The 44,713-nt window shown below is 73.8% G+C and carries 43 protein-coding genes and 1 pseudogene; 14 read left to right on the top strand and 30 right to left on the bottom strand.

The genetic code is table 11. From position 1 onward, the window contains the following. Window positions 1–87 precede the first annotated feature (87 nt). Together VM95_RS27270 and mug are read left to right on the top strand one after the other, a co-directional pair. Entirely contained in the window at window positions 88–1,143 is a 1,056-nt protein-coding gene (locus VM95_RS27270) for a phosphatase PAP2 family protein (protein WP_052707613.1), read from the top strand. Next, window positions 1,140–1,679: pseudogene (gene mug, locus VM95_RS27265) on the top strand (G/U mismatch-specific DNA glycosylase); the annotation flags it as partial. The gene VM95_RS27270 and the pseudogene mug, both read left to right, overlap by 4 nt. Here mug and VM95_RS27260 read toward each other — a convergent pair. Next, entirely contained in the window at window positions 1,679–2,635 is a 957-nt protein-coding gene (locus VM95_RS27260) for a sigma-70 family RNA polymerase sigma factor (RefSeq protein ID WP_045701445.1), read from the bottom strand. The pseudogene mug and the gene VM95_RS27260 sit on opposite strands and share 1 nt — an antisense overlap. Before the next feature lie 73 nt (window positions 2,636–2,708). On the opposite strand from VM95_RS27260, the gene VM95_RS27255 reads away from it, so the two are divergent. Beyond that, window positions 2,709–3,398 (top strand): FMN-dependent NADH-azoreductase, encoded by a 690-nt coding sequence (locus VM95_RS27255; protein ID WP_045701443.1) that lies wholly within the window; start codon window positions 2,709–2,711, stop codon window positions 3,396–3,398. A 12-nt stretch (window positions 3,399–3,410) separates the two neighbouring features. Here the strand turns inward: VM95_RS27255 and VM95_RS27250 are convergent, their stop codons facing one another. The 4 genes from VM95_RS27250 to VM95_RS27235 all read right to left on the bottom strand — a co-directional run bounded on the left by VM95_RS27250 (window position 3,411) and on the right by VM95_RS27235 (window position 7,710). Then, window positions 3,411–4,367 carry a M48 family metalloprotease gene (locus VM95_RS27250; RefSeq protein WP_045701441.1) on the bottom strand — a complete coding sequence of 319 codons (957 nt, stop codon included), beginning with the start codon at window positions 4,365–4,367 and terminating at the stop codon, window positions 3,411–3,413. A 3-nt stretch (window positions 4,368–4,370) separates the two neighbouring features. Further along, on the bottom strand, window positions 4,371–4,796 hold the full coding sequence (locus VM95_RS27245) for a BlaI/MecI/CopY family transcriptional regulator (RefSeq protein ID WP_045701439.1): 426 nt from the start codon (window positions 4,794–4,796) through the stop codon (window positions 4,371–4,373). A 128-nt stretch (window positions 4,797–4,924) separates the two neighbouring features. Next, window positions 4,925–6,583: an aa3-type cytochrome oxidase subunit I gene (ctaD, locus tag VM95_RS27240; RefSeq protein WP_244178965.1), complete on the bottom strand. Its 1,659-nt coding sequence runs from the start codon at window positions 6,581–6,583 to the stop codon at window positions 4,925–4,927. A gap of 200 nt (window positions 6,584–6,783) precedes the next feature. Beyond that, complete coding sequence (locus tag VM95_RS27235; protein ID WP_078860597.1) at window positions 6,784–7,710, bottom strand: DMT family transporter; 927 nt, start codon at window positions 7,708–7,710, stop codon at window positions 6,784–6,786. Between VM95_RS27235 and VM95_RS27230 the strand changes: the two genes are divergently transcribed. Then, complete coding sequence (locus VM95_RS27230) at window positions 7,709–9,163, top strand: aminotransferase-like domain-containing protein (protein ID WP_045701435.1); 1,455 nt, start codon at window positions 7,709–7,711, stop codon at window positions 9,161–9,163. The genes VM95_RS27235 and VM95_RS27230 overlap by 2 nt on opposite strands. A 70-nt stretch (window positions 9,164–9,233) precedes the next feature. On the opposite strand, the gene htpX is transcribed toward VM95_RS27230, so the two are convergent. From htpX to VM95_RS27175, 11 genes are all read right to left on the bottom strand, one after another. Further along, on the bottom strand, window positions 9,234–10,097 hold the full coding sequence (gene htpX, locus VM95_RS27225) for a zinc metalloprotease HtpX (RefSeq protein WP_045701433.1): 864 nt from the start codon (window positions 10,095–10,097) through the stop codon (window positions 9,234–9,236). 187 nt (window positions 10,098–10,284) lie between these two features. After that, window positions 10,285–11,844, bottom strand: coding sequence for an NADH-quinone oxidoreductase subunit N (locus VM95_RS27220; protein ID WP_045701431.1), 1,560 nt, complete (start codon window positions 11,842–11,844; stop codon window positions 10,285–10,287). 56 nt (window positions 11,845–11,900) lie between these two features. After that, entirely contained in the window at window positions 11,901–13,457 is a 1,557-nt protein-coding gene (locus VM95_RS27215; RefSeq protein ID WP_045701428.1) for a complex I subunit 4 family protein, read from the bottom strand. Window positions 13,458–13,525: 68 nt separating this feature from the next. After that, window positions 13,526–15,610: an NADH-quinone oxidoreductase subunit 5 family protein gene (locus VM95_RS27210; protein ID WP_045701426.1), complete on the bottom strand. Its 2,085-nt coding sequence runs from the start codon at window positions 15,608–15,610 to the stop codon at window positions 13,526–13,528. Beyond that, window positions 15,607–15,981, bottom strand: a complete 375-nt coding sequence (gene nuoK / locus VM95_RS27205) for an NADH-quinone oxidoreductase subunit NuoK (RefSeq protein WP_045701423.1) — start codon at window positions 15,979–15,981, stop codon at window positions 15,607–15,609. The genes VM95_RS27210 and nuoK overlap by 4 nt, the downstream gene beginning before the upstream one ends. Further along, window positions 15,981–16,670 (bottom strand): NADH-quinone oxidoreductase subunit J family protein, encoded by a 690-nt coding sequence (locus VM95_RS27200; RefSeq protein ID WP_045701420.1) that lies wholly within the window; start codon window positions 16,668–16,670, stop codon window positions 15,981–15,983. Before VM95_RS27200 ends, nuoK begins: the two co-directional genes overlap by 1 nt. After that, a complete protein-coding gene (locus VM95_RS27195) occupies window positions 16,667–17,254 on the bottom strand; it encodes a NuoI/complex I 23 kDa subunit family protein (protein ID WP_045701418.1) in 588 nt (195 codons plus the stop codon). The genes VM95_RS27200 and VM95_RS27195 overlap by 4 nt, the downstream gene beginning before the upstream one ends. After that, the gene (locus VM95_RS27190) at window positions 17,251–18,210 is read right to left on the bottom strand and encodes a complex I subunit 1/NuoH family protein (protein WP_425265361.1); all 960 of its coding nucleotides are present in this window, start codon (window positions 18,208–18,210) and stop codon (window positions 17,251–17,253) included. Before VM95_RS27190 ends, VM95_RS27195 begins: the two co-directional genes overlap by 4 nt. Next, window positions 18,207–19,304 (bottom strand): NADH-quinone oxidoreductase subunit C, encoded by a 1,098-nt coding sequence (locus tag VM95_RS27185; protein WP_052707612.1) that lies wholly within the window; start codon window positions 19,302–19,304, stop codon window positions 18,207–18,209. The genes VM95_RS27190 and VM95_RS27185 overlap by 4 nt, the downstream gene beginning before the upstream one ends. Continuing rightward, window positions 19,301–19,945 carry an NADH-quinone oxidoreductase subunit B gene (locus tag VM95_RS27180; protein ID WP_045701416.1) on the bottom strand — a complete coding sequence of 215 codons (645 nt, stop codon included), beginning with the start codon at window positions 19,943–19,945 and terminating at the stop codon, window positions 19,301–19,303. Before VM95_RS27180 ends, VM95_RS27185 begins: the two co-directional genes overlap by 4 nt. Then, complete coding sequence (locus VM95_RS27175) at window positions 19,936–20,352, bottom strand: NADH-quinone oxidoreductase subunit A (RefSeq protein WP_045701414.1); 417 nt, start codon at window positions 20,350–20,352, stop codon at window positions 19,936–19,938. Before VM95_RS27175 ends, VM95_RS27180 begins: the two co-directional genes overlap by 10 nt. Window positions 20,353–20,684: 332 nt before the next feature. On the opposite strand from VM95_RS27175, the gene VM95_RS27170 reads away from it, so the two are divergent. Continuing rightward, entirely contained in the window at window positions 20,685–21,884 is a 1,200-nt protein-coding gene (locus tag VM95_RS27170) for a sensor histidine kinase (protein WP_208615538.1), read from the top strand. A gap of 155 nt (window positions 21,885–22,039) precedes the next feature. Here the strand turns inward: VM95_RS27170 and VM95_RS27165 are convergent, their stop codons facing one another. Further along, window positions 22,040–23,200, bottom strand: coding sequence for a S1C family serine protease (locus VM95_RS27165; protein ID WP_045701450.1), 1,161 nt, complete (start codon window positions 23,198–23,200; stop codon window positions 22,040–22,042). Between the two features lie 161 nt (window positions 23,201–23,361). On the opposite strand from VM95_RS27165, the gene galE reads away from it, so the two are divergent. Further along, window positions 23,362–24,357 carry a UDP-glucose 4-epimerase GalE gene (galE, locus tag VM95_RS27160; protein WP_045701410.1) on the top strand — a complete coding sequence of 332 codons (996 nt, stop codon included), beginning with the start codon at window positions 23,362–23,364 and terminating at the stop codon, window positions 24,355–24,357. A 34-nt stretch (window positions 24,358–24,391) separates the two neighbouring features. Here galE and VM95_RS27155 read toward each other — a convergent pair whose 3' ends face one another. Further along, window positions 24,392–26,836, bottom strand: coding sequence for a serine/threonine-protein kinase (locus VM95_RS27155; RefSeq protein ID WP_045701408.1), 2,445 nt, complete (start codon window positions 26,834–26,836; stop codon window positions 24,392–24,394). Between the two features lie 425 nt (window positions 26,837–27,261). Between VM95_RS27155 and VM95_RS27150 the strand changes: the two genes are divergently transcribed. Continuing rightward, on the top strand, window positions 27,262–27,909 hold the full coding sequence (locus tag VM95_RS27150; RefSeq protein WP_031063307.1) for a TetR family transcriptional regulator: 648 nt from the start codon (window positions 27,262–27,264) through the stop codon (window positions 27,907–27,909). 195 nt (window positions 27,910–28,104) lie between these two features. Here VM95_RS27150 and VM95_RS27145 read toward each other — a convergent pair whose 3' ends face one another. The 6 genes from VM95_RS27145 to VM95_RS27120 form a co-directional block, all read right to left on the bottom strand. After that, window positions 28,105–29,052 (bottom strand): beta-ketoacyl-ACP synthase III, encoded by a 948-nt coding sequence (locus VM95_RS27145; RefSeq protein ID WP_045701406.1) that lies wholly within the window; start codon window positions 29,050–29,052, stop codon window positions 28,105–28,107. 158 nt (window positions 29,053–29,210) lie between these two features. Beyond that, window positions 29,211–30,479 carry a L,D-transpeptidase family protein gene (locus VM95_RS44690; protein WP_244178962.1) on the bottom strand — a complete coding sequence of 423 codons (1,269 nt, stop codon included), beginning with the start codon at window positions 30,477–30,479 and terminating at the stop codon, window positions 29,211–29,213. Window positions 30,480–30,598: 119 nt separating this feature from the next. After that, the gene (gene mqnE, locus VM95_RS27135) at window positions 30,599–31,762 is read right to left on the bottom strand and encodes an aminofutalosine synthase MqnE (protein WP_045701404.1); all 1,164 of its coding nucleotides are present in this window, start codon (window positions 31,760–31,762) and stop codon (window positions 30,599–30,601) included. Between the two features lie 99 nt (window positions 31,763–31,861). After that, window positions 31,862–32,824 (bottom strand): threonine ammonia-lyase, encoded by a 963-nt coding sequence (locus VM95_RS27130; protein ID WP_045701402.1) that lies wholly within the window; start codon window positions 32,822–32,824, stop codon window positions 31,862–31,864. A 4-nt stretch (window positions 32,825–32,828) separates the two neighbouring features. Next, window positions 32,829–33,287: an Lrp/AsnC family transcriptional regulator gene (locus tag VM95_RS27125; protein WP_045701400.1), complete on the bottom strand. Its 459-nt coding sequence runs from the start codon at window positions 33,285–33,287 to the stop codon at window positions 32,829–32,831. A 119-nt stretch (window positions 33,288–33,406) separates the two neighbouring features. After that, window positions 33,407–34,084: a UbiX family flavin prenyltransferase gene (locus VM95_RS27120; RefSeq protein WP_045701398.1), complete on the bottom strand. Its 678-nt coding sequence runs from the start codon at window positions 34,082–34,084 to the stop codon at window positions 33,407–33,409. A gap of 90 nt (window positions 34,085–34,174) precedes the next feature. Here VM95_RS27120 and VM95_RS27115 point away from each other — a divergent pair, with 90 nt between their 5' ends. The 3 genes from VM95_RS27115 (at window position 34,175) to VM95_RS27105 (ending at window position 36,377) form a co-directional block, all read left to right on the top strand. Then, window positions 34,175–34,921: a cyclase family protein gene (locus VM95_RS27115; protein ID WP_045701396.1), complete on the top strand. Its 747-nt coding sequence runs from the start codon at window positions 34,175–34,177 to the stop codon at window positions 34,919–34,921. An 87-nt stretch (window positions 34,922–35,008) separates the two neighbouring features. Continuing rightward, window positions 35,009–35,725 carry an MOSC domain-containing protein gene (locus tag VM95_RS27110; RefSeq protein ID WP_045701394.1) on the top strand — a complete coding sequence of 239 codons (717 nt, stop codon included), beginning with the start codon at window positions 35,009–35,011 and terminating at the stop codon, window positions 35,723–35,725. A 97-nt stretch (window positions 35,726–35,822) separates the two neighbouring features. Next, window positions 35,823–36,377: a GNAT family N-acetyltransferase gene (locus tag VM95_RS27105; protein WP_045701392.1), complete on the top strand. Its 555-nt coding sequence runs from the start codon at window positions 35,823–35,825 to the stop codon at window positions 36,375–36,377. A gap of 5 nt (window positions 36,378–36,382) precedes the next feature. Here the strand turns inward: VM95_RS27105 and VM95_RS27100 are convergent, their stop codons facing one another. Next, window positions 36,383–36,751 (bottom strand): VOC family protein, encoded by a 369-nt coding sequence (locus VM95_RS27100; RefSeq protein ID WP_045701390.1) that lies wholly within the window; start codon window positions 36,749–36,751, stop codon window positions 36,383–36,385. A gap of 80 nt (window positions 36,752–36,831) precedes the next feature. Here VM95_RS27100 and VM95_RS27095 point away from each other — a divergent pair, with 80 nt between their 5' ends. After that, window positions 36,832–37,467 (top strand): hypothetical protein, encoded by a 636-nt coding sequence (locus VM95_RS27095; protein ID WP_045701388.1) that lies wholly within the window; start codon window positions 36,832–36,834, stop codon window positions 37,465–37,467. Here VM95_RS27095 and VM95_RS27090 read toward each other — a convergent pair. Beyond that, entirely contained in the window at window positions 37,464–38,183 is a 720-nt protein-coding gene (locus tag VM95_RS27090; RefSeq protein ID WP_045701386.1) for a TetR/AcrR family transcriptional regulator, read from the bottom strand. The genes VM95_RS27095 and VM95_RS27090 overlap by 4 nt on opposite strands. 125 nt (window positions 38,184–38,308) lie before the next feature. Here VM95_RS27090 and VM95_RS27085 point away from each other — a divergent pair, with 125 nt between their 5' ends. Next, window positions 38,309–39,397, top strand: coding sequence for an alpha/beta fold hydrolase (locus VM95_RS27085; RefSeq protein WP_045701384.1), 1,089 nt, complete (start codon window positions 38,309–38,311; stop codon window positions 39,395–39,397). Window positions 39,398–39,403: 6 nt separating this feature from the next. Here the strand turns inward: VM95_RS27085 and VM95_RS27080 are convergent, their stop codons facing one another. The 4 genes from VM95_RS27080 to VM95_RS27065 form a co-directional block, all read right to left on the bottom strand. Beyond that, window positions 39,404–40,102, bottom strand: coding sequence for a DUF6215 domain-containing protein (locus VM95_RS27080; RefSeq protein WP_045701382.1), 699 nt, complete (start codon window positions 40,100–40,102; stop codon window positions 39,404–39,406). A 132-nt stretch (window positions 40,103–40,234) separates the two neighbouring features. Beyond that, window positions 40,235–40,654 (bottom strand): GNAT family N-acetyltransferase, encoded by a 420-nt coding sequence (locus tag VM95_RS27075; RefSeq protein WP_045701380.1) that lies wholly within the window; start codon window positions 40,652–40,654, stop codon window positions 40,235–40,237. Window positions 40,655–40,699: 45 nt separating this feature from the next. Next, window positions 40,700–41,596 (bottom strand): menaquinone biosynthesis prenyltransferase MqnP, encoded by an 897-nt coding sequence (gene mqnP / locus VM95_RS27070; protein ID WP_208615537.1) that lies wholly within the window; start codon window positions 41,594–41,596, stop codon window positions 40,700–40,702. Continuing rightward, window positions 41,593–43,044, bottom strand: a complete 1,452-nt coding sequence (locus tag VM95_RS27065; protein ID WP_045701378.1) for a menaquinone biosynthesis decarboxylase — start codon at window positions 43,042–43,044, stop codon at window positions 41,593–41,595. Before VM95_RS27065 ends, mqnP begins: the two co-directional genes overlap by 4 nt. A 94-nt stretch (window positions 43,045–43,138) precedes the next feature. Between VM95_RS27065 and VM95_RS27060 the strand changes: the two genes are divergently transcribed. Beyond that, window positions 43,139–43,558, top strand: a complete 420-nt coding sequence (locus VM95_RS27060) for a PLD nuclease N-terminal domain-containing protein (RefSeq protein WP_045701375.1) — start codon at window positions 43,139–43,141, stop codon at window positions 43,556–43,558. A 474-nt stretch (window positions 43,559–44,032) separates the two neighbouring features. Next, a partial coding sequence (locus VM95_RS27055) for a carboxyl transferase domain-containing protein (protein ID WP_045701447.1) occupies window positions 44,033–44,713 on the top strand: 681 nt, incomplete at its 3' end.

Here is a 44,713-nt window from a genome sequence, read left to right as displayed (position 1 = left end):
GTCCTGCCCCCCCGACCGTCCTTTTCTTACGATCCGGTCATGGTTCCCCCAGAGTCCTCCAAGCTTGCGCCGCTAGTTTCGGTGGGCATGACCAAGCTGCTCAGCCCGGCCACCCCGCCCCCGGTGCGGGCCGGGCTCCCGCGTCCGGTGCCCCAGCTCCGCCAGCGCCCCCGGGCAGGTGGCCGAGCAACCGGCTGGTCGAGACTGCGGTGGCTGGCCTGGCCGCTCTACCTGGCCGCCTTCGGCTGGTTCCTCGGCACCCAGGGCCTGGCCTTCGCCAACGACGTGGTGTTCCTGTGGCTGATCGGCGCGCTGCTCACCGCCGCCGTGCACAGCGGACACGGCCCGCGCGGCTTCCTGCTCGTCCTGCGCGACTGGGTGCCGGTGATGGCCGTGGTGTGGGCCTACTCGCTGCTGCGCGGCTACGGCGCGCACACCCCGTGGGCCCCGCACTGGCTGCCCCAGCTGCGGGCCGACGAAGTGCTCGGCCTCGGCGACACCTGGACCGTCCGGCTCCAGCACGCGCTCTACACCCCCGGCTCGCCGCACTGGTACGACTACGCCGCCGTCGGCGTCTACCTGTCGCACTTCTTCGTGGTCTTCGTCCTGCTCGCCGTACTCTGGCGGCGCGCCCACCACCGCTTCCGCCAACTGCTCGTCTGCTACCTGACGTTGACCTTCGCCGGCTTCGCCACCTACCTGCTCTTCCCGGCCGACCCGCCGTGGCTGGTCGCCCAGCAGGGCCACCTGCCGCAGCTGACCCGGGTGGTCTGGGAGACGATCTCGGTGAGCGGGCTGCCGCAGGCCGACTCGCTGCTGGAGAACGGCAGCCAGTTCGCCAACGACGTCGCCGCGATGCCCTCGCTGCACTCCGCCTACCCGGCGATGCTGCTGTTCTTCTTCTGGCCGACCGCCGGCCCCCGCCTGCGGGCCCTGCTGGTCGCCTATCCGCTCGCGATGGCCTTCACCCTGGTGTACGGCGCCGAGCACTTCATCGTGGACGTGTTCGCCGGCTGGGCGTACGCGGCCGTCGTGGTGTTCGGCCTGCGGTGGCTGCGCACCCGCCGCGCCGCCCGTCGCGGCACCCACCGCACCACCCACCGCGCCGCGCTTCGGCCCCGGTCGGCAGACTTGACCGGGTGAAGCCGACTCCCGAGCAGTTGCAGGCCGCCAAGGACACCACCATCCCCGACGTCACCGGCCCCGGGCTGAAGGTGCTGTTCTGCGGCATCAACCCGGGCCTGTGGTCCGGCGCCACCGGCCACCACTTCGCCCGCCCCGGCAACCGCTTCTGGCCCGCCCTGCACCGCTCCGGTTTCACCCCGCGCCAGTTCCGCCCGGACGAGCAGGGCGAGTTGCCCGCGCTCGGCCTCGGCATCACCAACGTCGCCCCGCGCGCCACCGCCAAGGCCGACGAACTCACCGCCGAGGAGCTGCGCGCGGGCGGCGCCGCCCTCACCGAACGGGTGCTGCGGCTGCGCCCGCGCGTCCTCGCCGTGCTCGGCATCGGCGCCTACCGGACGGCCTTCGGCAAGCGGCGGGCCGCCATCGGGCGCCAGCCGGAGGGCATCGGCGACACCGAGGTCTGGGTGCTGCCCAACCCGAGCGGGCTCAACGCGCACTACACGCTGGACGCGCTGGCCGCGGAGTTCCGCACCCTGCGCGAGAGCCTCGACGATCACCGCGGCAGCACCGCCGACCCCAGCACCCCCGACCCCAGCACCGCCGGCTCCAGCACCGCCGGCTCCAGCACCGCCAACTCGAGCGCGGCCAGCCGGCCCGGGTCGGCGACCACCTCGTAGCCGGCCACCCGGCCGTCCGCCACGGCCATCCGCAGCACCAGCCGCAGCCGCCCGTCCGGGGCGATCAGGATGCCGGGCAGCCCGTCCACCAGCGCCACCGCGCCGTAGCGGGCCCGGCGGCCGAAGACCGTGGTCTCCCCGGCGACGGTCCGGGCGCCCCGGGCCACCAGGGCGCGGCCGGGCGGCAGCGCCGCCGGGTCGGCCCGGCGCACCACGTCCGGTGCGAGGACGGCCAGCAGCTCGGCCAGGTCGCCGCCCCGGGCCGCGGCCAGGAAGGCCTCCACCACCCGCCGGTGCCCGGCCAGCGGCTCCGGCGGCAGCGCGGCCGTGCCCCGCACCCGCTGCCGGGCACGGCTGGCCAGCTTCTTGGCGGCCACCGGCGTCCGGCCGACGATCGGCGCGATCTGCTCGAAGGGCACCGCGAAGCCGTCGTGCAGCACGAAGGCGACCCGCTCGGCCGGGCCCAGCCGGTCCAGCACCACCAGCAGCGCGCGCCCCACCGAGTCGACCAGCACCGCCTCCCGCTCGGGGTCCGTGCCCTCGCTGACCGCCTCCGGCAGCGCCTCGCCGGCCGGCTCCTCCCGGCGCGCCGCGCGCGCCCGCAGCAGGTCCAGGCAGATCCGGGAGACCACCGTGGTCAGCCAGCCGGGCAGGTTGTCGATCTCCGCCGCGTCCGTCCGGACGAGCCGCAGCCAGGCCTCCTGGACGGCGTCCTCGGCCTCGCCGGTCGAGCCGAGCATCCGCTGGGCGATCGCCCGCAGCCGCCCGCGCTCGGCCTCGAAGCGCGCCGCCGGCTCCACCCCGGAGCCGTCCGGAAATCCGTCCCCGCTCATCGGTCACCTTTCCTCGGCCGGGCCCGTCACCGGTATGACGATCCGCCCGCTCCCCAGGTGACAGGAGACCGCCATGACCTCCACCACGCTGCTCCACCTCGACTCCAGCATCAGCCCGGACGGCTCGGTGAGCCGCGCCCTGACCGCCCGCTTCGCCTCCGTCTGGCGCGCCCGGCACGGCACCGCCGCCCGGCACCGGCACCTCGACCTGGCCGGCGACCCGGTGCCCGCGGTGCGCGCCGCCTTCGACGCGCTCGGCCGCCGGACCGAGCGCAAGGGGGTGCTCCCGCTGGACGACATCGCCCTCCTGGCGCGGACCCCCGAGGAGGAGCACGAGTGGGCGCTGGCCCGTCCGCTGATCGAACAGCTGCTGGCCGCCGACGTCCTGCTGCTCGGCGCCCCGATGTACAACTTCACCGTCTCGACCGGCCTCAAGGCGTGGATCGACCGGGTCACCTTCCCCGGCGTCTACCGGGACGCGGCCACCGGCGAGGCGCTGCTGCGGGGCACCCGGGTGGTGCTGGTCGCGGTGCGCGGCGGCGGCTACGGGCCGGGCACCCCGCGCGAGCACTGCGACTTCCAGGTCCCGTACCTGCGGGCCTACTTCGAGGGGCTCGGCATCGCGCCGGAGCACCTGCACGTGGTGACGGCCGAGCTCACCCGGGCCGAGGACGTCCCGGCGCTGCACGCCCTGCGGCCGCTCGCCGTCGAGTCCCTGGCCCACGCCGAGGCCACCCTGGACGCGCTGGCCGCCACGCTGTAGCGGCTGCACCCGCTACAGCGGCGTGACCGCCTTCAGCACCACCAGCAGCGCCACGGCGGCGTTGAGCGCGCACAGCGCCGACGCCGCCGTGCCGGCCGCCGCGACCATCGCGGCCAGCCCCGCCGGGGTCTTGGCCGGCGGCCAGTTGCGGGAGGTCGGCACCGGGCCGAGCAGCGCGGCGACCCGGCGCGGCACCGGGCCGGGCGCCGCGGTGGGCGCGGCGAAGGCCGCGAAGCCGGGCGCCGGGGCCGCGTGCGAGACCAGGGCCGCCCGGGCCACCGCCCGCGCGGTGACCCGGCGGTCGCCGACCGCCTGGGCCGACTCCTCGTCCGCCCACCGCTCGGCGCTGTACGCCACCGCGTACTGCAGCGGCCGCAGGAACGGGTTGACGCAGGCGGCCAGCTGGGTGGTCAGCAGGTACCGGTGGTGGCGGTGGCGCAGGTGGGCCCGCTCGTGCGCGAGCAGCGCCTCGCGCTCGTCCTCGGGCAGCCCGGCGAGCATCCCGGTGGACACCACCACCCGGCCCGGCGAGCCGGGCAGCGCGTACGCGTACGGGCTGCGGTCCGGCAGCACCGCGAGGTCCCCGGCCGCCTCCGGTCCGACCGGCAGGCCGGCCAGTGCCCGCCGGGCCCGGGAGCGGACCCTCAGGTGCCGCACGACCGTCCGGGTGCAGGCGGAGCCGACCAGCACCAGCAGCCACATCGCGGCCGTGCCGACCGTCTCGTGGTACGGCAGCGCGTGCCGCACCTCCGGGTCGGACCAGCTGTCCGGCAGCGGGTTGCCGGGGATCTGCGCGGTGCCGACCACGCCGATCAGCCCGAGGCAGAGCACGCTGCAGACCGCCATCACCGCGCTGATCACCGTCAGCAGCCTGGCCGCGCCTCGCGGGTGCAGGTGCTGCTCGGTCAGCCGGGCGATCGGCACCGCCGTCAGCGGCAGGATGAGCGGGAGGAAGACGAAGAAGCCCACGGGTCAGCTCTCGCGGTCGGCCGCTGCCGGGTCGGCGGACGCGGCGTCCAGCAGCGCGCGCAGCAGCTCCTCGTCGTGCGGGAGCAACGCGGTGACGAAGCTGGCCAGGACGGCGTCCCGGTCCGCCTCGCCGTCGAGCATCCGGCGCATCCGCAGCGCGGCCAGCCCGGCGGCGTCGGAGGAGGCCTGCCAGAGGTAGGAGCGGCCGGAGCGGCTGCGGGAGACGGCGTCCTTGGCGTGCAGGCGGGAGAGGATGGTCATCACCGTGGTGTACGCCAGGTCGCCCTCCAGGCGTTCCTGGACCCAGCCGGCGGTGGCCGGGCCGGGCGCCTGCTGGAGCACCGCCAGCACCTGCGCCTCCAGCTCGCCCTGGCCGCGTCGGCGCGCGGGCGCGTCCCCGGCCGCCGGGGCGTGCCTCTCGTCTGCCATGACGGCCCACTCCCTCCGGATGCGGCGGCCCGGACCGACCGGGCGCCCGCCCATCCTAACGAGCGAACTCCCGCCCGGGACCGGCCCCGGGCGGGAGTTCGCGGGCGTACGACACGTCCCGCGCGCGGTCAGCCCAGCGGTTCCCGGGCGTTCTGCCTCCGGTCCAGCTCGGCGATGTCCGGGTGGTGCAGGTCGAAGGCCGGGGACTCCGAGCGGATCCGGGGCAGCGCCGCGAAGTTGTGCCGGGGCGGCGGGCAGGAGGTGGCCCACTCCAGCGAGCGCCCGTAGCCCCACGGGTCGTCCGTCGCGACCTTCGTGCCGTACCGGGCGGTCCTCCAGACGTTGTGGAGGAACGGCAGCGTCGAGGCGCCGAGCAGCAGCGCGCCGATGCTGCTGACGGTGTTCAGCGCGGTGAAGCCGTCCGAGGCCAGGTAGTCGGCGTACCGGCGGGGCATGCCCTCGGCGCCGAGCCAGTGCTGGACCAGGAAGGTGCTGTGGAAGCCGGTGAACAGCGTCCAGAAGTGGATCCGCCCGAGCCGCTCGTCCAGCATCCGGCCGGTGAACTTGGGCCACCAGAAGTGGAACCCGGCGAACATCGCGAACACCACCGTCCCGAACACCACGTAGTGGAAGTGCGCGACGACGAAGTACGAGTCGGAGACGTGGAAGTCCACCGGCGGCGCGGCGAGCAGCACGCCCGTCAGGCCGCCGAACAGGAAGGTGACCAGGAAGCCGACCGTCCACAGCATCGGCGTCTCGAAGCTGAGCGAGCCGCGCCACATGGTGCCGATCCAGTTGAAGAACTTCACCCCGGTGGGCACCGCGATCAGCATCGTCATGATCGAGAAGAACGGCAGCAGCACCTGCCCGGTGACGAACATGTGGTGCGCCCAGACCGTGACCGACAGGCCGGTGATGGCGATGGTCGCGGCGATCAGGCCGGAGTAGCCGAAGACCGGTTTGCGGCTGAACACCGGGATGACCTCGGTCACGATGCCGAAGAACGGCAGCGCGATGATGTACACCTCCGGGTGCCCGAAGAACCAGAACAGGTGCTGCCAGAGCATCGCCCCGCCGTTCGCGGCGTCGAAGACGTGCGAGCCGAACCTGCGGTCCGACTCCAGGCAGAGCAGCGCGGCGGCCAGCACCGGGAAGGCGAACAGCACCAGGACGGCCGTCAGCAGGATGTTCCAGACGAAGATCGGCATCCGGAACAGCGTCATGCCGGGCGCCCGGAGGCAGACGATCGTGGTGATGAAGTTGACCGAGCCCAGGATGGTGCCGAAGCCGGAGAGCGCGAGGCCCATGATCCACAGGTCGGCGCCGAGGCCGGGGCTGTGCACGGCGCCGTTCAGCGGCGCGTAGGCGAACCAGCCGAAGTCGGCGGCGCCCTCCGGGGTCAGGAAGCCGAACACCGCGATCAGCGAGCCGAACAGGTAGAGCCAGTAGGCGAGCGCGTTCAGCCGGGGGAAGGCGACGTCCGGGGCGCCGATCTGCAGCGGCATGATCCAGTTCGCGAAGCCGGCGAACAGCGGGGTCGCGAACATCAGCAGCATGATCGTGCCGTGCATGGTGAACAGCTGGTTGAACCGCTCGTTGTCCATCAACTGAAGCCCCGGGCGGGCGAGTTCGGCCCGCATCAGGAGCGCCATCAGGCCGCCGGCGAGGAAGAACAGGAAGGAGGTGACCAGGTAGAGGGTGCCGATCCGCTTGTGGTCGGTGGTGGTCAGCCAGCCGACCAGCGCCCGGCCCCGGCGGCGCCTCGCGGCGCGCAGCAGGCCGTACAGCCGGGGGGCGCGCGGTGGCCGCAGGGACTGGTCCACCTCGTCGTTCGGCAGCAGAGTCACGCGGCGTGCCCCTTCCGGCCTCGGGGCCGCACCGGCCCGGTCGATGACCGTCCACCACTACCAGTGGCCCGCGGCCGCCGCCCGGGGCGCGCGCGGCACGTCACCCGGACGGCAGGCCCACGGCCGGGCATGTCGGCGCGTCAGCTCCGGGCCCGCTGGGTGGCCGCGATGCAGAGCAGCACCACCGCCGCCGTGACCGGCGCGGCCGCCGGCAGCTCCTCGCCCAGCAGCAGCACCGCCCACACCAGCGTCAACAGCGGTTGGGCGAGCTGGAGTTGGCTCGCCCTCGGCACCCCGATCCGGGCCATCCCCCGGTACCAGAGCACGAACCCGCCGAACTGCGACACCGCCGCGATGTACGCCAGCCCGGCCAGCGCCTTCGCCCCGAGGTGCACCGGCTCGGCGGCCAGCCCGAGCCCGGCGGTCAGCAGCATCGCGGGCAGCGCGGCGACCACCGCCCAGGCGATCACCTGCGCGCCCGGCAGGTCCCGGGCGAGCCGCCCGCCCTCCGCGTACCCGGCCGCGCACGCCACCAGGCCGACGAACAGGCAGAGGTCCGCGGCGGTCGGCCGGCCGTGGCTCTGCAGCAGCGTGAAGGCGAGCACGGCCGCCGCCCCGGCCAGCGCGGCCGCCCAGAACGCCCGGGACGGCCGGCGGCCGGTGCGCAGCGCCGCGACCACCGCCGTGGCCAGCGGCAGCACGCCGATGACCACCGCCGAGTGGGCGGTCGAGGAGGTCCGCAGGGCCAGCGTGGTCAGCAGCGGGAAGCCCAGCACGCAGCCGCCGGAGACCACCAGCAGCCCGGCCCGGTGGCGCCGCCGCGGCAGCGGGGCGCGGACGGCCGCCAGGTAGAGCCCGGCGAGCAGGGCGGCCAGCACGCCGCGCAGTCCGGTCGAGGTCCACGGGCCGAAGCCGGTCAGGGACCAGGCCGTCGCGGGGAAGCTGAGCGAGAAGAGGGCCACCCCGAGGCCGGCGAGGGCGGTGCCGGAGGCGGCGGGCCCGAAACGGTGAACCGAGTGGTGCGGCGCTATCGCCGCGGGGAGGGTAGCGCTATCTTGTGCCGTCATGAACGAGCGTAGCAGCGTGGCCGAACTCGCCGAAAGCCTGCGGCGGGAGGTCGAGCGCTATCCGGAGGGGCGCAAGCTGCCCCCCAGCCGGGCCCTGGTCGAACGCCACCAGGTCAGTCCGGTGACGGTCTCCCGGGCGATCGCCGTGCTCGTCGCCGAGGGGCTGGTGGTCTCCCGCCCGGGCGCCGGGGTGTTCCGGGCGGCCGCCTTCGCGGCCGGCCCCGCCCGGACCGCCGCGCCCGCCGCCCGTCCCGGCGACCTCTCCTGGCAGGAGGTCGCGCTGAGCGCCGGCGCCGGCCCGCGCGACCTGCTGGCCGCCCCGGTGTTCGCCACCCTCCGGATCCCGCCGCCGGACGTCATCGACCTCAACAGCGGCTACCCGCACGCCTCGCTGCTGCCCGAGCGGCTGCTCGCCGGCGCCCTCGCCCGGGCCGGCCGCCGCCCCGGCGCCTGGGACCGCCCGCCCACCGACGGCCTGACCGAGCTGCGCGGCTGGTTCGCCCGCGACATCGGCGGCACCGGCGGGCCGATCGGCACCGGGGACGTCCTGATCACCTCCGGCGGGCAGACCGGCCTCAGCGTCGCGCTGCGCTCGCTGGCCGCGCCCGGCGCCGCCGTCCTGGTCGAGTCGCCGACGTACGCGGGCATCCTGGCGGTCGTCCGGGCCGCCGGACTGCGGCCGGTGCCCGTCCCGGTCGACGCGGACGGGGTGCGCACCGAGCTGCTGGCCGAGGCCTTCGAGGCCACCCGGGCGCGGGTCTTCGTCTGCCAGCCGCTGTTCCAGAACCCGACCGGCGCGGTGCTCCCGCCCGCCCGGCGGGCGGAGGTGCTGCGGATCGCCCGGGCCGCCGGGGCCTTCGTGGTCGAGGACGACTTCGCCCGGCTGCTCGTCCACGCCGACGCCCCGGCGCTGCCCCGGCCGCTCGCCGCCGACGACCCGGACGGCGTGGTGGTGCACGTGCGCTCGCTCACCAAGGCCGCCTCGCCCAACCTGCGGGTCGGCGCCCTGACCGCGCGCGGGCCGGCCCTCGCCCGGCTGCGGGCCACCCAGGTGGTGGACAGCTTCTTCGTGCCCCGGCCGCTCCAGGAGGCGACGCTGGAGCTGGTCGCCGACCCGGGCTGGGCCCGCCACCTGCGCGCGCTCGGCGCCGAACTGCGGGACCGCCGCACCGCCGCCGTCGCGGCCCTGCACCGCGAACTGCCCGGCGCGCTCGGCGAGCACCGCCCCGGCGGCTACCACCTGTGGCTGCGGCTGCCGGACGGCACCGACGACGACGCCCTGGCCGCCGCCGCGCTGCGGGCCGGCGTCCAGGTCAGCCCCGGGCGGCCGTACCACGCCGCCGAGCCGCCGGGCCCGCACCTGCGGCTCAGCTACGCGGCCGCCGAGAGCGCGGCGCAGGTGGCGGAGGGCGTCCACCGGCTGGGGCTGGCGGTCGGCGAGCTGACGGGGTGACGGGGTGACGGTCGGCGAGCTGACGGGCTTCGCGCCCGCCGGCCGACGAGCCGACCGGCCGGCGGGCCGGTCAGCCCCGGTAGCCGGCCATCCGCTCCAGCCGGGCGATCCGCTCCGCCATCGGCGGGTGGGTGGAGAACAGCCGCGCCCCGGCCTCGCCCGGGCGGAACGGGCTGGCGATCATCATGTGGCTGGCCGTCTGCAGCTGCGGCTCCGGCGGCAGCGGCAGCTGCCGGGTGCCGGCGTCGAGCTTGCGCAGCGCGCTGGCGAGGGCGAGCGGGTCCCCGGTGATCCGGGCGCCGTCCGCGTCGGCCTGGTACTCGCGGGAGCGGCTGACCGCCATCTGGATCAGCCCGGCCGCGATCGGACCGAGGATCATGATCGCGAGCATCCCGAACAGCCCCGGCCCGTCGTCGTCCTCGTCCCGGCCGAACGGGATCAGCCACGCGAAGTTGACCAGGAACATCACCACCGAGGCGAGCGCCCCGGCGACCGAGGAGATCAGGATGTCCCGGTTGTAGACGTGGCTGAGCTCGTGCCCGAGGACGCCCCGCAGCTCGCGCTCGTCGAGGATCCGCAGGATCCCCTCGGTGCAGCAGACCGCCGCGTTGCGCGGGTTGCGGCCGGTGGCGAAGGCGTTCGGCGCGGTGGTCGGGGAGATGTAGAGGCGGGGCATCGGCTGGCGGGCCGAGGTGGAGAGCTCGCGCACGATCCGGTACAGCCCCGGCGCCTCGAACTCGCTGACCGGCCGGGCCCGCATCGCGCGCAGCGCCAGCTTGTCGCTGTTCCAGTACGCGTAGGCGTTGGTCCCGAGCGCGATCAGCAGGGCGATCACGAAGCCGGTGCGGCCGAAGAAGCCGCCGATCACCAGGATCAGCGCCGAGAGACCACCGAGCAGGACGGCGGTCCTCAGTCCGTTGTGCTGCCGGTGCACGTCAGGCCCTCCAGTGGTGCCGGTGGGGAAGCCCTTGTCGCCTCGTCCCTCTTGACCGGTCAACGGGCGGGATCGGTGGCCTTGTTCCCTTGTGACCGACGCGACAGCTCCCCGGCGCCGCCGCGGCACCGGGCCGACACCCGGCCCGCACCCGGCGCCACGGCCCGGGGCGGGCCCGGACGGGGGCTCAGAACAGCGAGCCGGAGGTCACCTGGAGGACCAGCTGGGGCGCGACCGAGAGGACGACGGCGGCCGAGGCGGTGAGCCCCAGCGTGGCGGTCAGGCCGACCGGCAGCCGGCGCTCGCCGCCCGCGTCCCCGACAGCCTCGCCGCTCGCGGCGCCCTCCGCCACCGGAGCGAACAGCCGGGCCGTCCAGAGCAGGTAGTAGTACAGCGCGACGACCACGTTGGCGGCCATCACCACGGCCAGCCAGCCCAGCCCGGCGTCCACGGCCGCGCGGAACACCACGACCTTGCCGAACAGGCCGATCACGCCCGGCGGCAGGCCGGCCAGGCAGAGCAGGAAGAAGGCCAGCGCCAGCGCCGTCCAGCGGCGGCGGGCGAACAGGCCGCGGAAGTCGTCCACGCTGGCCCCGGCCCGGCGGCAGACCGCGGCGACCACCCCGAAGGCGCCGAGGTTCACCACGCCGTAGATCAGCGCGTAGGCGGCGGTCGCGCCGAGCGGGTCCGCGCCGGTGGGCGCGTAGCCGGCCGCGGCCAGCGGCACCAGCAGGTAGCCGGCCTGGCCCACCGAGGACCAGGCGAGCAGCCGCACCGCGCTGTACCGGGTGTCGAAGCGCTGGCGCAGCGCGCCCGCGTTGCCGACCGTCATGGTGACGGCGGCCAGCACGGCGAGCACCAGGCCCCAGGTGTGCGCGTACGGGCGGAAGGCGATCGTGGTGGCCAGCGCCAGCCCGGACAGGCCGGCCGCCTTTCCGACCACCGACAGGTAGCCGGCCACCGGCAGCGGGGCGCCGGTGTAGGTGTCGGGCACCCAGAAGTGGAACGGGACGGCGGCCACCTTGAAGGCGAAGCCGACCAGGGTCAGCACGGCGCCCGCCTCGGCCAGCGGCTTGAGCTGGGCGGGGGCGTGCTCCAGGCCCTGGGCGACGGCACCGAGGTGCAGGCTGCCGCTCGCCGCGTAGACGAAGCCGATGCCGAGCAGCATCACCGCGGTGGCGGTGACGGAGGAGACGAAGAACTTCAGCGCGGCCTCCGCGCCCCGGCCGTCCCGGCGCAGCGCGACCAGCGCGAAGGCCGGCAGGGAGGCGACCTCCAGGGCGACCACCATGGTGGCGAGGTCCCGGGAGGCGGGCAGCAGGGCGGCGCCGGTGGCGCTGGAGAGCAGCAGGAACCAGTACTCGCCGCGCGGCAGCTTCTCGTTGTCCACGGTGTGCGTCGACAGCAGGGCCGCGATCAGCGCGCCGCCGAGGGCGAGCAGCTGGAACACCAGGGCGAAGTGGTCGGCGACGTAGGAGCAGCCGCCGTTGCCAGTGCCCCCTGCTACGTTCTGCACGCAGAAGGTCGCTCGGGGTGACTTTCCGGTGAGGGGGAGGAGTGCGATGAGGGCGAGGGCGAGTCCGGCCGCGGTGAGGCGGCCGAGCCACTTCTTGTGCCGCTCGGGCAGGAACAGGTCCGTGACCAGCACGGCGACGGCGGCCGCCGCGGCGATCAGCGGGGGCGCGATCGCCACCCAGTCCACGGACTGGATCAGGCTGCCCGGGTTGGCTACGGCGAGGGAGGTCACAGTGTGCTGCCCCGTGGAGTGAGGTCCGAGTGCGGCGGTCTGGGCTCCGAGCACGGTCAGCCACCCCCGAGGAGGTGCTTGACGGCGGGGTCGGAGAGGCCGAGCAGGAGCGCGGGCCAGAGGCCGGCGAGCAGGGTGAGGGCGGCCAGCGGCGTCCAGCTGACGGCCTCGTACGGGCGCAGGTCGGCGAGTTCGCGCACCGGTGCGGGCTGCTCGGGGTCGCCCATGCAGACGCGCTTGACCACGATCAGCAGGTAGGCGGCGGTGAGGAGGGTGCCGAGACCGGCCAGCGCCATGTAGGTGACGAAGGCCGGGCGCGACAGGCCCGCGGCGGGGTCGAACGCGCCGAGCATGGCGAGCAGCTCGCCCCAGAAGCCGGCCAGGCCGGGCAGGCCGAGGCTGGCCACGGCGGCGAAGGCGAGCAGCACGCCGATCCGCGGGGCGCGGCCGTACAGCGCGGCGCCGGTGGCGCCGGACAGCGTGTCGAGGTCGGCCGTGCCGTAGCGGTCCTTGAGCGCGCCGACGACGAAGAACAGCAGACCGGTGATCAGACCGTGGGCGATGTTGGCGAACAGCGCGCCGTTGACGCCCACCGGAGTGAGGGAGGCGATGCCCAGCAGCACGAAGCCCATGTGGCCGACCGAGGAGTAGGCGATCAGGCGCTTGAGGTCGCCCTTGGCCCCGGGGCGCGCGAGCGCCAGGCAGGCCAGCGAACCGTAGACGATGCCGACCGCCGCGAAGGCGCCCAGGTAGGGAGCGAAGGTGGCGGTGCCGTCCGGCACGATCGGGAGGAGGACGCGGACCAGTCCGTAGGTGCCCATCTTCAGCAGCACGCCGGCGAGCAGCACCGAGCCCACGGTCGGGGCGGCGGTGTGCGCGTCGGGGAGCCAGCTGTGCAGCGGCCAGGCGGGGGCCTTGACGGCGAGCCCGACCAGGATCGCCAGCGCGGCGATCACCTGGGTGGTGTGGCTCAGGCCGCTGCCGTGCGCGGCGGCCAGGGCCTGCATGTCGAAGGTGCCGGCCTTGCTGCCGATCAGCAGGAAGCCGAGCAGCATCACGGCCGAGCCGAGCAGCGTGTACAGGATGAAGCGGTTGGCGGCGGGCGCCTTCGCGCCGCTCCCCCAGCGGGCGATCAGGAAGTACATCGGGATCAGCACGATCTCGAAGGACAGGAAGAAGAGCAGGAGGTCCAGCACCGCGAAGGTGGCCAGCATGCCGACCTCTAGGAGGAGGAACAACCCGACGAAGGCCTGGGCCGAGGGCACGTCGTCCCCGGCCGGCAGCCGCTTCTCCGAGTACAGCGCGCAGAGGAAGGTGAGCAGTGCGGTCAGCACGATCAGCGGCAGCGAGACGCCGTCCACGCCGAGGTGGAGGCGCACGTGCAGGGCCGGGATCCAGGACACGTCGGTGGTGGCCTGCATCCGGGCGGGCGCGTCGTGGTCGAAGCCGGCCGCGAGGGCGACGGCGAGCAGGAGCACCGCGCCGGTGACGACGGTGTTCAGCCGCAGCGCCCGCCGGTCGGCGGCGGCCCGGTCCGGCCCGAACACCGGCGCCAGGGTGAGCGCGGCGCCGAGCAGCGGCACCCCCAGGAGGGCGATGAGGACCGCGTTCATCGGGGGCTCCTAGGTACGACGGCGATCGGGGTCGGGCTCGGGCCCGGCGGAAGGGGGTACGGCATCGGCTACACCGCCACCAGGACGGCCAGCAGGACGACGCCGGCGAGCAGGGCGCTCAGGTAGGTCTGCGCGTTGCCGGTCTGCGCCAGCCGGACGGCCCGGCCGAGCAGGTTGGCGCCGATCCCGCTGCCCTGCACGTAGCCCTCGACGACCTCGCGGTCGAGGAAGCGGACGAGTCGGGCGGCCGCGACGACCGGGCGGACGAACACCGCGTGGTACAGCCGGTCGACGCCGAAGCCGTGCCGGGCCGGGCCGAACAGCGGGCCCAGCAGGGTGCGCCCGGGATCGGCGACGAGGACCTCGGCGGCCGGCGCCCCGGCCTGCTCGGGCACCCGGCCCGCGGCGGCCGGCAGCCCGGCGGCCCGGCTCGCAGCGCCGGTGGCCAGCCGCGCGGTGGCCGAGCGCCAGGCGCCGTACGCCGCGAGCACGCCGACCACGGCGAGGCCCGAGCCGGTCACCGCGGTGACCCCGGTCGGGCGCAGCGAGCCGCCGTCCAGCAGCGCGGGCAGCCCGTTCTGGAACAGTCCGGCGACGCCGAGGCCCATGGTCGGCACGGCCAGCACCCAGAGCGGCCAGCGCATCGCGCGCGGCTCGGCGGTGGCCGGGTCGGCCTCGTCCAGCTCCGGCGAGTACGGCGCGTCGGCCTCGTGGTCGGCCGCCACGGTGGCCGGGTCGGTGGCGGGCAGCACCGCCGGCGCCACGGCCGCGGCACCGGCCGGGCTGTGGAACGCGACCAGGAACAGCCTGGTCGCGTACGCGGCGGTGAGCAGCGCGGTGAGCGCCGCCGCGATCAGCACGATCCACCCGGCGGCCTGCGGCACCGCCGAGGCCGGGCCGACCCCGTTGGTCAGCGCCTCGCCCTTGGCGGCGTGCTCGGCGGCGGTCAGCACCGCCTCCTTGCTGAAGAAGCCGGAGAACGGCGCCGGCAGCGGCAGCCCGGCCAGGGCGACCAGGCCGATGCCCATCGCCAGGTAGGCGTGCGGCACCCGCTTGCGCAGCCCGGGGATGCGGGACATCGCGGAGAGCGAGTTGGTGTGCGCGGCGTGGATGACCACACCGGCGGCCAGGAACAGCAGCGCCTTGAACGCGCCGTGGCTGACCAGGTGGAAGACGGAGGCCTCGCGGTCGCCGCTGGCCAGCGCGCCGGCCATGTAGCCGAGCTGGCCGACGGTCGAGTAGGCGAGCACCCGCTTGAGGTCGTCCTGGGCGAGCGCGCACAGCGCCGAGCCGATCATCGTCACGGCGGCCATCACGGCGAGCACGACCAGCGCCGCGCCCGACTGCAGGAACACCGGCAGCAGCCGGGCGACGAGGTAGATGCCGGCCGCGACCATGGTGGCGGCGTGGATCAGCGCGGAGACCGGCGTCGGGCCGGCCATCGCGTCCGGGAGCCAGGTGTGCAGCGGGAACTGCGCGCTCTTGCCGGCCACGCCGGCGAGCAGCAGCAGCGCGGTGAGCGTCGGGTGGCCGAGCCGCCCCTCGCTCGCGGCGGCCAGCACCTCGGTGATCCGGAAGCTGCCGGCGTCCGCGCCGAGCAGGAAGATCCCGAACAGGAACGGCACGTCGCCGAGCTTGGTGACCAGGAAGGCCTTCAGCGAGGCGGAGCGGGCGTCCTCGGTCTCCCAGTGGTGGCCGATCAGGAAGTACGAGCAGACGCCCATGACCTCCCAGCCGACCAGCAGCACGATCAGGTCGCCCGAGTAGACGACCAGGAACATCGCCGCGGTGAACAGCGAGACCAGCGCCGCGTACGAGGGGTAGCGCGGGTCCTTCGCCAGGTACGCGGTCGAGTAGACCTGGACGCAGGTGGCGACCACGCCGACCAGCACCGAGATCAGCGAGCTGAAGCCGTCCAGGTGGACGGCGAGCGAGATGTCCGGGCCGCCGGTCGGGGTGAGCCGGGTGGCGGCGTCGAGCGCCTGGCCGGTGCCGAGCTGGAGGGCGACGACCAGGGCGAGCACGGCCGACGCGGCGACCGGCACGATGGCCAGCGGCCGGGCCAGCCCGGGCGCCTTCTTGCCGGCGGCCAGGGTCGCGGCGGCGCCGAGCACGGGCAGCGCGGGGACGAGGGCGGGCAGGGCGAGGTTCATGCGGCGGCCCCGCCCTTCAGCGCCTCGGCGCCGGCCGGCGCCTCCTCGGGCGCGAGCGTCTCGGCCGGGTCGCCGAGCGCGGTGGCCCGGTCGATGTCCGCGGTGCCCCGGGCCCGGAACAGCAGCAGGACGATGGCGAGGCCCAGCCCGATCTCGGCGGCGGCGACGGTGATGGTGAACAGGGTGAGCGCCTGCCCGGCGTGCAGCGAGTCGCGCAGCCAGGCGTCGAAGGCGACCAGGTTGAGGTTGACGGCGTTGAGCATCAGCTCGACGGACATCAGCACCAGGACGGCGTTGCGCCGGGCGAGCACGCCGTACACGCCGACGCTGAACAGCAGCGCGGCGAGGACGGCGGGGTAGGCGAGGTGCATCAGCTCTCCTCCGAGCCGGGAGCAGCGGGTGCGGTCGGCTTCGGCGTGGTCGCGGCGACGGTCCCGTTGGAGCCGACCGGCCGTCCGGCGCGCAGCTTGCCCGCCCGGGGCGGCGGCACCCGCCGCGCGGCCCCGCGCGACAGCACGATCGCGCCGACCAGCGCGGCCAGCAGCAGCACGGACAGCGCCTCGAAGGGCAGCACCCAGTGCCGGAACAGGCTGGCCCCGGTGACGGAGGCCGAGCCGCCGCCGGCGCCGAGGTCGATCCAGGCCGTCCGGAAGGCGTCGACGACCAGCGTCACCAGCGTCCCGGCCGAGGCCAGCGCGACCACCAGGGCCACCCAGCGGTTCTTGGAGTCGGCGTCCGGTGAGCGCCCGATCGGCGCCTTGGTGAGCATCAGCCCGAACAGCACCAGCACGACCACCGAGCCGAGGTAGATCAACACCTGCACCCAGGCGATGAACTCGGCCGTCAGCAGCAGGAACTCCACCGCCAGCCCGCCGAGCGCGACGACCAGCCACAGCGCGGCGTGCACCAGCTGCCTGGTGGTGACGGCGACCACGGCCGAGCCGAGCACGGCGACGCCGACCAGCAGGAAGACGATCTCCTGCCCGGTCGGGGAGAGGAACGAACGGGCGGCCGGCTCCAGCGAGCCGGTCGCCGCGAGAAGCGTGGCAGCTGCGGTCATGCGTCGCCCCCCTCCTCATGCGAAACGGTCTTCTCCTGCGGTTCCGCGGCGGCAGCGGCAGCGGCAGCGGCCGCCAGCTTGTCCGCCGCCTTGCGCGCGGTGGCGATCTCCTTGGGCTCCTCGGCCGCCGGGTCCAGCGCCGGCGGCGCCGGCACCGTCCACATCCACTCGCGGAGCTTGTCCCGCTCGTGGGTCAGTTCGAGGATGTCGGTCTCCGCGTACTCGAACTCGGGCGACCAGAACAGCGCGTCGAACGGGCACACCTCGATGCAGATCCCGCAGTACATGCAGAGCGAGAAGTCGATGGCGAAGCGGTCCAGCACGTTGCGGGTGCGGGCCCGGGCGTTCGGCTCGGCGGCGGGCAGCGTCTCCTTGTGGGAGTCGATGTAGATGCACCAGTCCGGGCACTCGCGCGCGCACAGCATGCAGACCGTGCAGTTCTCCTCCAGCAGCGCGATGACGCCGCGCGAGCGCGGCGGCAGCACCGGCTGCGCGTCGGGGTACTGCGCGGTGACGCTCTTCTTCGTCATCGTCCGCAGCGTCACGGCCAGGCCCTTCGCCAGGCCGACACCGGGAAAACTCATGCGATCGCCACCTTGATGATGCCGGTCAGGGCCAGCTGGCCGAGGGCGAGCGGGACGAGCGCGACCCACGCGAAGCGCATCAGCTGGTCCTCGCGCAGCCGGGGGTAGGTCACCCGCAGCCAGATCACCACGAAGGCCAGCGCGAAGGTCTTGAGGAGCATCCACAGCCAGCCGAGCTGGTCCGCCATCGGTCCGTGCCAGCCGCCGAGGAAGAGCACGGCGGTCAGCGCCGACACCACGAGGATGCCGGCGTACTCGGACAGCAGGAAGAACGCGAAGCGCAGCCCGGTGTACTCGGTGTACGCGCCGAAGATGATCTCCGAGTCGGCGATCGGCATGTCGAACGGCGGGCGCTGCAGCTCGGCCAGGCCGGCCGTGAAGAACACGAACCCGCCGATGATCTGCCAGGGCAGCCAGTACCACTGCCAGGCGTCCAGGATCCCCGGCAGCGAGAGCGTGCCGGCGGCCATCGCGACCGAGGCCGCCGCGAGCACCATCGGCAGTTCGTACGACATCAGCTGCGCGGCCGTCCGCAGGCCGCCGAGCAGCGAGAACTTGTTCGCCGAGGCCCAGCCGGCCATCAGCTTGCCGATCACGGCCACGCCCATCACGGCCAGCACGAAGAACAGCCCGGCGTCGATCGCCTGCCCGACGAAGCCGTCCGGGCCGACCGGGATCGCCAGCAGCACGAACAGGTACGGCAGCAGCGAGACGGCGGGCGCCAGCTGGAAGACCCGGCGGTCCGCCCCGGCCGGGACGATGTCCTCCTTCTGGGCGAACTTCACGCCGTCCGCGACGAGCTGCGCCCAGCCGTGGAAGCCGCCCGCGTACATCGGGCCGAGCCGGCCCTGCATGTGCGCCATCACCTTGTGCTCGGTCTGGCCGATGACCAGCGGGAGGACCAGGAAGACGACGAGGGTGGCGACGCAGCGCAGCACCGTGTCGAGCAGGTTCACGCGCCGTCTCCGTCCTGGTCGGCCGGGGCGGCCGGGGTGTCACCCGACTGCTCCTCCACGGCCGGCTTCTGCTCCGCCGCCTCGCCGCCCGCCGACTCCTCGTCGTGCGCCGGCACCGGGTTGTGCCAGGGCGCGTCGGAGGACCGGGTCCGCGCGGGCGCCGGCCGCTCGGGCCGCTCGGCCGCGGCGGAGGCCTGGCTGACCGACCCCTCCGACACCGACCGCGTACGCCGCGGCCGGTCCGCCCGCACCGCGGGCGCACCCTCGGCGGGCGTCCCCTCGGCGACGGCCGGCGTCTCCGCGACCACCGGGGCCTCGGCGGCGGCCGGGGTCTCGGCCGTCTGGCTCGCCGACCCCTCCGACACCGACCGCGTGCGCCGCGGCCGGTCGGCCCGCACCGCGGGCCCGCCCTCGGCGGCCCCGGCGGCCCCGGCAGCAGCAGCGGCACCCGCCGCGCCCGCCCGGGGCGTCCGCCCGGCCGCGCCCGCCGCCCGCGCACCGCGCGCGGGCCGCTCGGCGACCGGCGGCAGGGTGCCCTTGAGGGGCCCCCACTCGTTCGGGTCCGGCACACCGGCCGGCTGCATCTTGCGCCGGGCCGGCCCGCCGCCGTGGTCCGACTCGCCGGGCTCCTTGGCGCCCGGCCAGTCCTTGGCGACCCGGGCCGCGAGCACGAACTCCTTGCGCAGCGGGTGCCCCTCGAAGCCGTCCGGCAGCAGCAGGGTGGCCAGGTAGGGGTGCCCGGGGAAGTCGATGCCGAACATCTCGTGCGTCTCGCGCTCGTGCCAGGCCGCGCCCGGGTAGACGGGGACGGCGGTCGGCAGCGCGGCCGCGTCGCGCGGCACCCGGGTGCGCAGCGCGAGGTGCCGCACGCCGGGCGCCTCGGCGGCGGCCAGGTGGGCGACGACGGCGAAGCCCTCGGCGAGCTCGTCGACGGCGCTCAGCCAGTCGAAGAAGGCCAGGCCCAGCACGTCGCGGGCGTTGGTCAGCGCCTCGGTCCAGCGCTCGGCCGGCACGTCGACGGTGATCAGCCCGTACGCCTCGGCGCCGGTCGCCCACTCCCCGACCGACGCCGCGTACTGCTCGGCGGACGTCACGAGACCACTCCCTCGGTCGACGCGGGCCCGGTCACCGGCGGGCGGCGCAGCGCCGCCGCGGGAGCGGTGTAGCGGCCGGGCAGGGACTCGGCGGCGATCTTCTCCTGCAGCTTGAGGATGCCCTGGAGCAGCGCCTCCGGCCGGGGCGGGCAGCCGGGCACGTAGACGTCGACCGGGATGATCTGGTCGACGCCCTTGGTGACCGAGTACGAGTCCCAGTACGGGCCGCCGGAGTTGGAGCAGGCGCCGAAGGAGATGACGTACTTCGGCTCGGGCATCTGCTCGTAGAGGCGCTTGACGGCGGGCGCCATCTTGTCGGTGACGGTCCCCGAGACGATCATCAGGTCGGCCTGCCGGGGGCCGGGCGCGAACGGGATGACACCCATCCGGATGAAGTCGTGCTTGGCCATGGACGACGCGATGAACTCGATCGCGCAGCAGGCCAGGCCGAAGTTGAAGCACCAGAGGCTGTAGCGGCGGCCCCAGTTCAGGACGACCTTGACCGGGTCGGGCGCGAGCCGGGCGAGCGGGCCGATCCGGCGCCGCTCGACGGCGCCGGGGCCGGGGTGCGAGGGGTCCGGCAGGCCGAGCGGGACGGGGCCGCCCTGGGCTCCGTGCGAGTGGTTGTGCGTCACGTCCATTCCAGAACGCCCTTCTTCCAGGCGTAGAGCAGGCCGACCGCGAGGAAGCCGATGAAGAGGAACATCTCGATCAGCGTTCCGGCGCCGTACCCGGCGGCCGCGAACACGGTCGCCCAGGGGAACAGGTAGATCGCGTCCACCGCGAAGATCACGTACAGGAAGGCATATACGTAGTAACGAATCTGGGTGTGCGCCCAGTCCTCCCCCACCGGGTCCACGCCGCACTCGTAGGTGAGGAGTTTCTCCGGCGAGTACACGACCGGTCGCAGCAGTCGGTTGGCGGTGAACGCCACGGCGACGAAGAGCACCCCGACGACGGCCAGCAGGCCCGTCGCGGCGTACGCGTCGAAGTAGCCGCTGCCGACCGCCGGGTCGGCCGCGACGGCAGCCGCGTGCTGCCCCTCCATGCCTTCGCCCTCCACCTCGGCCGCGGCCCGCCCCCTCGGGGCGGTTCCGCGACGATCGCTTACACGGTCCCAACCAATGCGTGAGTCTAGAGGGACGCCTGAGCTCCGCCCGAACCCTGCTCGCCCTGCAAGACGTCCGGTGGACACCGGGGCGTGACGCGCGAGGCGGGAGGGGGTAGGGATAACCCCCGCTCGCACAGATGTATCACCCCCATGGCGTCCGGCACCCGTCGTTCGGGAAGCTTGGGTCCGGCGGTCGGCACCGGCGGCCGACCAGCAGCCCGACCGTGAGGGGACGGTAGACCCAGATGAAGCCTCCGCACCGCCGTGCCATGGACGCGATCAGGGAGCAGGACGCCCGGATGGAGCGTCCCCCGCTGTACGGCGCGCGGATGTGGAAGCAGGCCGGGACGCTGCTGCTGAACCTGCCGCTGGGCATCGCCGGCTTCGTCCTCGCGATCACCACGCTGTCGGTCGGCACCGGCCTGGCGGTCACCGTGGTCGGCCTGCCGCTGCTGGCCTTCGGCCTCTCCCGCTGCCGCGCCCTGGGCCGGACCGGCCGCCACCGGGCCCGGGCGGCGTACGGCTCCACGATCGGGGAGCCGCAGCCGGTGCGGCCGCGCCGTCCGGGGGCGGCCGGCTTCACCACCGCTCACCTCACCGACCTGCTGAGCTGGCGATCGGCGCTCTACCACGTGCTGATGCTGCCCTGGGGCATCCTGTGCTTCACCCTCACGCTGGTCTCGGCCCTCGCGCTGTTCCCGCTGCTGCCGTGGGTGGTCCGCGCCCTGGTCGCGGTGGACCGGATCCTGATCGAGTCGCTGCTCTTCCCGGGCGCGCTGGCCGAGCGGGTGCGCGAGCTGGAGGACGACCGCGGCAGCGTGGTCGACACCGCCGCCGCCGACCTGCGCCGGATCGAGCGGGACCTGCACGACGGCGCCCAGGCCCGGCTGGTGGCGCTGGCCATGGACCTCGGCATGGCCAAGGAGCGGATGCGCGAGGTGGAGACCCCGGACGACGTCGCGGCCGCCACGAAGATGGTGGAGAACGCCCACGGCGAGGTGAAGCTGGCCCTGCAGGAGCTGCGCGACCTGGCCCGCGGCATCCACCCGGCGGTGCTCACCGACCGCGGCCTGGACGCGGCGCTGTCCGCGGTCGCGGCCCGCTGCACCGTCCCCGGCGGGGTCCGGGTGAACGTCGACCTGGCCGGTCCGGACGGCCGGCCGGAGCGCCCGGACTCGGCCGTCGAGGGCATCGCGTACTTCACCGTCAGCGAGCTGCTGACCAACGTGTCCAAGCACGCCGGCGCCCGCACCGCCTCGGTGGAGGTCTGGCGCTCCGAGGACCAGCTGATGCTGCTGGTCGGGGACGACGGCCGGGGCGGCGCGGCCCCCTACCCGGGCAGCGGCCTGGCCGGCCTGGCCGAGCGGGTCCGTGCGGTGGACGGCGTGTTCCTGGTGGAGAGCCCGGCGGGCGGCCCGACCACGGTCACCGTCGAGCTCCCCTGGCGCACCCGCGCCGCGCACCGCTGAGAGGCCCCCGGACGCCCCCGGACGCGACGGGGCGCCGGGAGCCCGTCGCAGCGGTGACGGAACTCCCGGCGCCCCTTTCCGGTCCGGCGCCCGCCCGGCGGAACCCTTGCACGGTGGGCCGGGCGGCGCGTCGAACCGGAGCTGCGGCCCCCGTGCTACGGCGTGGCGAGCGTGCCGAGGGTGACGTCGGCGGTCCGGCTGGTGCCGTCCCGGGTGTAGGTGACGGTCACCTTGCTGCCCGGGGTGAGCGAGGCCAGCGCGGTGGTGAGCGCGTTCAGCGAGTCGATCGGGGTGTCGCCGAGCTTGGTGATGACGTCGCCGGCCTGCAGCCCCGCCGCGGCGGCCGCGCCGCCCGGGGTGACCGAGACGACGACCGCGCCGGCCGGCTGGAACTGCTGGTTGAAGCTGCTGCGGGCGACGACGCCGAGCGCGGCCCGCCCGGAGTTGGTGACCTTGCCCTGCTTGATCAGCTGGTCGGCGATGCTGGTGATGGTGGACGCCGGGATGGCGAAGCCGATGCCGGGGGCGGCCGCGCCGTTGCTCTGCGGCTCGGTCGCGGCGAGGGTGTTGATGCCGATCACCTGGCTGTCCAGGTTGACCAGCGCACCGCCGCTGTTGCCCGGGTTGATCGCGGCCGAGGTCTGGACCATGTTGCCGATGGTGGCGCCGGGCGAGCCACCGCCCTGGGGCTCGGAGACCGTCCGGCCGGTCGCCGAGACGATGCCCTGGGTGACGGAGCTGGAGAGCCCGAGCGGGCTGCCCATGGCGAGGGTGATCTGGCCGAGCTGGACCTTGCCCGAGTCGCCGAAGACGGCGGGCTTGAGGCCGCCCGGCGGGCTGCCGAGCCTGATCACCGCGAGGTCGGAGTCGGGGTAGCTGGCGACCAGCGAGGCGTCCAGCGGCGTACTGCTGTTGGCCAGGGTGACGGTGAAGGTGGTCGCGGTGCCGACCACGTGCGCGTTGGTGACGATGTCGCCCTTGTCGTCGTAGACGATCCCGGAGCCGAGGCTCTCGCCGGTGGTGATCTGCACCACCGAGGGCAGCACGTTGGCGATCACCCGCTGGTACGCGTCCTGCAGCTGGTTGGGGCCGCCGGGCTGGGCGGTCGGGGCCGAGGAGGTCTGCCCGGTGCCGCTGCCGCTGCCGGTCCCGGCGGACTGGGCGGAGGGTGGGGCGGAGGACGGCGAGGACGAGGACGACGAGGAGGAACTGCTGCACCCGGCCAGGGCCAGCGCGACCGCCACCGATACCGCGACCGGGGCGAGCAGCCGCCGCCGGAAGGCCTTGGGCCCGGTCGGCCGGGGGCCGGCCGGCAGCGGGCGGTTGTGTTCCTTCTTGCGGCTCACCTGGCTGCCTCCGATTCGTGACCACGCTGCGAGCACAGAAATCTTTGTCAGCATTTCACCGTTTTGTCCCGAATCGTGGGCCCGACTCGCCCGAAACGTCGACGGGAGGACGGACGGCCTAGGATCGGCGCATGACGTGGCTGATCACAGGCGGTGCGGGTTACATCGGCGGGCACGTGGCCCGCCAGCTGGTCGACGCGGGCGAGCGGATCGTCGTCCTCGACGACCTGAGCACCGGCGACCCGGCCCGGCTGCCCGCCGAGGTCGCCCTGGTCAAGGGCTCCACCCTGGATCGCGCGGCGGTGTCCGCCGTCATCCGCGAGCACGGCGTGACCGGCATCCTGCACTTCGCCGCCAAGAAGCAGGTCGGCGAGTCGGTCGAGCACCCGTTCCTCTACTACCGCGAGAACATGATCGGCCTGCAGACCGTGCTGGAGGCCGCCGCGGAGGAGGGCGTGCGGCGCTTCCTGTTCTCCTCCTCCGCCGCCGTCTACGGCATGCCGGACGTCGACCTCGTGACCGAGACGACCCCGTGCGCGCCGATGAACCCGTACGGCGAGACCAAGCTGGCCGGCGAGTGGCTGGTCGCCGCGGCCGGGCGGGCGCACGGCATCTCGACGATCTCGCTGCGCTACTTCAACGTGGCCGGGGCCAGCACGCCCGAGCTGGCCGACCCCGGGGTGTTCAACCTCGTCCCGATGGTCTTCGAGCGGATCACCACCGGCCGCGCGCCGCTGGTCTTCGGCGACGACTACCCGACCCCGGACGGCACCTGCGTGCGCGACTACATCCACGTCTCCGACGTCGCGTCCGCCCACGTCGCGGCGGCCCGCCGGCTCACCGAGGACCGGCCCGGCGAGACCGCCCTGGTGCTCAACATCGGCTGCGGCGAGGGCCTGAGCGTCCGCGAGATGCTGGCGCTGATCGGCGAGGTCACCGGGCTGGACACCACCCCCGAGATCACCTCGCGCCGCCCCGGCGACCCGGCCCGGGTGGTGGCCTCGGCCGAGCTGATCCGCCGCGAGCTGGGCTGGCGGGCCCGGTACGACGTCGCCGAGATGGTCGCCTCCGCGTGGGAGGCCTGGTGCCACCACCACCCGGAGGCCCGGCGGGCCGCGCAGGCCTGACCCACCGGGCTCGGGGCGTACCGGCCCGACCGGCCTACCGGGCCGGCACCGCCGTGCCGTAGAAGGCGTCCAGCGCGTACACGCAGCGGTCCTTGGAGCCGACGAAGACCCGCCCGCCGACCGCCACCGGCGAGCCGGTCAGCTCGCCCTTGGTGCCCAGCTCCCAGCGCAGCTGACCGCTCGCCAGGTCCAGGGTGTGCAGCGAGTGGTCCCGACTGCCCAGGTGCACCAGGCCGTCCGCGAGCGCCGGGGAGCCGACGATCTCGCCGCGCGCCGTGTAGCGCCAGCGCTCCCGGCCGGTGGCCGCCTCGAAGGCGTACAGCACCTCGCCGCTGCCGACCAGCACCATGCCGTCCCCGACCACCACCGGTTCGGCGCCCTGCCGGCTGCCGGTGACCCCGCGCCAGCGGTCCAGGCCCGTGGCCGCGTCCAGCGCGTAGACGGTGCCCAGGTAGTCGGCGACGTAGACCGCGTCCGCGTCCAGCGTCGGCGGGGTGAAGAGCACCACCGGGGCCTCGAAGCGCCAGCGCTCGGCGCCGGTGGCCGCGTCCAGCGCGTACACCCGGGTGCCGGCGGTCACGTAGAGCACGCCGCCGCGCTCGACCGGGTGCGAGGGCACGTCCTCGCCGACCGGGAAGGACCAGCGCAGGCCGGCGCCGCGCGGGTCGACGCAGCGCAGCCGTCCGCCCCCGTGGTAGTAGGCGGCACCGGCCACCAGGACGGGCCCGGACTGCGGGCTCTCGTAGTCCTGCTGGGCGTCGTCGGCGCGCCACAGCTCGGCGCCGTTGGCGGCCGAGCGCAGCTGGACGCCGCCCCCGCGCACGCCGCAGCACAGCACGCCGTCCGCGGCGGAGAGCGAGTAGACCCACCCGTCCAGCGAGGTGCGCCAGCGCTCGGCACCGTCCGCGACGTCGACGGTGTACAGGTGCGGGCCGTCCGCGGCGTGCAGCCGGCCGGCGTCCACCGCGAGCGCCCAGGCGACGTCCCGGGTCTTGTAGCGGCGCTCGCCGGAGGCGATGTCCAGCGCGTGCACCTCGAAGCTGGAGACGAAGAGCGTGCCGTCCGCGACCACCGGGGTGCCCCAGACGTCGTTGGACATCCGGAACCGCCAGGGGCGCCAGCGGACGGCCGGGGCGGGCTGCTGCGGCGGGACGGGAGGCGCGGTCGGCGTCCGGCGGACCCAGTCGGTCTCGGCCGGCGCGGTGCTCGGGGCGGCCTGCTCGTGCTCGGCGCGCGGCCCCGGGCCTATCCGCACGGAGGCGCCGGACAGCCGCACCTCGACGGGCACCGCGCCGGTCGGCGCCCGGTGCTTGTTCTTGGACGGGATCTTCGCGGTGGCGGCCTCGTGGTCCGGGGCCCGGACCGGCGGCGCCGCGGTGTGCACCGGACCGGCCGGCGGGGCCTCGTGCCGCACGCCCGCGTGGGTGCGCGGGTCCTCCGGGCCGGCGTGCGGCGGCCGGCCCGGCGCCTGCGAGACCCCGGCCTGCGGGGCGCCGGCCTGGGAGACCGGCGGCCGCTGGGGCGGCGGGGGCGGCACGGAGAGGCCGGACTGGCCGCCGGTCGGGGCGGACTGGCCCGCCGCCGGGCGGATCGGACGGCGCTTGCGCTCGATCAGCGCCAGCGCGTCCGGGGGCAGCCAGTCCCCCGCCTCGCCGGAGGCGTCGTCCCGGGAGAACAGGTGCGGGGCCAGCTCGGCCTGGATCTGCTCCGGGGTGGGCCGGTGCTCGGGCGCCTGCCGCATGCAGGCGCGGACCAGGTCCATCAGCTCGGGCGGCATGCCGGACAGGTCCGGCTCCTCGCGCAGCAGCTGGAACACCGTCTCGACCGGGTTGGAGCCCCGGTACGGCGGGTGGCCGGTGGCGCAGAACACCATCAGCGAGCCGAGCGAGAAGACGTCGCTGGCGCCGCGGACCGCCCGGCTGTCCCTGGCCTGCTCGGGGGACATGTAGGCGGGGGTGCCGACCGCGACGTTGGTCATGGTGAGCCGGGTGCTGGAGACCCCGGCCGCGATGCCGAAGTCGATCACCTTCGGGCCGTCCTCGACCACCAGCACGTTGGAGGGCTTGAGGTCGCGGTGGACCAGCCCGGCGGCGTGGATGGACTGCAGGGCCTCGGCGATGCCGGCGATCAGCCAGCGGGTGGCCCCGGCCGGCAGCGGGCCGCACTCCTCGACCAGGTCCTCCAGCGAGGGCGCCGGGATGTAGGCGGTGGCCAGCCAGGGCACCCGGGCGTCCGCGTCGGCGTCCACGACGGCCGCGGTGTAGAAGCCGCCGACCGTCTTGGCCGCCGCGATCTCCCGCGCGAAGCGGACCCGGAACAACTCGTCCTCGGCCAGTTCCCCCCGGACGGTCTTGATGGCCACCCGCCGCCCCGCGGCGGAGCGCGCCAGGTAGACCAGCCCCATCCCGCCCGCGCCGAGCCGCCCCAGCACCTCGAAGGGCCCGATCCGCCTCGGATCGTGCGCCGTCAGCTGGTCCACTCCGCTGCCACCTCCCCGTTGTCCGCACCCGCCGCGTGGTGCCGGACCCGATTCTCCAATGCCGCCCGGCGCATCTCCAACCTCCCCCGCCCGGCGGCCACCGCCGGGCGCCCCCCGGTCAGGGATGACGGAAAGGCCGGATTCTGACGCCCGCTCCGTAAGTCGCTTGCGCCCGCGGGCCCGGACGGTCCACACGAAACCCTCGCAGACCCCGGCCGACTCCGTCACGCTCTGTCACACGACCACCCCTCAGCGGACTCGCCGTCACGCTATGGAATCAACAGCACACGGGGGGGCTACAACAGAACGGCCGAGGTCCGGTGAATATCCGTCCGAAGTGGTTCACGGCGCTATAGCAACCCCCGTGCGGAGTAATAGTCGCATCACCGAATCGCGCCAAGATCGTGCCACGGTAAGCTGACGGCATGACAGGACAAGTTCGCACCGTCGACGGTCGCGTCGCCGGGCGACGCGGACAGGAGACGCGGCAGAAGCTGCTCGACTGCCTCCGCGAGATGCTCAGCACGTCGCCCTATCGGGACGTCAAGGTCATCGACGTCGCCCGTATGGCGGGTACCTCCCCCGCGACCTTCTACCAGTACTTCCCGGATGTCGAGGGCGCAGTCCTCGAAATCGCCGAGGAAATGGCCAAGGACGCCGACACCCTCAAAGAGCTGGTGGCCGGAAAGTCCTGGGCAGGGAAGTCCGGCCCGACCACTTCGGAAGAACTGGTCGACGGATTCCTCGCCTTCTGGCGCAAGAACGACGCCATTCTCCGCGTGGTCACGCTGGGTGCAGCCGAAGGGGACAAGCGGTTCTTCAAGATCCGCATGACCGTCCTCAACGCGGTCGCCAAGCCGCTCGCGGAGGCCGTCAAGGAACTCCAGGCGAAGGGTCAGGCCGACAAGTCGCTCGACCCGAACGCCGTCGCCGGGGCCCTGGTCTCGCTGCTCGCCTCGGCGGCCGAGCACCAGAAGGCCTTCACCTCCTGGGGCGTCAAGGTCAAGGACCTCAAACCCAATCTCGCTCCCCTGGTGTACCTGGGCGTCACCGGCAAGAAGGCGCCCAAGTAGGACCATCCGTTCGATCCACCATCCGCTCCGCGCGCAGCCCCGGCCTCCTGTCCGGGGAACGACGGACGGCGGCCGTGTCCTCGGGGGAGGTCCGCCGACGTACCGCACGCGCGCCAGACATGCCGGTGGGCGGGCACCCTTCACACGGGGTGCCCGCCCACCGGCATGTCGCGTTCCGGGCGACGACCGGTCTTCCTACGGGCAGCGGACGACCTGGCCGGCGTAGGCGAGGCCGCCGCCGAAGCCGAAGAGCAGCACCGGGTCGCCCGGGGCCAGCTCACCGCGCTCGACCAGCTTGGAGAAGGCGAGCGGGATGGAGGCCGCCGAGGTGTTGCCGGAGTCGACCACGTCCCGGGCCACCACGGCGCCGTCGCCGAGGCCCAGCTTCCCGGCGATCGCGTCGATGATCCGCAGGTTGGCCTGGTGCGGGACGAAGGCCTTCAGCTCGGACGGCTCGATCCCGGCCCGCTCGCAGGCCTGCCGGGCGAGCGGGGCGAGCTGGGTGGTGGCCCAGCGGAACACCGACTGGCCCTGCTGACTGATCACCGGGTCCCAGCCGGTGATCACCACGGCGTCGCCCCGTTCCGGCTCGGAGCCCCAGACCACCGGCCCGATGCCGGGCTCGGCGCCCTCCTCCTGGGCCTCGACCACCGCGGCGCCGGCGCCGTCGCCGAAGATCACGCAGGTGGAGCGGTCGGTCCAGTCGAGCGTGTCGGACATCCGCTCGGCACCGATCACCAGGGCGCGGCTCGCCGCACCGGCCCGGATCGCGTGGTCGGCGGTGGCCAGCGCGTAGGAGAAGCCGGAGCAGACGGTGTTGATGTCGTACGCGGCGGGCGAGCGCACGCCCAGCCGGGCGGCCACGGCGGCGGCGGTGTTGGGGCTGCGCTCGATCGCGGTGCAGGTGGCGACCACGACGAGGTCGATCTCCTCGGCGGTGCGGCCGCTGCGCGCGAGCGCCTTCTGCGCGGCCTCGGTGGCGAGGTCGACCAGGGTCTCTTCCTCGGCGATGTGCCGGGACCGGATCCCGACCCGGGTGCGGATCCATTCGTCGTCGGTGTCGACGAGCGCCGCCAGATCGTCGTTGGTGAGGACCTTGGCGGGCTGGTAGTGCCCGAGTGCCACAATGCGAGAACCGCTCATAACGCCATGGAACCCGGTTACCCGCTGGTCAGCTGGGCGTGACCGGCACAGGATCATCGGCCCCGATCTGTAGGAGACCGACAAGGCGTCTTGCCCCGTACGGCCTTCCGACCTCCCCGAACGCCCCCGGACGCCCCCGGACGGCCCGTCCGGCCGGGTCAGGCGGCCAGCGCGGCCGCGTCGCCCATCACCACGACCGGGTGCGCGGCCGGGTCCAGGGTACGGATGAGCTGGGCCATCTTGTCCTCGGGTATGGACACGCAGCCGTGGGTGGGGCCGTCGTGGTCGACGTGCAGCCAGATGCCGCCGCCCTTCCCGGCACCCATCGGGCGGCGCATGTCGAGCGGGGAGCTGCCGGCGACCCGGTTGTAGTTGATCGCGACCACGTAGTCGAAGGAGCCGGCCAGCTGGTCGCCGAAGAAGCCCGTCCCGGAGACCACGAAGCTCGGGTCCTTGTCGTACGGGAGCTTGCTGCCCGGGTTGTCCTTGCGGCCGCCCGCGTCGGTGAGCGAGAAGACGCCGACCGGGCTGCGCAGGTCGCCCTGGTTGTGGTCGGTCGTCCAGCCGTTCTTGCCGTTGTGGCCCTGCCAGGTCTCCCCGGCCAGCCAGCGCCCCTCGGGGGTGCGGGTCCACAGGACGACGGTGTTCTTGTCGGTGTTCTTGTCCTGGCCGGAGGCGACCAGCACCTGGGTGGTCTCGGCCGGGATCTTCGCGGTGAAGCTCGGGCCGAGGCCGGGTATCGCGGCCACCGAGGCGTCCGCCCGGGCCTCGCCCCGGGTGGCGGTCGCGGGCTGGGCCTGCCGATCGGCGGCGGCCTGCACGGCGGCGGGAGCGGGAGTGGGGGCCGGCTGGTCCGGGCGGCTGGCGTCCGGGCCGGGGCCGTCCGCGGCGGTGAGCGCGGGGCGGGCGTCGTCCTGGCCGACGGTGTACCAGCCGGCGGCGGCCGCGACGAGCAGCGCGGTGCCGGCCATCACGGCCTTGCCGTGGCGCTTCGGCTTCGCCTTGCGGCGGCGGCCACGGGCGGCGGAGCGGGAGCCCTCGGGGGCGGCGACGGCCGCTTCGGGCACGGGCTCGGCGACGGGCTCCGGCTCGGGCCGGTACTCGTAGGCGTACGACTCGGGCGCGGTCTGATACTCGGGCTCGGTCTGATACTCGGCCTCGGGCTGGTACGCGTGGGCGTACGGCTCGGGCTGGTACTCCGGCTCGGCCTGGTCGGCGTACGGCTGGAACTGCTGGAACTGCTGTGACGGCTGCTCGTACACCTCGTAGTAGCCGTCAGCGGCCTGCGGGTACTGCTGCTGTCCGTCGTACCAGCCCTGCTGCTGGTACCCGTCGTAGCTGTCGTACGACGGCTGCGGCACCTCGTACACCGGCTCCGGTATCGGCTCGTACGGCGGGTACGTGGTGGCGCGATGGGAACCGGACATGTCCTCGATCCTGCCAAACGCCGTACCCGTTGGTAAACCCGGGTCGCGTGCGGAGGCCGTGAAGACACCGTCGCCCGGGCCGAGTGCCGGCCCGGGCGACGGGTGAGGAGGAGGCGGAGTCAGAGGCGCATCGCCTGCGGGGACTCGCGGCGCAGCGGGTCCGGGCCCTCGTACTCGCGGATGGTCTCGTAGCGGGTGTTGCGCTCGACCGGGCGGAAGCCGGCGTCGCGGATCAGGCCGAGCAGGTCGTCGCGGCCGAGCTTGTTCGGGGTGCCGAAGTTGTCCGCGTCGTGGGTGATCTTGTACTCGACCACCGAGCCGTCCATGTCGTCCGCACCGTGGCTGAGCGCCAGCTGGGCGGTGGCGACGCCGTGCATCACCCAGAAGACCTTGACGTGCGGGACGTTGTCGAACAGCAGCCGGGAGACGGCGAAGGTCTTCAGCGCCTCGGCGCCGGTGGCCATCTCGGTGCGGGCCATCAGCTTGTTGCGCACGACGCCGTCCTTGGAGTCGTGGAAGTCGTGCTGGTAGCGCAGCGGGATGAAGACCTGGAAGCCGCCGGTCTCGTCCTGCAGCTCGCGCAGCCGCAGCACGTGGTCGACCCGGTGGCGGGGCTCCTCGATGTGGCCGTACAGCATGGTGCAGGGCGTCTTGAGGCCCTTGGAGTGCGCCAGGCGGTGGATCCGCGACCAGTCCTCCCAGTGGGTGTCGTGGTCGACGATGTGCTGGCGGACCTCCCAGTCGAAGATCTCCGCGCCGCCGCCGGTCAGCGACTCCAGGCCGGCGTCGATCAGCTCGTCCAGGATCTCTTCGGCGGACAGGCCGCTGATCTTCTCGAACCAGTGGATCTCGGTGGCGGTGAAGGCCTTCAGCGAGACGTTCGGCAGGGCGGCCTTCAGCTCGCGCAGCGAGCGCGGGTAGTAGCGCCAGGGCAGGGTCGGGTGCAGGCCGTTGACGATGTGCAGCTCGGTGAGGGACTCGCTCTCCATCGCCTTGGCGAGGCGGACGGCCTCCTCGATGCGCATCGTGTAGGCGTCCTTCTCGCCCGGCTTGCGCTGGAACGAGCAGTACGCGCAGGACGCGCTGCACACGTTGGTCATGTTGAGGTGGCGGTTGACGTTGAAGTGGACGACGTCGCCGTTCTTCCGCGTCCGCACGTGGTGGGCCAGGCCGCCCAGCCAGGCCAGGTCGTCGCTCTCGTAGAGCGCGATCCCGTCCTCGCGGGTCAGCCGCTCACCCGCGTAGACCTTCGCCTCCAGCTCGCGCTTGAGCCCTGCGTCCATGCGGTGACCCGCCTCCTCCGACTTTCGAATCCTTGCCGGAGACGAGCGTACGCCTATGCACACGGAGGCCCGGCGAGGGCATGCGGCTGAGAGCCGGGCCTAGACGGACAGCAGCTCGGTGAGCAGGGCGGGGTCGATGTTGCCGCCGCTCACGACGGCGGCGACGGCCTGTCCGCCGGTCTCGGCGGCCCGGTGGAAGTAGGCCGCCGGGGCGACCGCGCCGGAGGGCTCGGCGACCAGCCGGCCGCGCCGGGCCAGCAGGGCGACGGTGGCGCGGATCTCGTCCTCGGTGACGGTGACGATGTCGTCCACGTAGGTGGTGATGTGCTCGTACGGCAGCACGCCGACCGAGGGGGTGCGCAGCCCGTCCGCGATCGTCCGGTAGGTGTCGGCCACCGGCCACTCCACCCGGCGTCCGGCGCGCAGGCTCGCCCGGGCGTCGGCGGCCAGCTCGGGCTCCACGCCGATCACCCGGATGCCCGGGCGGGTGAGCTTGAGCGCGGCCGCCGTGCCGCCGATCAGGCCGCCGCCGCTGACCGGCACCAGGACGGTGTCCAGCTCAGCCGGGGCGTCCTCGGCGATCTCCAGGCCGACCGTGCCCTGGCCCGCGACGATGAACGGGTCGTCGTACGGCGGCACCCAGACGTAGCCGTGCCGCTCGGCCAGCTCGGCGGGCAGGGTGTCCCGCTCCCCCGGCGCGACCAGCACCACCTCGGCGCCGAACGAGCGGGTGGCCTCGACCTTGACGGCCGGCGAGGTGTCCGGCATCACGATCACGGCCTTCACCCCGAGCAGCCGCGCCGCGTACGCCACCGCCTGGGCGTGGTTGCCGCTGGACTGGGCGACCACGCCGCGCGCACGCTCGTCCGCCGTCAGCGCGGCCAGCCGGTTGTACGCGCCGCGGGTCTTGAAGGCGCCGGTCGGCTGGAGGTTCTCCGGCTTCAGCCAGAGCCGGCGCTCGCCCTCGTCCGCCCAGGGGGCGGGGACCAGCGGAGTGCGGACGACCACGCCCGCGATCCGCTGCCGGGCGGCGCGCAGCTCCTCCAGACCGACCAGTGCCATCGCGTCACTCTCCTACGGGGGGGAGTTCACTCACCCGGTTCTCCCACTTGGTGGAGAGTACGACGGTGGTACGGGTACGGGCCACACCCTTGGTGCCGGAGATCCGCTTCACCACCGACTCCAGGCCGGCCACGTCGGCCACCCGGACCTTGAGCATGTAGGAGTCGTCGCCGGCGATGAACCAGCAGTCCTCGACCTCGTTGAGGTCCTTCAGCCGGAACCCGACGTCGTCGTGGTCGGCGGCGTCGGTCAGCTGGAGGCCGATCAGGGCCGTCACGCCGAAGCCGAGCGAGGCCGGGTTGACCGTCGCGCGGTAGCCGGTGATCACACCGGCCTGCTCCAGCCGGTTGATGCGGTCCGTGACGCTCGGTCCGGAGAGGCCGACCAGCCGGCCCAGCTCGGCGTAGGACGCGCGGCCGTTCTCCCGGAGCGCCTGGATGAGCTGTCTGTCCACCGTGTCCATATACCGTCCGCGTCCTTCCGAACCTCACCAGACCCACAGATCATTATCCGGATTCGAAGGCGCTGTGCGCTGAACGACCCGGATATCGCAGAGAAGATACTCTCCCGCCCCCGGTCGTCTTACTCCCCCTCAGCCGGTGCGCCGCCCGCGCCGCCCGTTTGACGGGCCGCCGCCCCCAACTCCCCTTCCCAGCGCAGGTACAGGGAATGCGGCACGCCGACGGCGTCCAGCACCCGGCCGGCCACGAAATCGACGAGTTCGCGCACGGTGGAGCCGCCGGCGTAGAAACCGGGCGAGGCGGGGAGCACCACGGCGCCCTGCGCGTCGAGTTCCACGAGGTGCTTCAACGTCACCCCGTTGAGTGGCGTCTCGCGCACGCACACGACGAGCGGGCGGCGCTCCTTGAGGGTGACGCTGGCCACCCGCTGCAGCAGGTCCTTGCTCAGGCCGAGGGCGATCCCGGCCACCGCGCCGGTGGTCGCCGGCACCACCAGCATGCCCTTGGCCGGGTAGGAGCCGCTGGACGGGCCGGCCGCGAAGTCCCCGGCGGACCAGTAGCGGACGTCGGCGAGGGCGTCCTCGTCGACGTCCAGCCAGGCGGCCAGGTCGGCGCGCCAGTGGGCGTCGCGGAAGGAGATGCCGGTCTCGTCGAGGATGGTCAGCCGGGCGGCGCGGCTGACGATCAGGTCCACCGCCTCGCCGGCGGCCAGCAGCGCCCGGATCACGGAGGCGGCGTACGGCGTCCCCGACGCGCCCGAGACCCCGACCACCCACGGTTGACGCTTCGCAGTTCCCATGGGGCATTTGTATCCCGGCTCCACCTGCCGGTTCGGCCCGGGCGCCGCCGGGAGGGTCCGCGATCCCGTCACCCCTGGGAGGATGGGGCCATGGCAGCGACCCTCGTCGACCTCACCCACCAGGTGACCACCGCGATGCCGGTCTACCCCGGCGACCCGTCCGTCCTGCTGGAGCCCGCGCTCACCACCGCCACCGCCGGGGTGAACGTGCTGGCCCTGCACCTGGGCTCGCAGTCCGGGACGCACGTGGACGCGCCCTACCACGTGGACGTCACCTGGCCGACCCTGGACGGGCTGCCGCTGAAGCTGTTCACCGGCCCGGCCGTGGTGGCCGACCTGCGCGGGCTGGCGCCCCGGGCGGCCGTCACTCCCGACCTGCTGGCGCCCGCGCTGGAGCGCTGCGGCGCGGGCCACGTGCTGCTGCTGGCCACCGGCTGGGCCCGGCACTGGGGCACCGACGCGTACCTCGCCCACCCCAGCCTGACCCCGGCCGCCGCCGAGGCGATCGTGGCCGCCGGGGTGCGGACGGTCGGCGTGGACGCGCTCAGCGTCGACCCGACCGCGGACCCCGGCCCGGGCGACCCGGCGGTGGCCGCGCTGCTCGCCGACCTGACCGACGAGCACGACCAGGGCGCGGCCCCCGAAGAGCCGACGCTGGCCGCGCACCGGGTGCTGCTGGGGGCGAGCGGCGGCGGGGTGATCGCCGAGAACCTGACGGACCTTCGGCTGCTGCTGGAGGCGCAGGAGGCCGGGCGGCCGGTGGAGGTCTCGCTGTTCCCGCTGCGGCTGGTCGCGGCGGACGGCGCGCCGGTGCGGGCGGTGGCCCGGCTGGGCTGAACCAGGACGCGCCCCGGGCCACCGCCCGCCCGACGCCCGGGACTTGGTCTAGACCATCCCCGGGCGCCGCCGCTACGCTTTCCGGCCATGGCTGAGATCATCGGAGTGATCGAGCGACTTTGGCGCTACCCCGTGAAATCCACCGGCGGCGAGCGGCTCGACTCCGTCGAGGTGGACGGGCGCGGCCTGGCCGGCGACCGCCTCTACGCCGTCCGCGACGCGGCCGGCCGGCTCGGCTCCGGCAAGAACACCCGGCGCCTGCGCCGGATGGACGGCCTGCTCCGGCTCTCCGCCCGGCTCGGCCGCCGGATCGACGGCCCCGAGCTGTTCGACCCGCTCGGCCGCCCGGTCGCCGACCCGACCGCCTTCCTGCGCGCCTACCTGCTGCGCGAGGACGTCGAACTCGCCCGCGAGGACGCCGTTTCGCACGTCGACCGGCTGCCGGTCAGCGTGGTCACCACCGCCACCCTGGACTGGGTCCGCGAGGCCGTCCCGCTGACCGTCGTGGACGAGCGCCGGTTCCGTCCGAACATCGTGCTGCGCACCCCGCCCGGCACCCCGCCGTTCGTCGAGGACGAGTGGTTCGGCCGGCAGGCCCGCGGCGAGGCCCCCGGCAGCGCCCGGCTGGCCTTCGTCGGCTCCAGCGAGCGCTGCGTGATGACGGGCGCCCCGCAGCCCGGGCTGCCGCACGCCCCGGAGATCCTGAAGGCGATCGTGCACGCCCACGACGGCCGGCTGGACGCCCTCGCCGAGGTCGCCGCGCCGGGCCGGCTGCGGCTCGGCGACCGGATCGTCCTGGACTGACCCGCCCCGGGGCCCGGCCGCCCGCTGCGGGAACCGGCCGCCCGCTCTCCGGAAATCCGCTTGCGGCCGCCACCTGCGGCGATGGAATCATCGTCGGATGAACATCACCATCAGACGAGTGCGCAGCGAGGAATGGCGGCAGGTCAAGCAGCTGCGGCTGGACGCCCTGCTCGACCCGGTCGCGGCCATCGCCTTCCTGGAGACGCACGAACAGGCCGCCGCCAGGCCCGACGAGTTCTGGCAGGAGCGCACCGCGAACGCCGCCGAGGGCGACTCGGTGTGCCAGCTCGTCGCGGTGGCCGAGGACGGGCGCTGGCTCGGCTCGATGACCGTGCTGGTCGAACTGCCCGGCGGGAAGGGCGCCCTGGACGGCGATGTCATCGAGGCCCCGCAGACGCACCTCGTCGGCGTCTTCGTCCGGCCCGAGGCGCGCGGCACCGGCCTGGCGGACGACCTCGTCCGGGCGGCGGCGCAGTGGTCCTGGTCGCTCACCGAGCCCGTGGTGCGGCGGCTGCGGCTGTACGTCCACGAGGACAACGCCCGCGCGGCGGCGATGTACGCGCGGGCTGGCTTCAAGCCCACCGGCGCGTCGGGGCCCGTCCCGGGCGACGACACCCACCGCGAGATCGAGATGGAGATCATCCGGGGCTGACCGCGTCAGCCCCGGACGAGGCAGAACGGGTGGCCGGCCGGGTCCGCGTAGACCCGCCAGCCGCCCGCGTCGTGCAACCGGACGGCGCCGCGGGCGAGCACCTCGCGCTCGGCGCCGTCGAGGTCCGCGACGTCGACGTCCAGGTGCGCCTGCTGGGGGTGCTCGGCGGACGGCCAGCGCGGCGGCCGGTGGTCGGCGACGCCCTGGAAGCAGAGCACCGCGCCGTCGTCGAGGTGCAGGGTGGACCAGCGCTCGCCGAGCGACCAGCGCCGGTCCGGGCGGTCGACCTCGCCGCCGAGCAGGGCGGCGTAGAACCGGGCGAGCACGGCCGGCTCGGGGCAGTCGATCACCAGGCACTGCAGCTTGCCGATCACGGTTCTCCTCGGGGGCGTTCGCGCTCGTCGCACCCCGATTCTGCCGCACCGCGGGCGGCCCTGAGTATGATCCGACGATCATGATCGAGAGTGAGTTCTGGCAGCGGCTGGACGGCGTCCGGCGGGCACGCGGCCTGCTCACGCCCGGCGAGCTGATGGCACTCACCGGGCGCGGGGTCGTGGTGCTCGACCCGTTCTCGGTGCTGGTGTCCACGTGGGTGCGGCTCGGCCCGGAGACCGTGCTGTACCCCGGCGCGGCGGTCGAGTGCGACGCCCGCAGCCGGTGCGTCCTCCAGCCCGGGACCGTCCTGTACGGCGGCGCCCGGATCACCGCGACCGGCGGCGCCCTGGTCACCATCGGGCGCGGCGCGCTGATCGGCGAGGGCGGCGCACGGATCAAGGCCGCCGGCACCGACCGGATGAGGCTCGGCGACGCCGTCAGGATCGCCAACGGCGCCGAGCTGAGCGGAAGTTGCCGCCTCGGCGACGGCAGCCAGGTCCTCGGCCCGATCTCCGCCCGCGCCGTCGAGCTGGCCGGCGGCGGCTCGCACGCCCACCCCGACCCGGACGGGCGGGGTGGGGTGCTGAAGGGCTTCGGCCGGGCGCACGGGATCCGGGTCGGCGTCGGCGAGGTCGTCAACGGCGCCGGAGACTTCCGGGCCGCGCCCGTCGAGCGCCAGCGCGCGTACCACCCGGCCGCGCCGAAGCTCGACTAGGGCTTGTCGATGAGGAGTTGGACCCCGTCGAGGATGCGGGCGAGACCGAACTCCAACGGGTCGACCGGGTCCGGGGCGAAGGCGCCGCCGGCGATCGCACGGGTGAGCGCCGGGAAGCGGTCGGCGTGCCGCTCCAGCACCTCGCCGGTGAGGCGCCCCCACTCGCGACTGTGCTCCTCGTCGAAATCGAGCCGCTGCTGGACGAGGGTCCGCACCAGGCCGGCGACGAGGACGAAGACGCGGTGCTGCTCGGCCGCGCTCAGCCCGGTGGGCTCCAGGGCGGTGAGCGCCGCGTCGAGCCAGCCGAGCTGGTGCGGACCCATCAGCTGGCGGCGCATCGCGGTGGCCGCGATCAGCCAGGGGTGGGCGAGGTTGACCCGCTCGCAGTGGCGGGCCCACGCGGCGATCCGGGGCCGCCAGCCGTCCCCCGCCGTCCGTACGTCCGGGACCTCGGCGAGCACCGACTCGACCATCAGCTCGACCAGTTCGGCCTTGCCCGGCACGTAGCGGTAGAGCGCCATCGCGGAGACCCCGAACTCCGCGGCCACCTTGCTCATCGAGACCGCGTCCAGCCCCTCGGCGTCGGCGACGGCCACCGCGCTCGCGGCGATCCGTTGCGGGGTCAGGCTCGGCTTGGGGCCGCGGGTCGGCCGGTCCTGCTCGCCCCACAGCAGCGCGATGCCCGCGCGCAGGTCGCGCGGCTTCTCCTTGGCCATCTCCGGCTCCCCTTCCTCGTCGTCTTCCTCGTCGTCCCGGCGGCGCCCGTTGACGCGCCCGGGAACTGTGTATACCTTAAACACATCGGAACTGCTGAAGCAGTAAACAGTTTGGGGGATACACCATGCTCGCCACCATCGCCATCGCCTCCACCGCCGCCCTCGCCGCTCCCGTCGCCGGTCTCCTCGGCTACCGGCAGCTGAAGCGCGCCGCGCTCGCCGAACGGCTGCGCATCACCGGTGCGGCGGGCATCGACGAGTCCGGCTTCGTCCGGATCGGCGGGATCGACCAGTGGGTCTCCATCCGCGGCGAGGACCGCGGCAACCCCGTGATCCTGGAGATCCACGGTGGCCCCGGCGCCTCCAACCTGCCCTTCCTCCCCCGCACCCGCGGATGGGAGCGGCACTTCACGATCGTCCGCTGGGACATGCGCGGCGCGGGCTTCACCTTCGCCAACGGCCCTGAGAACCAGGGCGCGCTGACGCTCGACCAGCTCCAGCGCGACGCCCTGGAGGTCACCCGGTACGCCCGGGAGCGCCTCGGCGTCGACCGGCTGCTGCTCGTCGCCAACTCCTTCGGCACCGTCCTCGGCCTGCGGCTCGCCCGCAACCACCCCGAGCTGTACTCCGCCTACGTCGGCACCGACCAGAACGTCATCGACGGCGGCCGGGAGCGCACGGCGTACGACGCGCTGGTGCGGCGGCTGCGGGCAGCCGGGAAGCGGAAGCAGCTGGCCGCCGTCCTGGCGATGGGCGTCGACCGGCGGGCCCGGACCACCGAGCAGGTCGACGAGTACAACAAGCTGGTCCTGACCACCGACCCGCTCTCGTACGACACCATGAAGACCGTCGTGGTGCGCTCGCTCTGGTTCTCGCCCCTGCACACGCTGCGCGGGCTGCGGTCGTCCATGAAGGCCATGCACGTCTCGCTGGCGCTGCAGTCCCAGGCCGCGACCATCGACGAACGGGCCGAGGGGACGGAGTTCCGGATCCCGTTCTTCGTCTTCCAGGGCGACGGCGACGTCCTCACCCCGCCCGAGCCCGCGCGCCGCCTCGTCGACGACGTCACCGCGCCGGTCAAGGACTTCGCCCTGATCCGCGGCGCCAGCCACTTCGCGGGCTTCCGCCACCCGGACCAGTTCCTCGACCTGCTGCTCACCAAGGTCCGCCCGGCCATCACCGGCGACCTCCGGCCCGCCGGCCACGGACGCTGAGGGTTGCTACGACCCCGCGACCCAGCCCGGCATGGTCGGCAGCAGCTTCTCGGCGAGCCGGTACATCGTCGCGTCGTCGACGGCCCCGCCGTCCCGCCGGAAGACGTCGATCTCGACGGCCCGGCCGCCGGAGGCCTTGGCGTCCTCCGCGACGATGAGGTTCCGGGTGCCGGGCCCGTTCTGGAGCCCGCTCTTCCCGTCCTTCCCGTCCGCGGGGCCGAAGACCACCGCCTTGCTCGAGTAGATCGCGGCGGGGTGGCCGAGGACGGTGGCCTTCGAGGCGAAGAACTGCGGCATGCCGAGCATGTCGTCGACCGAGGTGGTGCCCTCGATGACGGCGACCGCGCTGTCCCGCAGGCGCACCTCGACCATCGGGTCCGTGCCGATCGCCATCGGCATCGGGTGCGCGGTCAGGATGCGGTCGTCCGGCGTGCCCAGCAGCGCCGGCAGGTCGGACCGGTTCAGCGCGGCGCAGACGGCCGCATAGCCCTGCGAATCGGTCGGCCGGGGGGTCTGGCACGCGACCGGCTTGGCCTCGTCCTCGTCCGCCGCCTGCGAGCGGCCGTCGATCAGCCCCATCCCCCACAACCCGGCCAGCACTCCGCCGGCCAGCGCCACCACGGCGGCCAGCTTGATCCCCGCCCGCTCCTTGACCGGCTCGGCGTTCTTCTCGACGGCCTGCTCGTCGACCTGCTCGCTCTCCACCCTGCATCCCCCTCCGCACGAAATCCGACCGCGATCGTAGCGCCCCCGCCCGGCCGGTGACCTGCGGGTTTCGCGGCCGCCCTGACCGGCACCGCCCTCGCCGAATCCCTGCGGCGGTGACCGCCCGCGGCGTCAGAGGATCATCAGGCGGTCAGGATCGGGGAAGGGGACGAAGCCGGCCTTCGCGTACACGCCGTGCGCGTCGCGGGTGGAGAGCAGCACGCGCTTGAGCCGGTAGGGGGCGAGGTGGTCGCGCACCGCGACGGCCAGCCAGGTGCCGAGACCGTGGCCCCGGTGGCCGGGAGCCACGTAGACGTCGCACAGCCAGGCGAAGGTAGCGAGGTCGGTGACCACGCGCGCGTACGCGACCTGGGATCCCCCGGCGGCGTACACGCCGAAGTTGAGCGAGGCCCGAGCGGCCTGCTCGACCGTCTCCCGGCTCCGGCCGAGCGCCCAGAACGCATCGGCGGAGAGCCAGTGGTGGACCAGGTCCAAGTCGATGCGGTCGAGCTCGGTGTCGATCTCGTACCCGTCGCCCCTACGCGTGATCATGACCGGGCATCGTAGCGACCGCCCTCACGGGCCCGAGCGGCATCGTCAGATACCGAGGCCGCGGATGACGAGGTCGGCCAGGGCGAAGAAGAACAGGGAGACGCCGACGAAGCTGTTCGTCTGGAAGAAGGCCCGGTTGAGCTTGGAGAGGTCGTTCGGCTTGACGATGGTGTGCTCGTAGACGAACGCGCCCGCGACGACGGCCAGGCCGATCCAGAAGGCCGCGCCGGCGTGGGTGAGGACGGCGAACCAGCCCAGCAGCAGCGTGGTCGCGACGTGGCAGGCCCGTGCGCCGCGGATCGCGGCGGGGACGCCGAAGCGGGCCGGGACGGAGCGCACGCCGTTCTCGCGGTCGGACTCGACGTCCTGGCAGGCGTAGATGAGGTCGAAGCCGCCGATCCAGATGCCGACCGCCGCGCCGAGCACGACGGCGTCCCAGGACCACCGGCCGGTCACCGCGAGCCAGGCGCCCACCGGGCCCATGGCCTGGGCGATGCCGAGGATCGCCTGCGGGAAGTCCGTGAAGCGCTTGCCGTACGGGTAGACCACCATCGGCACGACGGCGACCGGCGCGAGTGCCAGGCAGAGCGGGTTGAGCATGGCCGCCGCGCCGAGGAAGACCACCAGCGCCACCGCCGAGCCGACGTACGCGGTCTTCAAGGAGACCGCGCCGGTGACGAGTTCGCGCCCCGCGGTGCGCGGGTTGCGGGCGTCGATCTCGCGGTCGATGATCCGGTTGGCCGCCATCGCGAAGGTCCGCAGCCCGACCATGCACACGGTGACGATGAACAGCTCGCCCCAGTGCACCCGTTCGTCGGCGAGGAACATGGCCGTCAGTGCGGCGATGTACGCGAAGGGCAGGGCGAAGACCGAGTGCTCGATCATCACCAGGCGCAGGAAGGCCTTGGTACGCCCCGGGGTTTCGAACGCCGCCGTGCTCACAGTCCGTATTCCTTCCAGCGCCGGGAGACCAGCGCGGCCGTGGCCGGGTCGGAGGCCACCATCTCCGGCCACCCGCCGTCCCGGGTGTAGCCCTCCTCGGGCAGCTTGCGGGTCGCGTCGATGCCGGCCTTGCCGCCCCAGAACTGCTGGTAGGAGGCGTGGTCGAGGTGGTCGACGGGGCCCTCGACGACGGTCAGGTCCCGGCTGTAGTCGACGTTGCCGAAGGCCCGCCAGGCGACTTCCTGGTAGTCGTGGACGTCGCAGTCGGCGTCGACCACGATGATCAGCTTGGTGAGCGACATCATGTGCGCGCCCCAGATCGCGTGCATCGTCTTCTGGGCGTGCTTGGGGTACTTCTTGTCGATCGAGACGATCACGCAGTTGTGGAAGCCGCCGGCCTCGGGCAGGTCGTAGTCGACGATGTCCGGGATGATGATCTTCAGCAGCGGCAGGAAGAACCGCTCGGTGAACTTGCCCAGCGGGCCGTCCTCGGTCGGCGGGCGGCCGACCACGATGGACTGCAGGATCGGCCGCCGCCGCATCGTCACGCAGTCGATCTTCAGCGCGGGGAACGGCTCCTGCGGGGTGTAGAAGCCGGTGTGGTCGCCGAACGGGCCCTCGGGGAGCATCTCGCCGGGCTCCAGCCAGCCCTCGACCACCACCTCGGCGTCGGCCGGGACCTGCAGCGGCACGGTCTTGCAGTCGACCATCCGCACCCGCTCGCCGGCGATGAACCCGGCGAAGAGGTACTCGTCGATGTCGCCGGGCAGCGGCGCGGTGGCCGCGTAGGTGACGGCCGGCGGGCAGCCGAAGGCGATCGCGACGGGCAGGCGCTCGCCGCGCTTCGCGGCGACGGCGTAGTGGTTGCGGCTGTCCTTGTGGATCTGCCAGTGCATCCCGATGGTGCGCCGGTCGTGCCGCTGGAGCCGGTAGAGGCCGAGGTTGCGGATGCCGGTGTCGGGGTGCTTGGTGTGGGTGAGGCCCAGGTTGAAGAAGGAGCCGCCGTCGAGCGGCCAGGTGAACAGGGCCGGGAGCTGGTCGAGGTCGACGTCGTCGCCGGTGAGCACGACCTCCTGCACGGGCGCGTCCTTGACGTGCCGCGGCGGGACGTGGGTCATCGAGGCGAGCTTGCCGAAGGCGTCGCGGAAGCCGGTGAAGCCCTGCGGCAGTTCGGGCTTGAGCAGACCGGCGATCTTCTCGGAGATGTCGTCCGGGCCCTTGAGGCCGAGGGCCTTGGCGAGGCGGCGCTCCGTCCCGAAGACGTTCATCGCCAGCGGCATCGACGAGCCCTTGACGTTCTCGAAGAGCAGCGCCGGGCCCTTGGCCTTCTGCACCCGGTCGACGATCTCGCCGATCTCCAGGTGCGGGTCCACCTCCGCCTTGATGCGCTTGAGGTCGCCTTCGCGGTCGAGGGCCCGGAGGAACGAGCGGAGATCGTCGTATGCCATGCCTGTCAGTATCCGCCACCCGATAGCCTGGCTTGGTCAAGGGCCCCGGGAAGGCGCCCGCCGCTACCGCCGTCGCCGGGGGGAGATCGCAGCCATGCCGCGGATTCTTCTGACCATCATCCTTCCGCTCGCGCTCTGGGTGTGGGCGTTCGTCGACTGCCTCACCACGCCCGAGGACGAGGTGAAGCACCTGCCCAAGGTGGTGTGGGTGCTGATCGTGCTGCTCTTCCCGCCGCTGGGCCCGATCGCCTGGCTGATCGCGGGCAAGCAGCGGGGCTTCCACCGGGCCGCCGCGGCCGGGGGTGCCGACACCGCCGGGCCCGGGTACGGCGGTGCGCGCGGCGGCCGTCCGCTGGCGCCGGACGACGACCCGGAGTTCCTCGCCTCCCTCAAGGACTTGAAGAAGAGCGACAAGGACCACGAGGAGATGCTCAAGCGCTGGGAGGCGGACCTGCGCCGCCGCGAGGAGGACCTGCGCGGCAAGGACGAGCCGGACGACGGCCGCAAGAGCTGAGCTGGGGAGCGGTTCGCTCCGCTCCGGACAGCCCGCGGGGCTCCCCCGGACAGCCCACCCGGACGGCCCAGGGTGGGCTTCGGCGTTTTTGGCGCTTCCCTACGACTGGGCACCTCCGGAGGCCGGTCGGCGCCGACCGGGCGACGGATCCGAGCCGGCTCCGAACCGGGCCCGGAACGACCCCTCAGAACCCCTCGCCAGCACCCCTGACCTGCACTTTTCTTCATGTGCGGATCATCCGGTCATCACCCTCCCGACGACCCGCCGTATTCGAACGGACACCGAGCGCGCTGGCTTGATCCGCTCCGGTTCTGTCCAGCCCTGACAGCTAAACGAACCCGACCTTGTACGGAATCGACGCCGAAACCGACGCACGGCCCCTCGTACAGTCATAAGTGAAGAAAGTGATTCGCAGCCGGGGGCACAGCAGACGTTGGCTGTCGGACAGTTCCCTCACCATTGGAGTGGTTCGAGATGACGGTTGTGCATGAGGCGCCGGTCGGCGACGAGGCCTCCGAGACCCCGACCGACGCCCGCGGACGGGTCGCCGAGCTGCACGCGCTGCGCGAGCAGGTGCGCCGCGGCCCCAGCGACAAGGCCACCGAGGCCCAGCACGCGAAGGGCAAGCTGACCGCCCGCGAGCGCATCGAGCTGCTGCTGGACGAGGGCTCCTTCCACGAGGTCGAGCCGCTGCGCCGGCACCGCGCCCAGGGCTTCGGCCTGGAGGCCAAGAAGCCGCACACCGACGGCGTCATCGTCGGCTGGGGCACCGTGCACGGGCGCACCGTCTTCACCTACGCGCACGACTTCCGGATCTTCGGCGGCGCCCTGGGCGAGGCCCACGCGCAGAAGATCCACAAGATCATGGACATGGCCATCGCGGCCGGCGCCCCGCTCGTCTCGCTCAACGACGGCGCCGGCGCCCGCATCCAGGAGGGCGTCACCGCCCTCGCCGGCTACGGCGGCATCTTCCAGCGCAACACCAAGGCCTCCGGCGTCATCCCGCAGATCTCGGTGATGCTCGGCCCGTGCGCCGGCGGCGCCGCCTACTCCCCCGCGCTGACCGACTTCGTGTTCATGGTCCGCGAGACCTCGCAGATGTTCATCACCGGCCCGGACGTCGTCCAGGCCGTGACCGGCGAGAAGATCAGCCAG

Origin of the sequence: Streptomyces rubellomurinus (genome assembly GCF_000961885.1) — a bacterium.
GTDB classification, from domain to species: domain Bacteria; phylum Actinomycetota; class Actinomycetes; order Streptomycetales; family Streptomycetaceae; genus Kitasatospora; species Kitasatospora rubellomurina.
Note: the sequence above shows the minus strand (reverse complement) of the source record. Positions and strands in the feature narration are given on the sequence as shown.

Coding starts and splice junctions, on each gene's coding strand:
- VM95_RS27270 (WP_052707613.1), top strand. CDS start 88: ATGACCAAGCTGCTCAGCCCGGCCACCCCGCCCCCGGTGCGGGCCGGG.
- VM95_RS27260 (WP_045701445.1), bottom strand. CDS start 2,635: ATGAGCGGGGACGGATTTCCGGACGGCTCCGGGGTGGAGCCGGCGGCG.
- VM95_RS27255 (WP_045701443.1), top strand. CDS start 2,709: ATGACCTCCACCACGCTGCTCCACCTCGACTCCAGCATCAGCCCGGAC.
- VM95_RS27245 (WP_045701439.1), bottom strand. CDS start 4,796: ATGGCAGACGAGAGGCACGCCCCGGCGGCCGGGGACGCGCCCGCGCGC.
- VM95_RS27230 (WP_045701435.1), top strand. CDS start 7,709: ATGAACGAGCGTAGCAGCGTGGCCGAACTCGCCGAAAGCCTGCGGCGG.
- VM95_RS27235 (WP_078860597.1), bottom strand. CDS start 7,710: ATGACGGCACAAGATAGCGCTACCCTCCCCGCGGCGATAGCGCCGCAC.
- VM95_RS27215 (WP_045701428.1), bottom strand. CDS start 13,457: ATGAACGCGGTCCTCATCGCCCTCCTGGGGGTGCCGCTGCTCGGCGCC.
- VM95_RS27210 (WP_045701426.1), bottom strand. CDS start 15,610: ATGAACCTCGCCCTGCCCGCCCTCGTCCCCGCGCTGCCCGTGCTCGGC.
- nuoK (WP_045701423.1), bottom strand. CDS start 15,981: ATGCACCTCGCCTACCCCGCCGTCCTCGCCGCGCTGCTGTTCAGCGTC.
- VM95_RS27200 (WP_045701420.1), bottom strand. CDS start 16,670: ATGACCGCAGCTGCCACGCTTCTCGCGGCGACCGGCTCGCTGGAGCCG.
- VM95_RS27195 (WP_045701418.1), bottom strand. CDS start 17,254: ATGAGTTTTCCCGGTGTCGGCCTGGCGAAGGGCCTGGCCGTGACGCTG.
- VM95_RS27180 (WP_045701416.1), bottom strand. CDS start 19,945: ATGGACGTGACGCACAACCACTCGCACGGAGCCCAGGGCGGCCCCGTC.
- VM95_RS27175 (WP_045701414.1), bottom strand. CDS start 20,352: ATGGAGGGGCAGCACGCGGCTGCCGTCGCGGCCGACCCGGCGGTCGGC.
- VM95_RS27170 (WP_208615538.1), top strand. CDS start 20,685: ATGGACGCGATCAGGGAGCAGGACGCCCGGATGGAGCGTCCCCCGCTG.
- galE (WP_045701410.1), top strand. CDS start 23,362: ATGACGTGGCTGATCACAGGCGGTGCGGGTTACATCGGCGGGCACGTG.
- VM95_RS27150 (WP_031063307.1), top strand. CDS start 27,262: ATGACAGGACAAGTTCGCACCGTCGACGGTCGCGTCGCCGGGCGACGC.
- VM95_RS27145 (WP_045701406.1), bottom strand. CDS start 29,052: ATGAGCGGTTCTCGCATTGTGGCACTCGGGCACTACCAGCCCGCCAAG.
- VM95_RS44690 (WP_244178962.1), bottom strand. CDS start 30,479: ATGTCCGGTTCCCATCGCGCCACCACGTACCCGCCGTACGAGCCGATA.
- mqnE (WP_045701404.1), bottom strand. CDS start 31,762: ATGGACGCAGGGCTCAAGCGCGAGCTGGAGGCGAAGGTCTACGCGGGT.
- VM95_RS27130 (WP_045701402.1), bottom strand. CDS start 32,824: ATGGCACTGGTCGGTCTGGAGGAGCTGCGCGCCGCCCGGCAGCGGATC.
- VM95_RS27125 (WP_045701400.1), bottom strand. CDS start 33,287: ATGGACACGGTGGACAGACAGCTCATCCAGGCGCTCCGGGAGAACGGC.
- VM95_RS27120 (WP_045701398.1), bottom strand. CDS start 34,084: ATGGGAACTGCGAAGCGTCAACCGTGGGTGGTCGGGGTCTCGGGCGCG.
- VM95_RS27115 (WP_045701396.1), top strand. CDS start 34,175: ATGGCAGCGACCCTCGTCGACCTCACCCACCAGGTGACCACCGCGATG.
- VM95_RS27110 (WP_045701394.1), top strand. CDS start 35,009: ATGGCTGAGATCATCGGAGTGATCGAGCGACTTTGGCGCTACCCCGTG.
- VM95_RS27105 (WP_045701392.1), top strand. CDS start 35,823: ATGAACATCACCATCAGACGAGTGCGCAGCGAGGAATGGCGGCAGGTC.
- VM95_RS27095 (WP_045701388.1), top strand. CDS start 36,832: ATGATCGAGAGTGAGTTCTGGCAGCGGCTGGACGGCGTCCGGCGGGCA.
- VM95_RS27090 (WP_045701386.1), bottom strand. CDS start 38,183: ATGGCCAAGGAGAAGCCGCGCGACCTGCGCGCGGGCATCGCGCTGCTG.
- VM95_RS27085 (WP_045701384.1), top strand. CDS start 38,309: ATGCTCGCCACCATCGCCATCGCCTCCACCGCCGCCCTCGCCGCTCCC.
- VM95_RS27075 (WP_045701380.1), bottom strand. CDS start 40,654: ATGATCACGCGTAGGGGCGACGGGTACGAGATCGACACCGAGCTCGAC.
- VM95_RS27065 (WP_045701378.1), bottom strand. CDS start 43,044: ATGGCATACGACGATCTCCGCTCGTTCCTCCGGGCCCTCGACCGCGAA.
- VM95_RS27060 (WP_045701375.1), top strand. CDS start 43,139: ATGCCGCGGATTCTTCTGACCATCATCCTTCCGCTCGCGCTCTGGGTG.